This is a genomic window from Delftia sp. UME58, from assembly GCF_014170385.1.
GTDB lineage: Bacteria > Pseudomonadota > Gammaproteobacteria > Burkholderiales > Burkholderiaceae_C > Comamonas > Comamonas acidovorans.
The window spans coordinates 1-57,671 of sequence record NZ_LZZV01000013.1 but is presented as its reverse complement, the minus strand read 5'-3'; the positions used below and the strand labels follow the sequence as shown (position 1 = coordinate 57,671).

The window sequence follows — 57,671 nt, the reverse complement described above, 5'->3', positions numbered from 1 at the left end:
CACGGCGCTGGCCAGTGCGCGGCTGTCCGACGATGCCAGTCGGCTGGAGCAGGTGAAAGTGCTGTTCTCGCAGCGCCCCAAGTACGCCAGCGCGCTGCATTTCGGCTGCCGCATCGTGGAGCGCATGGTGGACGGCAAGAGCGATGGCACGCTGTTCCTGGCGCTGGGCGAACGCTCGCGCTACAAGGAAGAGGCCCAGAACCTGAAAAGCCACCTGGGCAAGATCGTGCGCATCGCCAAGGACGGCAGCGTGCCCAGGGACAACCCGTTCGCGGGCCGCGCGGATGCCTGGCCCGAGATCTGGAGCTACGGCCACCGCAACGCCCAGGGCGCGGCGCTGGCACCCGATGGCAGCCTCTGGATGCACGAGCACGGCCCCCAGGGCGGCGACGAGGTCAACCGGCCCGAGGCGGGCAAGAACTACGGCTGGCCCGTGATCACCCATGGCGAGAACTACGGCGGCGGCAAGATCGGCGCGGGCATCACGCGCAAGGAGGGCATGGAGCAGCCGCTGCACTACTGGGTGCCGTCGATCGCCCCCTCAGGCATGGCCTTCGTGACCAGTGATCGGTATGGGGCGCAATGGAAGGGATCGCTGGTCGTGGGCTCGCTCAAGTTCCAGCGACTGGAGCGCCTGACGATCAGGTCCGGCAAGGTGACGGCCAGCGAGCAGGTGCTGCCGCGCCTGGGCCAGCGCGTGCGCGATGTGCGCCAGGGCCCTGACGGCTGGCTGTACCTGCTGACGGACGCCCAGGGCGGGCAGTTGCTGCGCATCACCGCCACGCCCTGAGTCCCGTCACGCGCGGCGGCTCACTGCACGGTGATGCCGTTGGCCTTGACCACGGTCTCCCAGCGCTTGCGCTCGGCCGCCACGAAGCCCGTGAAGGCGGCGGAGGAACTGCCCACGGGCGTCAGGCCCAGCTTTTCAAGGCTGGCGCGCGTGGCCGGCAAGGCCAGGGCCTTTTGCACCAGGTCCTGCAGCTTCTGCACCGTCTCGGGCGCGGTGCCTGCAGGCAGGAAGAAGCCGTTCCACTCCGTGACCTCGAAGCCCTTGATGCCGCTTTCCGCCACCGTGGGCACGTCGGGCAGGTCCGGCATGCGCTTGGCCGAGGACACGGCCAGCGCCTTGAGCTTGCCGCCCTTGACGTAATTGATGCTGGAGGCCGCGTTCGCAAAGTACACATCGACCTGGCCGCCCATGACATCGACGATGGCGGGCGCCCCGCCCTTGTAGGGAACGTGGACGGCATCGAACTTGGCGTCTGCCTTGAGCAGTTCCGTCGCCATCTGGGCCAGGCTGCCCGGACCGTAGGAGGCATAGGTGAGCCTGCCGGGCTTTTGCCGCGCGGCATTCATGAAGTCGGCCAGGCTGTTGTAGGGCGAGGACGGCGCGGCCACGAGGATGTTGGGCACGCTGATGGCCTGGGACACGGCAATGAAATCCTTGGCCGGGTCATAGGGCAGCTTGCGCAACGCGGGGTTGATGGCGAAGGACGATGCGTCATACAGCACCGTATAGCCATCGGCCTTGGCGCGCGCCACGAGGGCGGCGCCAATGGCGCCGCTGGCGCCGGCCTTGTTGTCCACCACCACGGTCTGGCCCGAGACCTCGCCCAGCGCCTTGGCGATGATGCGCGCCGCATTGTCCGCGCCGCCGCCGGCCGAGAACGGCACGACGACCGTGATGGCCTGTGCGGCCGGATAGTCGGCCGCATGCAGCGTGCCCTGGAAAAGTCCCAGTCCCAGGCCCAGCCCCAAGGCCAGCACCGTCATGGCGGGCCGCAGTGTCTTGATCTTCTTCACGTTTCTGTCTCCTGTTGCTCAATGGTGAAAACCTGGGCTGCGAGGCTTGCGTGCCCCGCGCCCTCAATCGAATCCGTACAGCTCGGCGGCGTTGTCCACCAGCACGCGGGCGCGCAGCGCCGCATCGGGAATCCAGCGCGACAGCAGCGCCAGCAGCATGGGGGTCTGCGGCGGATGGGCAGCTTCGGTGACGTGGGGCCAGTCGCTGCCCCAGACCAGGCGCTGCGGGGCCTCGGCCACCCAGGCCTGCGCCAGCGCGTCGCAGTCGGCATAGCCTGCGGCCAGGCCCGCCCGGCTGTTCAGATACGGGCCCGAGAGCTTGACCCAGGCCCTGCCCTGCTGCACCAGCCCACGGACCACGCCAAAGGCGGACTGGTGCACGCCAGCGCCGTCAGCACTGTCAGCGAGCCGCGCCATGTGGTCGAACACCAGGGTGCATGGCAGCCGCTGCAGCAGCGCCGCATGGGCCTCGATCTGGCTGGCCAGCCAGTGCAGCTGCACATGCCAGCCCAGCGCGGCAATGCGCTCGGCCAACGGCTCCAGCATGTCCAGCCGCACGACGGCATCGTGGTCGGTATGCAGCGAAAAGCGGATGCCGCGAATGCCGCCGTCATGCAGCGCCTGCAACTGTGCGTCGGTGATATCGGGGTGCACCACGGCAATGCCGCGCGTGCGGGAGGCTCCCAGCGACCCGATGGCCTGCAGCGTGGCGCGGTTGTCCGTGCCATGCGCACGCGGCTGCACGATGACGGCGCGCTCCAGTCCCATGGCGCCGCGCAGCTGCGCATAGTCGGCAGCCGTGGCATGCGCGCGCATGGCCTGCGGCGCCTCGGCCCCAAAACGCGTATCAAGGCGCGGATCGAAGACATGCAGATGGGCGTCGCAGGCGCCAGCGGGCAGTGCCTGCATCAGCAGCCCTCTTGCGCGGCGGCCTTCAGCGCCTCGGTATGCTGGCCCAGCGTGGGCGCGGCAAAGGCCGGCGGGCCGGGCGTGCGGTCGAACTCCACGGCGCCGGCAAAGCCCCGGTAGCTGCCCAGGGTCGGGTGCTCGAAGCGGGTGACCATGCCCTCGGCCTGCACCTGCGGGTCGTCGAACATGTCCTCCACCGTGCGGGCCGCCGCGCAGGGTACTTCCTCGCCGAACAAGGCCTCCCATTCCAGCGCGCTGCGCCCCGCCAGCGCCTGGCGCAGCAGCGGCACCAGCACGTCGCGGTGCTGGGCGCGCTTGCGCACGGAGTCGTAGCGCTCGTCGCCGGCCAGTTCGGGCAGATCCAGTTTGCGGCACAGCGCCGCCCAGAAATGCGCGGTGTTGGCCGAAATGTAGAGATGCCCTTCCCGCGTGGGGTGGATGCCCGTGATGCCGCCCGAGCGCATGTCGCGCCCCACCTCGCGCGGCTCGCCCTCGGCCCAGACCATGCGCGCGGACTGCATGGTGAGCGCCGCGCGCAGCAGGGACACGCCCACATGCTGGCCCAGCCCGCTTTTCTCGCGCTCGTACAGCGCCGACGACACGCCGCCCGCCACCAGGGCCGAGGCGTAGTAGTCCACCACGGAGCCGTAGAGAATCTCGGGCGGCCCGCCTGCCTTGCCCTGCATGGCACACATGCCGGTCATGGTCTGCAGCACCTGGTCGTAGCCCGCCTTGGCCTTGAGCGGCCCGCGGCTGCCATAGCCGGTGACGCTGCAATAGATGAGGCGTGGGTTGATGGCGGCCAGTTGCGCAAAACCGATGCCCAGCCGCTCGGGCACGCCGGGGCGGAAGTTGTGGACCAGCACATCGGCCTCGCGCACCAGGCGCAGCAGCACGGCGTGGTCGGCCTCATCCTTCAGGTCCAGCACCATGCCCCACTTGCTGCGGTTCACGCCCAGGAAGGCGCGGCTTTCCGCTTCCAGCGTGGAGGGGTACTTGCGCAGGTTGTCGCCCACGGGCGGCTCGATCTTGACGACCTCCGCGCCCTGATCGGCCAGCAGCGAGCAGCCGTAGGGCCCTGCGATATAGGCACTCAGGTCCAGCACACGCACGCCGCTGAGCGGCCCCTTCGGGCCCTTGCGTTCACCTGGCACAAAACTCATTCATTTCTCCTGATAGGGATGCAGGAAGGCATGCGAAGCCTCCCGCCAGAGGCCGGGTTCAATCGGCCTGGATATTTCGCTCTTTGGCCAGCAGCTTCCACCGTGCCACGTCAGTGCGGATCACCTCGCCGAACTGCTGCGGCGTCACGGGGTTGGCAATGGCGCCTTCGCGCAGAAAGCTGGCCTGGATTGCCGGCTTGGCCAGCACCTGGTTCACGGCCTGGTTGAGGAGATCCACGATGTCGGCCGGCGTGCCGGCGGGCGCAAGCAGCCCCCACCACAGATCGAATTCATAGCCCGGGATGGCCGTTGCCATGGGCGTCAGGTCCGGCGCAATGGGACTGGGTCTGAGGCTGGTGATGCCGATGGCGCGCAGCTTGCCGTTGCGCACCATGGGCAGGATGGACGGGCCGCTGGAGACCAGCATCTGCACCTGGTTGCCGATCACATCGGTCACGGCCGGACCCTGGCCCTTGTAGGGCACATGCATGATGTCCATGCCCGGCACCATGGAGCGCATCATCTCGGTCGCGAAATGGTTGATGCTGCCCGTGCCCGAGGTGGCGTAGTTGAACTGGCCGGGGCGGGACTTGATGGCGCGCACCAGTTCCTCAGGCGTTTTGGCGGGAAACTCATTGTTGACGGCCACCACCAGCGGCCCCTTGGCAAACATGGCCACGGGCGCCAGGCTCTTGACGGGGTCGAAGGGCATCTTGGCCTGTACCGCCGCATTCGTGGTCATGCTCGACGAGACCGCCACCAGCGTGTAGCCGTCCGCCGCCGCCTTGGCCACCGAGGCCGTGCCCGTGTTGCCGCTGGCGCCGGGCCGGTTGTCCACGATCACGGTCTGCTTGAGCACATCGCCCATTTCCTTGGCCACCTGGCGTGCGAACACGTCATTGGAGCCACCGGGCGGATAGGGAACCACCATGGTGATGGCCTTGGACGGGAAGGCGCCCTGCGCCATCAATCCCGGCGAAGCCAGCGTGGCCACCGTTGCCATGGCGGCCAGCGCCACCAGCCTGCGCCGCGTGCGGCAATGCGAAATGCTCATCTCTTTGTCTCCTGTCCTGTTTCTTGTCGTTGTGGTGCACGGCATGCAGGACGCCGGTGCACCGGAATGCCAGATCCCTATTCAGGCCCCCAGCAGCCCCTGTGCATGCGCCGCAGCCACGATGGCCTGGGCGCGCAGCACAAAGGGCTTGTCCACCATCTTCCCGTCCACCACATAGGCGCCCAGGGCGTTGGCATCTGCCTGGCGGGCCGCCTCCACCACCTTGAGGGCATGCCCGATTTCCTGCTTGGTGGGCTGGTAGACCGCATTGGCCAGAGCGATCTGGCTGGGGTGTATGCAGGTCTTGCCCAGAAAGCCCAGGCCGCGCGACAGGCGGGCCTCGGCGCTGAAGCCCTCGCTGTCGCGGATGTCGGCAAAGGCGCCGTCGTAGGCGTAGACGCCTGCCTCGGCGGCGGCCATGCGCACGGTAAACAGCGCCTGGGCAATGGCGGCGGGCTCGCGCCGGTTCACGCCAAAGGGCTCGAACAGATCGCCCAGACCCATCTGCAGGCCGGCCACGCTGGCATGGGCGCTGGCCAGTTCGGCAGCGCAGCTCAGGGCGCGGGGTGTTTCGATATTGAGCAGCAGGCCAGGCACCTGGGCCACGCCGTTGGCATCTGCCGCCTCGGCAATGCGCTGCGCGGCCTCGCGCACCTGCTGCACGGTCTCGGGCTTGGGCAGGTTGATGAGGTGCACGCCGTCGCGCACCATCTCGGCGATGTCGGCTCCGAAATGCGGCGTCTCCATGGCGTTGACGCGCACGATCAGCGTCTTGCCATGGCCCCGGCTTTCAGGGCTGAGCAGGAAGCTGCGCAGCAGGCCGCGCGCCTCGTCCTTGCGGGCCTCGGCCACCGCGTCCTCCAGGTCGAAGGACAGTGCATCGGCGTCGCCGGCCAGGGCCTTGGCGAACAGCTCGGGACGCGATGCGGGAACAAACAGTTTGCTTCTCATGCACCGCATTGTGGGCGGCAGAAAGCCAAGAGAAACACAGGTAATATTTGTTCAAACCACACAAATTCTTTGTTTATGGAAACCAGCTACCTGCACAGCTTCCTGCTCGTGGTCGAGACGGGCTCCATGGCCGAGGCCGCGCGGCGCCTGAACATCACGGCCGCCGCCGTGGCCCAGCAGATCCGCATCCTGGAGCGCGAGTTCGACGCTCCGCTACTGGCCCGCGCCGGGCGCACCGTGCTGCCCACGCCAGCCGGCCACCGGCTGGCGCAATCGGCCCCGCTGCTGCTGCGCGAGCTGGCCAACGCCAAGACCCATGTCAACCATGAGGGCGCCGACGGCGAGCTGGTGATAGGCACCATCAATACGGCCCTGCACAGCCTGCTGCCCGACATCCTGGCGGGCTTTGTGAAGAAGTGCCCGCAGACCAAGGTCTTCCTGCGCTCGGCCACCACGCGCGAGCTGTACCAGGCCGTGCAGCAGGGCGAGCTGGATGCGGCCGTGTGCCTGCACCCCTCCTTCGCCCTGGCCAAGACCTTCGACTGGACGCTGCTGCGCGAGGAGCCGCTGGTGCTTCTGGTGCCGCACCAGCTGGCGCACCTGGACCCGCACACGCTGCTGCGCACCCAGCCGCTGATCCGCTATGACCGCAGCCTGGGCGGCGGGCAAATGGTGGAGCGCTACCTGCGCGCCGCGCAGATTGCGCCGCAGGAGCGCTTTGAACTGAGCTCGTTGGTGGCCATCGCCATGATGGTGGAGCGCGGCCTGGGCGTTTCGCTGGTGCCCGACACGGCCCTGAACCTGCCCGATGGCCAGGGCGTGGTGCGCCTGGCCCTGCCCGAGGAATCGCAGTCGCGGCGCTTTGGCGTGATGTGGCTGCGCTCGTCGGCACGGCTGCCGTTGATCCACAGGCTGGTGGAATGCGCGCGCACCGTGGTCAGGCAGCGCGGCGGCCCGCGCGCTGCCGCACGCGCAGCAACCAGGACGCCGTAGCCCGCGCCGTCAGGACTCCGCCACGGCCGCAGCGGCAACCAGGTCCTGGAACCTGCGCAGCACGGCCGACGCATCGCCCACGCGCGTGGCCAGATGCAGCGGAGCGGCCAGCCCGGGGCATTGCGACAGCCCACGGTAGACAATGCCGTCGCTGCGCAGGCGCTGCATGGAGGCCGGCACGATGGACAGCCCCAGCCCTGCCGAGACCAGGCTCAGCGTGGCCGTCATGCGCGGCGCCTCCTGCACCACGCGCGGGCTGAAGCCCGCCTCCAGGCAGGCCTTGAGAATGGCGTCGTACAGGCCCTGCCCCACCCTGCGCCGGTACAGCACGAAATCCTCCGAGGCGAGCTGCGGCAAAGGCACGGGCCGGCGCAATGGGCGTGCCAGCGCATGCCCTGCCGGCAGGGCCAGCAGCATGGGCTCCTCCAGAATCGGCACGGCCTGCAGCCCCTGGCTGCCATGCAGGGGCGAGCGCACAAAGGCCGCGTCCAGCCGCTCGTGCAGCAGCGCATCCATGAGTTCACCCGTGCCCGCCTCCTCCAGCGCCACGGCCACGCCGGGCACCTGCTGGCGGAACATGCGCAGCACGCCGGGCACGAAGGGATGCAGCGCGGCCGAACTGGTAAAGCCCACGGCCAGCCGGCCCGTCTCGCCCCGGGCGGCGCGGCGCACCACCTCGGCCAGCACATCACAGCGCTCCAGCAGCGCCCTGGCCTCTTCCAGCAGCGCCAGCCCCGCCGCCGTGGGCCGCACGCCGCGCGGCAGGCGCTGCACCAGCTCCACGCCCAATTCGTGTTCCAGGCCCTGCAGCAACCGCGTCAGCGGCGGCTGCTGCATGCCCAGGCGCTCGGCGGCACGCGTGATGTGGCCTTCCTCGGCGATGGCGACAAAGGCGCGCAGTTGGCGAAGCTCGGGCACATCAATACTCTCAAGGTATGGGAAGACTCCAATTGTGGCATTTGCAATCATGGATGGACGGATTTACGCTCGCGCCCCACAAACACACCTACCTGAAAGGCAACACGATGACCTGGTCCGCAAAGCAGTACACAACGTTCGAGCAGGAACGCACGCGCCCCGTGCGCGACCTGGTGGCCGCCATTCCCGATCTGCCTGGCCGCGCCGTGCGGCTGGCCGTGGACCTGGGTTGCGGCCCCGGCAACTCCACCGAGGTCCTGGCCCAGCGCTTCCCCGGGGCCACCGTGACGGGACTGGACAATTCCGAGGACATGCTGGATGCCGCACGCAAGCGGCTGCCGGGCACGGCCTTCTCACTGGCCGACATCGCCACCTGGCAGCCCGACCAGCCGCAGGACGTGATCCTGGCCAATGCCTCGCTGCAGTGGCTGCCCGACCACCAGCGGCTTTACCCGCGCCTCGTCAGCCACCTGGCACCCGGTGGCAGCCTGGCCGTGCAGACACCGGACAACCTGGAAGAACCGGCCCACCGGCTGGCGCGCGAAGTGGCCGCCAGCGGCCCCTGGGCTGCCAGGATTGGCGATGTGCGCCACCCCGCACGTCACAGCGCGGACTTCTACTATGCCCTGCTTCGCCCGCACTGCAGCAACGTCGATGTCTGGCGCACCACCTACTTCCACCCGCTGGCGGGCGGCCATGCCGCGGTGGTTGAGTGGTTCAAGGGTTCGGCGCTGCGTCCCTTCGTCGCGCCGCTGGACGAGGAGCAAAAGGCCGGCTTCCACGCAGCGTATCTGCAGGCCATCTCCCAGGCCTACCCCGCGCTGGACGATGGCACGGTGCTGCTGCCCTTCCCCCGACTGTTCATCGTGGCCAGCCGCTGAAGCAGCGCGCCTTCGGCCCTCAGCGCGCCGGATGCGGCCCGATGAGATCCCACAGATTGCCGTAGAGGTCTTCGAACACGGCCACGGTGCCGTGGGGCTTGCGCTGGGGATCCTGCACAAAGCGCACGCCGCGCGAGCGGTAGGCCTCGAAGTCGCGCAGGCAGTCGTCGGTCTGCAGGAACAGGAACACGCGCCCGCCCGTCTGGTTGCCCACGCGCGCGGCCTGCTCCTCGTTCGTGGCGCGGGCCAGCAGCAGGCGCACACCGCCGCCACCGGGGGCCACGGTGACCCAGCGCTTGCCCTCGGACAGGGCGGTGTCCTCGATCAGCACGAAGCCCAGCGCGCCCACATAAAAGCGCAGCGCCTCGTCATAGTCGCGCACGGCGACGCTCACCTGTCCTATCACCTGGGGCATGGAATCCTTTGCAGCAATGGTGCGGTCCTCGGACCACGGGGCCGCGAGGATAACGGAGCCCTGTCAATGCCCTGCAGCCCTGGCCCGTAAGCCCTGCGGCTGGCCCCACAATGGCGGCTTGCAATTGCCTCGCGAGGGACGGGAATCCATGCTGAATGCCTTGTGGCTGGGCTTTTTTCTGGTGGCAGCCGTGGCTGCGCTGGCGCAATGGCTGGTCGGCGGCCAGGCCGGGATTTTCTCGGCCATGGTGCAGGCGCTGTTTGCCATGGCCAGGCTGTCGGTCGAGGTCATGGTGCTGCTGTTCGGCACGCTGACGCTGTGGCTGGGCTTTTTGCGCATCGCCGAGAAGGCCGGCGTGGTGGAGTGGCTGGCGCGCGTGCTGGGCCCGTTGTTCGCCAGGCTCATGCCCGAGGTGCCGCGCGGCCATCCGGCCCTGGGCCTGATCACGCTGAACTTCGCGGCCAACGGGCTGGGACTGGACAACGCGGCCACGCCCATGGGCCTGAAGGCCATGCGCTCGCTGCAGGAGCTCAATCCCCGGCCCGACACCGCCACCAATGCGCAGATCCTGTTCCTGGTGCTCAATGCGTCGTCGCTGACCCTGCTGCCCGTGACCATCTTCATGTACCGCATGCAGCAGGGTGCGCCCGATCCCACCCTGGTCTTTCTGCCGATCTTGCTGGCCACCTCGGCCTCGACCCTGGTCGGCCTGCTGGCCGTGGCCGCCGTGCAGAGGCTGCCGCTGTGGAGCCCCGTGGTGCTGGGCTATCTGCTGCCGCTGGGCCTGGCGCTGGCGGGCTTCATGGCCTTTCTGGCCACGCTGTCGGCGGCCGCGCTGGCGCAGCTGTCATCGCTGCTGGGCAACCTGACGCTGTTTGCCCTGATCGTGCTGTTCGTCACCCTGGGCGCCTGGCGCAAGGTCGCGGTCTACGACAGCTTCATCGAGGGCGCCAAGGAAGGCTTTGACGTGGCCAAGGGCCTGCTGCCCTACCTGGTGGCCATGCTCTGCGCCGTGGGCGTGTTCCGCGCATCGGGTGCGCTGGAGTACGCGCTGTCGGGCATACGCTGGGTGGTCGATGCCCTGGGCATGGACGCCCGCTTCGTGGACGCCCTGCCCACGGCCCTGGTCAAACCCTTCTCGGGCAGCGCGGCGCGCGCCATGCTGATCGAGACCATGCAGACCCAGGGCGTGGACAGCTTCGCCGCCCTGGTGGCCGCCACCATCCAGGGCAGCACCGAAACCACCTTCTACGTCCTGGCCGTCTACTTCGGCGCCGTAGGCATACAGCGCGCCCGCCACGCCGTGCCCTGCGCCCTCATCGCCGAACTGGCCGGCGTGGTGGCGGCCATCGTGGTCTGCTACAAGTTCTTTGGCTGACAGCACAGTGGATTGCATATCATCTCAACGAGATTCGACAAGAAAGGATGCCTATGCGCCCGTCCGTTGTGCTTGACATGAAGCGAAGCGCGGTGCGCGAAGCGGTCAGCCGCTTTCGCACGGCAAACCCGCGAGTCTTCGGTTCGGTACTGCACGGCACCGACCGGGATGGGAGCGACCTCGACCTGCTGGTCGACGCGCTGCCCGGTGCCACCTTGTTGGACTTGGGTGATCTGGAAGACGAGCTGAAATTGCTGCTCGGCGTTGACGTCGATTTGCTGACGCCCGGTGACCTGCCGTCGAAGTTCCGGGCCAAGGTGCTTGCAGAGGCAAAACCGGTATGAGCGAGAACTACCGCCTGCCTGACTACTGGACCACATCCAGCAGGCTGCGATCGATGCGCGCAGCTTCGTGGAAGGGTTGACCAAGGAGGACTTCTTCGCCGACAAGCGCTCCCAGCAAGCCGTCATCATGAGTTTCATCATCATCGGCGAGGCAGCCACGAAGGTAATGGACGGCTACGCCAAGTTCACCCAGGCGCACCCCGAGGTGCCGTGGCGCAGCATGCGCAATATGCGCAATCGCATGGCTCACGGCTATTTCGACATCAACCTTGATGTGGTGTGGGAGACGGTGCAGGAGTGGCTGCCGGCACTGCTCAGGCAGTTGCCTGCCGTGCGTCTGGATGCCGACGAAGAAGACCGCAATGACTCTGGCATGGAGCCGAGACTGACAACAGCAAGCTGCCGGTGTGCAGCCCCTCTTCCGTGATTGTGATGGAACCGACCTCCTGACGCCCCAGCGTCAGACCTCCGGCATGATGGCTTCCGCATAGTCATACAGCGCCCCCAGGATTTCCTCTCCGCGCTCGTCGGCACTCTCCGATAGCTGATCGACCATGGCAAACATCTGCTCGGCCGTGCGTGCTCCGCCCTTGCCTTCGATCAGGCAGGCCGCGCAGTGCTGCAGCCAGCGCTGGCGCTCGGCCGGGTTCAGGCTGGCGGGGAAGTTGCGGGCGCGGTAGCGGAACAGCAGCTCGGTCAGGCGCGCATCGTCGAAGCCCGTGCGGTCCAGCGCCAGCTCCTGCGCAGACAGGCTGCGCAGGTGGTTCAGGCGGCGCCGGTCCTCATTGCCCACGAAGCCGCCGTACAGGTCCTGGTCGGCATCCAGCCCTTCCTGCGCAGGGCGCTGGTGGACGGCGCGCCACAGCGCGCTCATGTCGGGCAGGTCACGTGCAATGGCCGCATGGCCCATGCACTGCTCCACATCGATGCCCCATTGCTCGGCCATGGCCGGGCTCAGCGTCTTGAGGCTGCCGACCACCATGGGCGACTTGTTGATGTGGATGCTCTTGATGGGCAGGCGCTGCACGCCCTCGGGCAGGTCGGCCGCGCGCGAGAACAGGCGCAGGCGCAGCGTGTCCACGTCGATGGAGGCCAGCTCGGACGGGTCCTGCGCCAGATCCCAGCAGATGATCTCGTTCTTGTTGGTGGGGTGCGTGGCCAGCGGCCACATGACGGCGATGCAGCCGCGCTCGGGCCGGATCATGCCGCTGACGTGCAGGAAAGGCCGGGCATGCGCCGGCTCGGCCGGCAGGCCCATTTCCTGCAGCACGCGATCCTTCTTGTGCAGCGAGAACGCGAAGTCGAACAATCTGGGCTGGACCTTGCGGATCAGCCGCGCCAGCCCGATGGTGGCGCGCACGTCGGACAGCGCGTCGTGCGCCTTCTCGTGCAGCAGGCCGTTGGCACGGGCCAGGTCCTCGAGCTTGAAGCTCGGAGATCCATCCTCCTTTTTCGGCCAGACAATGCCTTCGGGGCGCAGCGCATAGACCATGCGCACCACGTCGAGCAGGTCCCAGCGCCCGCAGCCGTTCTGCCATTCGCGTGCATAGGGATCGATGAGGTTGCGCCAGAACATGAAGCGCGTGATCTCGTCGTCAAAACGGATGGTGTTGTAGCCCACGCCCACGGTACCGGCGTGGGCCAGTTCTGCCTCGATGCGGGCGGCGAACTGGGCCTCGGGCACGCCCTGCTCCAGGCATTGCTGGGGGGTGATGCCGGTGATCAGGCAGGACTGCGGATCGGGCAGGTAGTCGCCCGCCGGCTGGCAGTACCACATGACGGGTCCGCCGATCTCGTTGAGTTCCGCATCCGTGCGGATGCCCGCGAATTGCGCGGGCCGGTCATAGCGCGGCTGGGCGCCGAAGGTCTCGTAGTCGTGCCAGAAGAAGGTATGGGCCATCGGGCGAGTATGCCTGCGAAAAACGAGCCACCGATCCTCACAGCAGGGGCGAGCACAGCCGCGCGCCCGAGTCGAACAGGCGCAGCGCAAAGCCCAGGTCGCGCTTGAAGTGCACGCGCTGGGCCTGCTCCAGATCGGCCTCGAACTGCTTGGCCAGATCGCCGTTGAGCGCAGGCCCGTAGGCGATGGCGCAGACCTCGTAGTTCAGGAAAAAGCTGCGGTAGTCGAAGTTGGCCGTGCCGATGATGGCGATGTTGTCGTCCACCACCAGGGTCTTGGAGTGCAGCATGCGTGCCTTGTACTCGTAGACGCGCACGCCGCAACGGATCAGCTCGTCGTAGTAGGAGCGCGCCGCCGCCGTGACCAGGGCCGAATCGGAGCGGCGCGGCACCAGCAGTTGCACGTCCACGCCGCGCAGCGAGGCATTGGTGAGCGCGGCCAGTGCGGCCTCCGTCGGCACGAAGTACGGCGTGGTCAGCCAGACACGTTCCTGGGCTGCGTTGATGGCCGCCAGATGCGCGCGGTAGATGGCCTGCAGGCCGTTGTCGGGGCCCGAGGTGATGATCTGCACGGGCAGCGGGCCCTCGGGCGCGTCCGGCAGCAGCAGGTCGATGTCGGCGGGCTCGTTCTTGGGGTCCTTTTCCAGCGCATAGGCCCAGTCTTCGAGGAATACGGTCTGCAGCCAGTTGACGATGGCGCCCTCCAGGCGCAGGTGCACGTCGTGGTAGGCATCGGGCATGACACGCGCGTTCTCTTCGTCGGTCACGTTGACGCCGCCCGTGAAGCCCACCTTGCCGTCGCACACCAGGATCTTGCGGTGGGTGCGGAAGTTGATGACCGGTCGCAGGCGCCGGCCGATCTTGGAGCCATGGAACAGTGCGACCTCGGCACCCGCATCCTCCAGTGGCTGCAGAAAGCGCCGTCCCAGCTTCTTGGAGCCCAGGGCATCCACCAGCAGGCGCACCTGTATGCCTGCGCGGGCCCGCTCCATCAGCAGGTCGCGCAGGGCCGTGCCGGTCTGGTCGGGCTCGAAGATGTAGTACTCGAGGTGGATGTGGTGGCGTGCGGCATTGACCGCATCGATGATGGCGTCGAAGGTGGCCGCGCCACCGACCAGCAGCCGCAGGTCGGTGGCTGTGCTGACGGGAAAGTCGCTGGTGGCCGCCACCAGGCGCGCAACCTGGTGCAGGCGCTCCGAGCTGCCCGGCATGCGCTCGCGCAGCCGCTGCACGCCCGAGCGCACGCGCGATGTCTTGCGCGCGCGCAGCCGCTTGATGCGCTGGCGCTTGAGCCGCTGCGGGCCGAAGAAATAGTAGATGGCCAGCCCGCCCACGGGAATCGCCGCCATGGACAGAAGCCAGCTCAGCGTGGCCACGGGCGCGCTGCGCTGCAGAAGGATCCACACCGCGACGATCACCACATAGACCGACCAGGTCACCGACAGCAGCAGCAGCGCATTCTCATGGGTCAGGTACTGACGAAGCCACTCCACAAAGACTCCTTCGGGCGGATCAAAGAAAAAGCCGGCAGCCCGGGGGGCTGTCGGCTTGCGCGATGGGCATCAGGCGATGCACATCAGTCGGCAGTGGCCTCTTTGGGCTCGGCCGGCTCGGAAGCCGGGTCCTGCTTGGGCTGGGGCGTGATGTCGAGCTTGACTTCGCCCTTGTCGGCATCGTCGGCGTCCGCCACCCAGTCCACTTCCAGGCGGCCACCGTCGACCAGCTGCCCGAACAGCAGCTCGTCGGCCAGCGAACGCCGGATGGTGTCCTGGATCAGGCGCTGCATGGGACGGGCGCCCATGAGCGGATCGAAGCCCTTCCTGGCCAGGTGCTTGCGCAGCGCGTCGGTGAAGGTGACCTCCACGCGCTTTTCGGCCAGTTGCTGCTCCAGTTGCAGCAGGAACTTGTCGACCACGCGCAGGATGACCTGCTCGTCCAGCGGCTTGAAGCTGACGATGGCGTCCAGACGGTTGCGGAACTCCGGCGTGAACAGGCGCTTGATGTCGCCCATTTCGTCGCCGGCCTGGCGCGGGTTGGTGAAGCCGATCGAGGCCTTGTTGATGGTCTCGGCGCCCGCGTTCGTGGTCATGATGAGGATCACGTTGCGGAAATCGGCCTTGCGCCCGTTGTTGTCCGTCAGCGTGCCATGGTCCATGACCTGCAGCAGCACGTTGAAGATGTCCGGATGCGCCTTCTCGATTTCGTCGAGCAGCAGCACCGAATGCGGCTTCTTGGTCACGGCCTCGGTCAGCAGGCCGCCCTGGTCAAAGCCCACATAGCCCGGAGGCGCGCCGATCAGGCGGCTGACGGCGTGGCGCTCCATGTACTCCGACATGTCGAAGCGGATCAGGTCCACGCCGAGGATGTAGGCCAGCTGCTTGGCCGCTTCCGTCTTGCCCACGCCCGTGGGGCCCGAGAACAGGAAGGAGCCGATCGGCTTGTCCGGCTTGCCCAGGCCCGAGCGCGCCATCTTGACCGAGGAGGCCAGCGCCTCCAGCGCCTTGTCCTGGCCGAAGACCACGCTCTTGAGGTCGCGCTCCAGCGTCTGCAGCTTGCTGCGGTCGTCGTTGGACACGTTGGCGGGCGGAATGCGCGCGATCTTGGCCACGATGGCCTCGATCTCGGCCTTGTCGATGGTCTGCTTGCGCTGCTCCACCGGGATGATGCGCTGCGCGGCACCGGCCTCATCGATCACGTCGATGGCCTTGTCGGGCAGGTGGCGGTCATTGATGTACTTGGCCGACAGCTCGGCCGCAGCCTGCAGGGCGGCAGCGGCGTACTGCACGCTGTGGTGCTCCTCGAAGCGCGACTTCAGGCCCTTGAGGATGTCCACGGTCTCGGCCACGGTGGGCTCGACCACATCGACCTTCTGGAAACGCCGCGACAGCGCCGCATCCTTTTCGAAGATGCCGCGGTACTCGGTGAAGGTGGTCGCGCCGATGCACTTGAGCTGGCCGCTGGACAGCGCCGGCTTGAGCAGATTGGACGCGTCCAGCGTGCCGCCCGAGGCGGCGCCCGCACCGATCAGCGTGTGGATTTCGTCGATGAACAGGATGGCGTTGGGCCGGTCCTTGAGCGACTTGAGCACGCCCTTGAGGCGCTGCTCGAAATCGCCACGGTACTTGGTGCCGGCCAGCAGCGCGCCCATGTCCAGCGAATAGACCACGGCTTCGGTCAGCACCTCGGGCACCTTGCCCTCGGTGATGCGCCAAGCCAGGCCTTCGGCGATCGCCGTCTTGCCCACGCCGGCCTCGCCGACCAGCAGCGGGTTGTTCTTGCGGCGGCGGCACAGGATCTGGATGGTGCGCTCGACCTCGTAGTCGCGCCCGATCAGCGGATCGATCTTGCCGTCCTTGGCCGCCTGGTTGAGGTTCAGCGTGAACTGCTCCAGGGGCGAAGCCTTTTCGTTGCGCTCGCCACCTGCACCCTCTTCGGACTCCGCAGGGTTTTCGGCCTTGGCGGGCTCGGGCGGTTCGCCCTTCTTGATGCCGTGGGCAATGAAATTGACCACGTCCAGGCGCGTCACGCCCTGCTGGTGCAGGTAGTAGACGGCGTGCGAATCCTTCTCACCGAAGATGGCCACGAGGACGTTGGCGCCCGTGACTTCCTTTTTTCCGTTGCCGGTGGATTGCACATGCATGATGGCGCGCTGAATCACACGCTGGAAACCCAGCGTGGGCTGCGTGTCCACTTCGTCGGTGCCCGCGACCTGGGGCGTGTTGTCCTTGATGAAGTTGGACAGGGCCGAGCGCAGGTCATCGATGTTGGCTGAGCAGGCGCGCAGCACTTCCGCTGCACTGGGGTTGTCCAGCAGGGCCAGCAGCAGGTGTTCCACGGTGATGAACTCGTGGCGCTGCTGGCGCGCTTCGACAAAGGCCATGTGCAAGCTGACTTCCAGTTCCTGGGCGATCATTGATGACTCCTTTTCGCTTGCTGGGGATTATTGACTGCAACCATAAATCAGGGCGGCCCCGGTTTATTCAACAGGCTCGAACATGGCCTGCAACGGATGGCCCGCCTTCTGGGCGGCCTGCAGCACCTGTTCGACCTTGGTGGCCGCAACATCGCGCGAATACACGCCGCAGACGCCGCGGCCGTCGAGATGGATCTTGAGCATGATCTGGGTGGCCGTTTCGCGGTCCTTGCCGAAGAGTTCCTGCAGGACGATGATGACGAATTCCATGGGCGTGAAGTCATCGTTGAGCATCACGACCTGGTACATCTGCGGCGGCTGCACACGCTGGCGCCGCCGCTCCAGCACCACGGCGCCGTCGTCGTCGGACACGGGCCGCACCGTGGGAATGGCAGGAGGGGTCGAAGGGGGTTGGGTTGCCATGAAAATCATTCTAGCCATCGGAGCCACTGTTTTCCGGAAGGGATATGCGAGGCGTGCCTGAAGAATTCAAGCGCGGTGCCCGCCCGGGATGGCCAGCACGCACCAAAGCAGTGCCTGCTTGCCGCCACCGGGAGCTGCACCACCTTGCGCGTTATTCGTAGACCACCTTGACCTGGGCGCTGCCTGCCTGGGCATACCAGGCGGCCAGGGCCGCGTCGCTGGGATAGAAGCGGCTGCCGTCGCCCAGGGCCAGCTCGCAGCTCGCCGAGCCGCGCTCGTCCTCGCAGACCAGTCCCAGACGCACCTTCATGCCGCGCTGCAGCTCGCCATGCTCGCCCTGCTCCACCACGGCGGGGAACTGGCGCAGCAGGCCGACCACATCGGGCATCCTGTCGCCAACGCTGACCTGCAGGTAGCGCGCGAAGCGGCAGCGCGCATCGGCCAGGTTGAACAGCTGCTGGGCCTTCATGCGCAGGCCGCCGCTGAAATGGTCGAGCTGCAGGCGGCCGGTGATGACGACGAATTCATCATCCTTGAGCAGTTCGCGGTAGGTGTTGAGCGTGTTCTCGTCCACCGAGGCCTCGATCACGCCCGAGCCGTCATCGATCTTGAACAGGCCCAGCCGCCCGCGCTGGCCGTTGATGGCGCGGAAGTCGCTGATGATGCCGGCCAGCGTCTGGGGCTCGCGGCTGTCGCGCAGCTCGGCCAGGGGCGTGCGCACGAAGCGGCGCACCTCTTTCTCGACCTCGTCGAACAGGTGGCCCGAGAGGTAGAAGCCCACCGCCGTCTTTTCCTGGGTCAGCCGCTCCTTCACGCCCCAGGGCAGTGCCTCGACCAGAGGCGGCTCCTGGGTGCTGGAGCCCACGGCGTCATCGCCCATCATGTCGAACAGGCCGCCCTGGTTGGCGTTGGCCAGCGTCTTGTTGCCGAACTCGAAGGCATGGTCGATGGAGGCCACCAGCGACGCCCGGTTGAGCTCGATGGCGTCGAAGGCGCCGCCCTTGATCAGGGCTTCCAGCGTGCGCTTGTTCAGGCGCGTGCGGTCCACGCGCACGCAGAAGTCGGCCAGGCTCTTGAAAGGCCCCTTGTCGGTGCCGCGCGGCCCCACGCCGCGGCCTTCACGCGCCGCAACGATGGCCTCGATGGCCTGCTGGCCCGTGCCCTTGATGGCGCCCAGGCCGTAGCGGATGACCTTGTCGGTGACGGGCTCGAAACGGTACATGCCGCGGTTGACGTCCGGCGGCTCGAAGCTGATGCCCATCTTCAGCGCGTCTTCGTACAACACCTTGAGCTTGTCGGTGTTGTCCATTTCCACGGTCATGTTCCCGCAGTAGAACTCGGCCGTGTAGTGCACCTTGAGCCATGCCGTGTGGTAGGCCAGCAGCGAGTAGGCGGCGGCGTGCGACTTGTTGAAGCCGTAGCCCGCGAACTTTTCCATCAGGTCGAAGACCTCGTCGGCCTTGTCCTCGCTGATGCCCTGCTTGGCCGCGCCCTCGCGGAAGATCCCGCGGTGCATGACCATTTCCTCGACCTTCTTCTTGCCCATGGCACGGCGCAAGAGGTCGGCGCCGCCCAGCGAGTAGCCGCCCAGCACCTGGGCGGTCTGCATCACCTGCTCCTGGTAGACCATGATGCCGTAGGTCTCGGCCAGCACCTGCTCGACCAGCGGGTGCGGGTACTCCACCACTTCCTTGCCGTGCTTGCGCGCGACGAAGCTGGGGATCAGGTCCATGGGACCCGGGCGGTACAGCGCGTTCAGTGCGATCAGGTCTTCCAGGCGGCTGGGCTTGGCGTCGCGCAGCATGCCCTGCATGCCGCGCGATTCAAACTGGAACACGGCTTCGGTCTTGCCCTCGGAGAACAGGTGGTAGGTGCGCGCATCGTCCAGCGGGATGTTCTCGAAGGCGAAGTTCTCCTGGCCCTTGTGGCGCTTGATGATGAACTCGCGCGCGATCTCCAGGATGGTCAGCGTGGCCAGGCCCAGAAAGTCGAACTTCACCAGGCCCACGGCCTCCACATCGTCCTTGTCGTACATGGCCACGGCCGAGTCGCTGCCCGGCTGCTGGTACAGCGGGCAGAAGTCGGCCAGCTTGCCCGGGGCGATCACCACGCCGCCCGCGTGCATGCCGATGTTGCGAGTCATGCCTTCGAGCTTCTGGGCCATTTCGATCAGGGTCTTGACGTCTTCTTCTTTTTCGATGCGCTCGGCCAGCATGGGCTCGGCCTCGATGGCGTAGGTGTACTTGTCGCCCTCCTTCTTCGGGTTGGGCGGGTATTTGAGCGTGACGTGCAGGCCCGGCTTGTTGGGAATGAGCTTGGAGATGCCGTCGCAGAAGGTGTAGCTCATGTCCAGCACGCGGCCCACGTCGCGGATGGCCGCGCGCGCGGCCATGGTGCCGAAGGTGGCGATCTGGCTGACGGCGTCGCGGCCATAGAGCTGCTTCACGTAGTCGATGACGCGGTCGCGGTTGGCCTGGCAGAAGTCCACGTCGAAGTCGGGCATGGACACGCGCTCTGGGTTCAGGAAGCGCTCGAACAGCAGGTTGTATTCCAGCGGGTCCAGGTCCGTGATCTTGAGCACGTAGGCCACCAGCGAGCCCGCGCCCGATCCGCGGCCCGGGCCCACGGGGCAGCCGTTGAGCTTGGCCCACTTGATGAAGTCGCCCACGATGAGGAAGTAGCCCGGAAAGCCCATCTTGAGGATGGTGCCGATCTCGAATTCCAGCCGTTCCACGTAGCGCGGGCGCTGCGCCTCGCGCTTGGCGGGATCGGGATACAGGTGGGTCAGGCGGTCTTCCAGGCCGTTGAAGGATTCGCTGCGGAAGAACTCGTCCATGGTCATGCCGTCAGGCACGGGGAAATTGGGCAGCTGCGGCTTGCCCAGCACCAGGGTCAGGCTGCAGCGGCGCGCGATTTCCACGGTGTTGGCAATGGCGCTGGGAATGTCGGCGAACAGCGCCTGCATCTGCGCTGCGGTCTTGAAATGCTGGTCGCGCGTGAAGCGGCGCACGCGCTTCGGGTTGGCCAGGATTTCGCCTTCGGCGATGCACACGCGCGCTTCGTGGGACTCGTAGTCGTCGGGGCCGAAGAACTGGATGGGGTGCGTGGCCACCACGGGCAGGTTCAGCCGCTCGGCCAGTTGCACGGCAGCCAGCACGTGCGCCTCATCGTCCTGGCGCCCGGCGCGCTGCAGTTCGATGAAGAAACGGTGCGGGAACATGCCTGCCAGCCGCTGGGCCACTGCGGCTGCGCCGGCCTCGTCGCCGCGCATCAAGGCCTGGCCCACGGGGCCGGCCTGGGCACCGGCCAGCACGATCAGCCCCTCGCCCAGCTCCTGCAGCCAGGCCCAGGTGTGCACGGCCTGGCCCTTGACCACGTTGCGGGTCCAGCCACGGGCCAGCAGTTCGGACAGGTTGTGGTAGCCCAGCGGGCTTTGCACCAGCACGATGATGCGCGAGACGGCGGCGCCGTTCTCGCCTTCGATCTGGATTTCCGCGCCCAGCACGGGCTTGACGCCCTTGGCCCGCCCTTCGCGGTAGAACTTGACGCCGCCGAACAGGTTGTTGAAGTCTGTGACGGCCAGTGCGACCTGCCCATCCTCGGCGGCGGCCTTGACGATGGCATTGATGCGGTTGGTTCCGTCCACGACGGAGAATTCGGTGTGCAGGCGCAAATGGACAAACATATGGGCGCCATTGTAGAAAGCTCCGCAAGGCCGGGACCCGTTCACGGCCATGCCTTTGCCGCCGCCCCCGCCTGTGGGGCGGGCATCGCAGGCCGTTACAATGCTTCGGCCCGGTTGCGGGAAAATCAGGCTTTGTGCGGCCCCCAGCGCGGCCCGCTTCCCTGCCCGCCACCCCTCTCACCGCCCTTCGATTGCCCGAGAAACGTCCACCATGCAGCGTATTCCCCTGTCCATCGTTCCCGCCATGCTGGTCGCAGGCGTTCTGACAGCCTGCTCCAGTACGCAGCAAGACCCTACTGCCAAGTGGACCCCGGACCGCATCTATACCGAGGCCCGCGACGAAGCCGCCTCCGGCGCGTTCGACAAGGCCGTTCCGCTGTTCGAGAAGCTCGAAGGCCGTGCCGCCGGCACGCCCCTGGCCCAGCAGGCCCAGCTCGACAAGGCCTATGCCCAGTACAAGAGCGGCGACAAGATCCAGGCCACCGCCACGCTGGACCGCTTCCTGAAGCTGCATCCAGCCAGCCCCGCCACCGACTACGCCCTCTATCTGAAGGGCCTGGTCAACTTCAATGACAACCTGGGCATGTTCTCCTGGCTGTCGCGCCAGGATCTGTCCGAGCGTGACCAGAAGGCCGCCAAGGACTCGTTCGAGTCCTTCCGCGAGCTGGTGACGCGCTTCCCCGAATCGCGCTACGCCGAGGATTCCCGGCTGCGCATGCAGTACATCGTCAACTCGCTGGCGCAGTACGAGGTGCATGTGGCCCGCTACTACTACGGACGCGGCGCCTACGTGGCCGCCATCGCGCGCGCGCAAACGGCCGTCAAGGACTACCAGGGCGTTCCCGCCGTGCGCGAGGCCATGCAGATCCTGGTGAATTCATACGACGCCCTGGGCATGACGCAGCTGCGCGACGACGCGCAGCGCGTGCTGACCGCCTCCTATAGCCAGGAGTCGGACCAGGACCTCACGGCAAAGCAGAAGTCGTGGTGGAAGCTGTGGTGATCGGCGGCGCAGGCTGCGCCAGCGCCTGCAGGGCCTGAGCAAAGGCCGCCTCGTCCACCAGTGTCCGCATGGGCGGCAGCGCGGCACGCAGCCGCCGCCCGTAACCCATGGTGGCCAAACGGGAATCACAGACCACGAGTACGCCGCGATCCGTCTCGCGCCGGATCAGGCGGCCGGCGCCCTGCTTGAGCGCCATGGCGGCCTCGGGCAGCATGTAGTCGGCAAAGGCCTGGCGGCCCACGGATTCCAGACTGCGCGAACGCGCCTCGACCAGCGGATCGTCGGGTGGCGGAAACGGCAGCTTGTCGATGACCACCAGCTGCAGTGCATCGCCCGGCAGGTCCACCCCCTCCCAGAAAGTGGCCGAGGCCACGAGAATGCAGCCCCGCCCCGGGCTCGCCCCCGTGCCTTCCCCGCCTTGCGTGCCTTCCCTGCCTTCTCCGGCCGCAATAAAGCGCTCGATCAAGGCCAGCTTGGGCGCCTGCCCCTGGACCAGCACATCGAGTTCACCAAACAGCCCCAGCGACTGCTGCAGCGCATCGCCTATGGCGTGCAGCGCCCGCAGCGTGGTCGTCAGCACCAGGGTGCGCCCGCCCAGGCGCTGGGCAGCATCCAGCGCCAGGCGCGCCACCTCGGCGCTGTGCGTGGCACTGCCGGCCTGGGCAAAGGGCCGGGGCACGTAAAGCGCCGCCTGCCGCGCATAGTCGAAGGGACTGTCCACGCGCAGCACCTGGGCCTCGCGCAGGCCGCAGGGCTCGGTGAACCAGCTCAGGCGCTCGTCGTCACCCAGCGTGGCCGAGGTGAAGATCCAGGCGGTGCCCGATGGCTGCCGGGGTAGGCCTGCAGCTTCGGGAACGGGCGCGGGCACGCCTTCTTCCTGTTCTTGTGGCTCGGGCACGGGCTGTGCATCCTCTCTCTCTTGCTCTTCCGATCCCTGCGGCTCCTGCGTCAACCCCAACAGCCGCGTGCGCATGATGTGCGCAATGGTCAGCGGGGACTCCAGCATGCGCATCTGCTGGCTGCCCAGCTCCAGCCAGCGCACCGTATCCTGCACGGCGGCGGCGGCGAACGTGGCCAGGCGCCGCAGCAACTCGTTGCCGCGCTCGAACAACCTGCGCAGTTCGGGGTCGCTGACCTGCAGTTGCACCAGCGGTTCCAGCAGTGCCCGCAGGCTGCGCCCCAGCGTGACCAGGGCGGTGCGCCAGCGCTGCGCGTCCAGCCCCTGCGGCGTCACGCCCTGCCAGGGCAGGCGCCCGCCCACCGGTGGCTTGCCCGCCGCCAGGCGCAGTTCGCGCAATGCCTGCTCCACACGTGCCGAGAGCTGCATCCAGTCGGCCATGCCGCGCGCCATCTCCTGGCCGGCGCGCAGCACATCGCGGGCATAGCCCGTCAGTTGCTGGCCCGACAGGCTCTGGCCCGCAAACTGCACGCCGGTGTCGTTGAGCTGGTGGGCCTCGTCCACCACGACCACGCCCACGCTGGGCAGCAACTGGGCCACGCCCGACTCGCGCACATCCAGGTCGGCAAACATCAGGTGGTGGTTGATGACCACCACGTCGGCCTCCAGCGCAGCACGGCGCGCCACGTTGACATGGCAGTCCTGCCAATGCGGGCAGTCGGAACCCAGGCAGTTGTCGCGCGTGGAAGTGACCAGGGGCAGCGCGGGCGAGCGCTCATCCAGCGCAGGCAACTCGCCCAGGTCACCCGTACGCGTGGTGCGCGCCCAGCGCTCGACCAGGGCCACGCTGCGCAGCACCTGCGGGTCCTGCGGCGCCGTGCGGCCCTGGCGCACACGCTCCAGCCGCTCCATGCACAGGTAGGCGCTGCGGCCCTTGAGGCGCGCCATGCGCAGCGGCATGCCCAACGCGGCAACGAGGCGCGGCAGATCGCGGGCATACAGCTGGTCCTGCAGCGCGCGCGTGGCCGTGGACACCAGCAGGCGCTGGCCGCTGAGCAGGGCCGGCACCAGGTAGGCATAGGTCTTGCCCACGCCCGTGCCGGCCTCGACCACCAGGGTCTGGCGCTGCTCGATGGCCTGGGCCACGGCCAGGGCCATGCGGGTCTGCCCCTCGCGCGGCAGGAACAGCGCCTCGGCGCGCGACAGCAGGCCTTGCGGCGCGAAGGCCGCCTGCACGGCGGCGGTCAGGGAATGCAAAGGGCAGGTCCGTTTGTTGAAAAAGAGAGCGCCGCCGGGGTGCGGCGGGCCAGCGCCGGGGACGGTGCTCCGATAATATGCGCCATGACATTGGTGTGCCCATCCACCGCCCCAAGAGCCCACCAAACCAGAGACCATGCAGCCAGCGTACCGACTCCAAGCCGCCACAGGCATCCATCGCGGTGACAGGCAATACCAGCAAGACCAGGTGATGCTCATGGCCCACCCCTATGTACACGGCTGCCTGCTCGGCGTGCTGGCCGACGGCATGGGCGGGCGCAGTGGCGGGCGCAAGGCCTCCGACCAGGTCATGCTCACGGCGCGCCAGCTGTTCGAGCGCTTCGAGCCGGGCAAGGAAGACTGCACGACGCTGCTGGAGAGCATCGTCCACGAGTCGCACATGGTGATCCGGCTGACGGCCATCTCGGCCGAGCAGGAGCCGCACAGCACCATTGCCGCCTTCGTGCTGCTGCCCCAGGGCCGCTGCCACTGGGTGCATTCGGGCGATTCGCGCATCTACCACTACCAGGGCGCGACCATGGTCCACCGCACCAAGGACCACTCCTACGTCCAGTCCCTGGTGGACAGGGGAGAACTCACCGAGTTCGAGGCCCATGTGCATCCCAAGTCCAACATCCTGCTGGGCTGCCTGGGCACCGAGGCCGAGCCGCCCATGAGCCACCACGTGATCGAGCATGTGCATCCGGGCACCACGCTCATGGCCTGCAGCGACGGCGTCTGGCACTACTACACGGCGGAGGAACTGGGCACCGTGCTCAACGCGCTCACGCCGCGCGAGGCCACGGAGTTCCTGATCGACAAGGCACGCGTGCGCGCCCAGGGCGGTGGCGACAACCTGTCGCTGGTGGTGCTCAAGCTCGAGGCACTGGAGCCGGTGACGGCCTGACCACCGGACTCAGGGCGCAGGTGGAGCGGGCAGCGGCGCTGCCTGCGGGCCGCGCTCGCGGGCGGCATCGGCTGCGCGGGCCTTGCGCTCGGCGGCCTCTTTTTGCTTGGCCTCGAACTGGGCGCGGGCGGCGGTGCGCCGCTCCTGCTCCTGTGCGGACTGGCGCTGCTCGATCTGCGCCTGGCGATCACGCTGGTGGCTGGCCTGCTGGGCTGCGCGCTGCTGTGCGTCCTGGGCACGCTGGGCCCTGAGGGCCTGGGTGTCGCGCTGGGCGGCCGGTGGCCGCTCCTTGGCTTGCATGGACGAGGCGGCTTTCTGGGCCTTCTTGGCCTCGATATCCTCAAGGCGCTGGGCGGCGCGCTCCTTGCGCTCCTCATCGTTGAGCTGCAGCTCGCGTTCGCGCAGCGGCTTGTCCTGCTCGCGGGCTTCTTCGCGCGCCTGCCTGAGGCAGTCTTCCACGGCAAAGCGCTGATAGCACTCGGACTCCAGGCCGGTGCGCCGCCGGTCGATGACGGCACGCTGGGCCGCGATCTCGGCGCGTGCGGCCTTGCGCTCGGCCTGGACCTGCTTTGCAGCCTGGACGCGTTCCTGCCGCGCATCGGCATCGGCATCCACGCCGGCATCCGCAGCCATGGCCGGGCCGGCCAGCACAAGGCAGGCCAGCGCAGCGCCCAGGGGAGCGGGCAGTTTCTTCAAAAGGGCGAAAGCAGAGGTAGGCAGTTTCAGCATGTACAGGTCCGGCAAACGACGCCAGCGGCCGGGACCGGCCTCAGGTCAGGCTGGTGTCCACCACACGGCGCTCCAGCGCCAGGAATTCCTTGGACTGCATCTCGTTCAGGCGCGAGACGGTGCGGGGGAACTCATGGGCCAGCGGGCCCTCAGTGTAAAGCTGCTCGGGCGGCACGGCGGCCGAGATGACCAGCTTGACCCTGCGGTCGTACAGCACGTCCACCAGCCAGGTGAAGCGCCGCGCGGGCGATGCCATGTTGACCGGCATATAGGGCACGTCGGACAGCAGCACGGTGTGGAACTGGCTTGCGATCTCCAGGTAGTCGTTCTGCGAGCGCGGGCCGCCGCACAGCTCGCGGAAGTCGAACCAGACCACGCCACCGGCGCGGCGGCGCGCACGGATCTCGCGCGCCTCGATGTGCAGCACCGGGTCTTCGTCCTTGACTTCGGCCAGCTTGTCGAAGGTTTCGGTCATGGCCGCATCGGCCTGTGCACCCAGGGGAGTGTGATAGAGCCGGGCATTTTCCAGCGTGCGGCGGCGGTAGTCCGTGCCGTTGTCCACGTTGACGACTTCCATGCGCTCGTTGAGCAGGTCGATGGCCGGCAGGATGCGGTCGCGGTGCAGGCCGCCCGGGTACAGTTCGTCGGGCTTGAAGTTGGAGGTGGTGACAAAGCCCACGCCGTTGGCGAACAGCGAGACCAGCAACCGGTGCAGGATCATCGCGTCCGTGATGTCGGCGACGTGGAATTCGTCGAAGCAGATCAGCTTGTACTTCTTGGAGATGCGGGCACCCAGCACGTCCAGCGGGTTCTGCGTGCCCTGCAGCACGGCGAGCTCGCGGTGGACCTCGCGCATGAATTCGTGGAAATGCAGGCGCACCTTGCGCCTGAGCGGCACGGCGTTGAAGAAGCAGTCCATGAGAAAGCTCTTGCCGCGCCCCACCCCGCCGTACATGTAGACGCCGCGGGGAATCTCGGGATGGTTGATGAGCTTCTTGAAGGCGTTGGAGCGGCGCTGGCGGTAGACCGCCCAGTCGTCGGCACAGCGCTGCAGCGCCTCGACGGCGCGCAACTGCGCAGGATCACTGTGAAAGCCCTTGGCTACCAGTTCGGCCTCGTAGGCCTCTCGCACTGAAACGCTCATGCAGCATCAACCATTCGCTATGTATTCAGAAGCTGAAAACGCTTGCAGGGCAAGCGCTTTCAGGTCTTTGGCTTGGGCTAGATGGCTAGCCTGGCACTCAGAAATTCAGAGTGCGCTTGTCAACGGCCAGTGCCGCTTCCTTGGTGGCCTCGGACAGCGAGGGGTGGGCGTGGCAGATGCGGGCGATGTCTTCGCTCGATGCCTTGAACTCCATGGCGACCACGGCTTCGGAGATCAGCTCCGAGACCATGGGGCCGACCATGTGCACGCCCAGGATTTCGTCGGTCTCGGCATCGGCCAGGAACTTGACCATGCCCGTGGTGTCGCCCAGGGCGCGCGCGCGGCCGTTGGCCAGGAAGGGGAAGCTGCCGGCCTTGTACTTGACGCCCTGCTCCTTGAGTTGCTGCTCGGTGCGGCCCACCCATGCGATTTCGGGGCTGGTGTAGATCACCCAGGGAATGGTGCCGAAGTTCACATGGCCATGCTGGCCGGCAATGCGCTCGGCCACGGCCACGGCCTCTTCCTCGGCCTTGTGCGCCAGCATCGGGCCGCGCACCACGTCGCCTACGGCCCAGACGCCGGGCAGGCTGGTCTTGCAGTCGTCATCGACCACGACGCAGCCGCGCTCGTCCAGAGCCAGGCCCACGGCCTCGGCATTGAGGCCGGCCGTGTTGGCGGTGCGGCCGATGGAGATGATCAGCTTGTCGGCCTCCAGCGCCTGGGCTTCACCCTTGGCGTTGGTGTAGGCGATGGAAACGCCCTTCTTGCCGCTCTTGATTTCGCCGATCTTCACGCCCAGCTCGATCTTCAGGCCTTGCTTGTCGAACGCCTTCTTGGCTTCCTTGGCGATCTGCTCGTCCACGGCGGACAGGAACTTGTCCATGCCTTCGAGCACGACCACTTCCGTGCCCAGGCGGCGCCAGACCGATCCCATTTCCAGGCCGATCACGCCAGCGCCGATCAGGGCCAGCTTCTTCGGGGCCTTGCCCAGGCGCAGGGCGCCGTCGTTGGACAGGATGTTCTCTTCATCGAAAGGCACGCCGGGCAGCGCGCGGGCGCTGGAGCCCGTGGCGACCACGATCTGCTTGCCCGTCAGCACTTCCTCTTCCTTGCCGGCAACCTTGATCTCGTAGCCGCCCTCGACCGCCTTGACGAACGAGCCACGGCCGTGGAAGAAGGTGACCTTGTTCTTCTTGAACAGGTACAGGATGCCGTCGTTGTTCTGCTTCACGACCGCATCCTTGCGGGCGATCATCTTGGCCACGTCCATCTCGACCTTGCCGGTGGAGATGCCATGGTCGGCAAAGTGCAGATTGGCGTGCTCGAAGTGCTCGGACGACTGCAGCAGGGCCTTGGAGGGAATGCAGCCCACGTTGGTGCAGGTGCCGCCCGGAGCGGCGCCGCCAGCGGCGTTCTTCCACTCGTCGATACAGGCCACGTTGAAGCCCAGTTGTGCGGCACGGATGGCGGCGATGTAGCCGCCGGGGCCGGCGCCGATGACGATGACGTCGAATTGCTTGCTCATTTGTCTTCTACCTTTATCAAATCGGCGATCAGCCCCTGAGTCAAAAGGACGTACCCCGTGCTGGAGGAAATCGGAACACCAGCGTTCAGATTTTTGAAAACCGGGGTGTTCAAGGAAACCCTGCACACGGCAAGAAACGGTGCGTTGATGCAGGCATTGCCTTCATCGTCCGTCAGTTTCCACTCTCCATGGGGCGAAAGAGGCAGACCGGCGAGGTCCAATACGCTCCAATTGCCAGAATCATCCTGCCTGATCCTGACGCTGGGTTTGCCAGCTTGATTTTCACAGGCCTGCTGCAGCGCAGGCGCCATCTCGGCAGACGCACGAATGGACTGGCAGTCCATCCGGTAGTCGCCGATCAGTCGAGCCTGCGCTGGCTGCACCGTCGGACGGAACGTCCCGCACGATGCAAGCAGCAGTGCCGATGCCACAGTTGCCATGGCAGTCTGCAGCATGTCTTCTCTTCGATTTACAGGTCGAACAGCAGGCGCGAAGGATCTTCCAGCGCGTCCTTCATGGCCACCAGGCCCAGCACGGCTTCGCGGCCGTCGATGATGCGGTGGTCATAGGACATGGCCAGATAGTTCATCGGGCGGACCACGACCTGGCCGTTCTCGACCATGGCGCGGTCCTTGGTGGCGTGCACGCCCAGGATGGCCGACTGGGGCGGGTTGATGATGGGGGTGGACATCATCGAGCCGAAGGTGCCGCCGTTGGAGATGGAGAAGGTGCCGCCGGTCATTTCTTCAATGCCCAGCTTGCCTTCGGCAGCCTTCTTGCCGAATTCGGCAATCTTCTTTTCGATGTCGGCGAAGCTCATCTGGTCTGCATTGCGCAGGATGGGCACCACCAGGCCACGGGGCGAACCCACGGCGATACCGATGTCGAAGTAGCCGTGGTAGACGATGTCGTTGCCGTCCACGGAAGCATTGAGCACGGGGTACTTCTTCAGGGCGTGCACTGCCGCCTTGACGAAGAAGGACATGAAGCCCAGCTTGGTGCCGTGTTCCTTGGTGAAGGCGTCCTGGAACTTCTTGCGCAGGTCCATCACCGGGGCCATGTTCACTTCGTTGAACGTGGTCAGGATGGCGTTGGTGGACTGCGACTGCAGCAGGCGCTCGGCCACGCGGGCACGCAGGCGGCTCATGGGCACGCGCTGCTCGGGACGGCCGCTGAGGTCTTCCTTGGCAGCGGGAGCCGACACCTGGGGCAGCGCCTTGGTGGGCACGCCGGTGGGGATGACGGCAGCCGTGGACTGCACGCCGCCCTTGATGGCGGCCAGGGCGTCGCCCTTGGTCACCCGGCCATCCTTGCCGGAGCCAGCCACGCCGGCGGCCGACAGGTTGTTCTCGGCCAGCAGCTTGGCAGCGGCGGGCATGGCGACATCACCCTTGCTGCCACCGGTGGCGGCCGCGGCTGCGGGCGCCGCAGCGGGAGCGGCTGCAGCGGCGGGAGCGGCTGCAGGAGCGGCAGCGGCCACGCCGGCCACGCCTTCGGTGTCGATCTTGGCGATCAGCTGCTCGGCCACCACGGTGGCGCCGTCACCTTGCACGATCTCGGCCAGCACGCCAGCGGCGGGCGCGGGCACTTCGAGCACGACCTTGTCGGTTTCGATCTCGATGAGGATCTCATCGACTGCAACCGCTTCGCCGGCCTTCTTCTTCCAGGTCAGCATGGTGGCCTCAGCGATGGACTCGGACAGCTGGGGAACTTTGACTTCAACGATAGCCATTTGTGATTCTTTCCAAAAGTGTTCTGTACTGATACGTAGCGGGTGGGGGCTGCCTTACTTGTTCAGGACAAAACCCTTGAGCTTGGAGAACGCGCCTTCCACCAGGGCCTTTTGCTGCTCCTGGTGCAGGTGTGCGTAACCCACGGCGGGCGATGCGGAGGCAGCGCGGCCGGAGTAGCCCAGCTTCTGGCCATCGAGCATGTTCTCGTGGATGTAGTGCTGCACGAAGAACCAGGCGCCCTGGTTCTGCGGCTCGTCCTGGCACCAGACGATCTCGGTGGCGTTGCCGAACTTCTTGAGTTCAGCGGCGAAGGCTTTGTGCGGGAAGGGGTACAGCTGTTCGACGCGGATGATGGCGACGTCCTTGCTTTCCTTCTCGGCGCGCTTCTTGACCAGGTCGTAGTAGACCTTGCCCGAGCATGCGATCACGCGCTTGACCTTGGCCGCGTTCTTCACGACGGCTTCGTCCTGCTCGGGGATCACGGTCTGGAAGCCACCGCTGGTGAACTCGGACAGCGGCGAGGTCGCATCCTTGTTACGCAGCAGCGACTTGGGCGTCATGATGACCAGCGGCTTGCGCAGCGGGCGCACCATCTGGCGACGCAGCACGTGGAAGATCTGGCTGGCCGTGGTGGGCTGCACGATCTGCATGTTGGCGTCGGCGGCCAGCTGCATGAAGCGCTCCAGGCGTGCCGAGCTGTGCTCGGGGCCCTGGCCTTCATAGCCGTGCGGCAGCATCAGCGTCAGGCCGTTGATGCGGCCCCACTTGACTTCACCGGAGGCGATGAACTGGTCGATCACCACCTGGGCGCCGTTGGCGAAGTCGCCGAACTGGGCTTCCCAGATCACCAGGGTGTTGGGATCGTTCGACGCGTAGCCGTACTCGAAGCCCAGCACGGCCTCTTCGGACAGGATGGAGTCGATGACGGTGAACGGAGCCTGGCTGTCGGCCACGTTCTGCAGCGGGATGTAGGTGCCTTCGCTCCACTTTTCACGCTTTTGGTCATGGATGACCGAATGGCGGTGGGTGAAGGTGCCGCGGCCGCAGTCCTCGCCCGACAGGCGCACGGGGTAGCCCGATGCGACCAGCGATGCGAAGGCCATGTGCTCGCCCATGCCCCAGTCCACGTTGACGTCGCCGCGGCCCATGGCTGCGCGGTCGTCATAGACCTTCTTGACCAGCGCGTGCGGCGTCACGGTCTCGGGGATGGTGGTGATGCGTTCGGCCAGGCGCTTCCATTCGGTCAGCGGGATGGCGGTGTCGCCAGCGTCGGTCCAGGTCTTGCCCAGGAACGGGCTCCAGTCCACGGCGTACTTGCTCTTGAAGTTCGTCAGCACCGGGTCCACGGTGTGGCGGCCTTCGTCCATGGCGGCGCGGTAGGCCTTGGCCATGTCGTCGCCCAGCGTCTCGCCCAGGCCTTGCGTGGCCAGCTTGTCGGCGTACAGCTTGCGGGTACCGGGGTGGGCGCCGATCTTCTTGTACATCAGCGGCTGGGTCAGGGCAGGCGTGTCCTGCTCGTTGTGGCCCAGCTTGCGGAAGCAGACGATATCCACGACCACGTCCTTGGAGAATTCCATGCGGAATTCCAGCGCCAGCTGCACGGCCAGTGCCACGGCTTCCGGATCATCGCCGTTCACGTGCAGCACGGGCGACTCGATCATCTTGACGATGTCGGTGCAGTACAGCGTGGAGCGGGTATCGCGCGGATCGGAGGTGGTGAAGCCGATCTGGTTGTTGATGATGATGTGCACCGTACCGCCCGTGGTGTAGCCACGGGTCTGGGCCAGCGCCAGGGTTTCCTGGTTCACGCCCTGACCGGCAAAGGCGGCATCGCCGTGCACCAGCACGGGCAGCACCTGCTTGCCGTGCGGGTCGTCGCGGCGGTCCATGCGCGAGCGCACCGAGCCTTCGACCACGGGGTTGACGATTTCCAGGTGCGAGGGATTGAAGGCCAGCGACAGGTGGACAGGGCCGCCGGCGGTGGACACGTCGGAGCTGAAGCCCTGGTGGTACTTCACGTCGCCCGAGGGCAGGTCTTCGGGAGCGGTGTGGTCGAACTCGGCGAACAGGTCCTTGGGCATCTTGCCCAGGGTGTTGACCAGCACGTTCAGGCGGCCGCGGTGGGCCATGCCGATCACGACTTCCTGCACGCCCTTCTGGCCGGCGGCGTTGATCAGCTCGTCCATGGCGACGATGAAGCTTTCGCCACCTTCCAGCGAGAAGCGCTTCTGGCCGACGTACTTGGTGTGCAGGTAGCGTTCCAGGCCTTCGGCAGCCGTCAGGCGGTCGAGGATGCGCTTTTTCCGGCTGGCGTCAAAGCTGGGCTTGGTACGGCTGGTTTCCAGCTTCTGCTGCCACCAGCGCTTTTGCGTCTGGTCGGTGGCATACATGTACTCGGTGCCCAGGGTGCCGCAGTAGGTCTCGCGCAGCGCGTTCATCAGCTCGCGCAGCGACATGCTTTCCTTGCCGAAGAAGGTGTTGCTCGTGTTGAACACCGTTTCCTGGTCGGCATCGGTGAAGCCGTAGAACGACGGCTCCAGCTCGGGAATTTCGGGGCGCTCGGTGCGCTTGAGGGGATCGAGATCGGCCCAGCGTGCGCCGACATTGCGGTAGGCGGCGATCAGCTGCTGGACGGCGGTGCGCTTGCGGCCCAGCTCGGAGTCGGCGCCGGATGCCACGACCACCTTGGTGCCGCCTTGCTTGGCGCGCTCAGCGAAAGCGTTGATGACGGGCTGGTGCGGGACGTCCTTGGAGTCCGTGCCGTCGACTGCGGGCACATGTTGCAGTGCATCAAAGTACTCGCGCCAGGAATCCGGCACGCTACCGGGGTTGGCCAGGTAGTTCTCGTACATTTCTTCGACGTAGGGGGCATTGCCGCCGAAGAGGTAAGTATTGCCTTGATAGGCTTGGTAGACCGACGTCTGATCGCTCATATTGCGCTGACCTCCGCCTCCCTGAAGGAGGCATTAGCTGGTTTGTAGAACCTTCCGCGACACGGCTGTACCGATTGGCGGATGCGACTGTGGCTGGGGAAGGGCCTGGTTGCGACCGCCATTGTGCCACCGTTCAAACATCGCAGCAGGGCAGTTACCAAGCGATTACCTGGACCCTCCGGGAGTTCCCGCAGTCGCGTACATTGGCGCATCTTCCGAACGGACCGACAGATGAACCTGCTGCCCCTACACAAACGCACTTTCATGCTGCTGCTGATCGCGGCGACCATCGGCTTCGGCGCCGTGCTCTGGGAGTTCATGGGGGCCATTTTCTGGGGCGTCGCCCTGGCCATCCTGTTCTCGCCGCTGCACCGGCGCCTGCTGGCGCGCATGCCCCGGCGCACCAATCTCGCCGCCCTGTCCACCCTGCTGCTGTGCCTGGTGATCGCCATCCTGCCGCTGGCGCTGATCGGCGCCTCGCTGGTGCGCGAGGCCTCGGTGATCTATGAGCGCGTCAACAGCGGCAACCTGGACGCGGGCACCTATCTGCAACAGATCATGGATGCCCTGCCCTCCTGGGTGACGCCCTGGCTGGAGAGGTTGCACCTGGGCTCGCTGGCCGAGCTGCAGGACAAGCTGTCCAGCATCGCCATGCAGGCCTCCAAGCTGGCGGCCACCAAGGCGCTGGGCATAGGCCAGAACACCTTCGGCTTCCTGGTGGGCTTTTGCGTGATGCTGTACCTGCTGTTCTTCCTGCTGCGCGACGGCCGTGACCTGACCCAGCGCATCCGCATGGCGATTCCGCTGCAGGCCGACCACAAGGCCGAGCTGTCGAGCAAGTTCACCACCGTGATCCGCGCCACCGTCAAGGGCAACCTGGCCGTGGCCGCCTCCCAGGGCGCGCTGGGCGGGCTGATCTTCTGGATCCTGGGCATCCAGGGCCCCGTGCTGTGGGGCGTGGTCATGGCCTTCCTCTCGCTGCTGCCCGCCGTGGGCGCGGGCCTGATCTGGGCACCCGTGGCCATCTACTTCCTGGCCACGGGCGCCGTGGGCAAGGGCGTGATCCTCATCGCCTACGGCGTGCTGGTGATCGGCCTGGTGGACAACGTGCTGCGCCCGCTGCTGGTGGGCAAGGACACGAAGATGCCCGACTACATCGTGCTGATCTCGACGCTGGGCGGCATGGCTCTCTTCGGACTGACGGGTTTTGTGATAGGGCCCGTGATCGCGGCCCTGTTCATGGCGATCTGGGACATGTTCACGCGCATGCAAGTGCAGGATGAGGAAAAGCGCCGCCAAATCGCAAAATCGATGGCCCAGGCAGGTGTGGCGCATGCTGAATATCAGACATCGGATGATATGGACCTCAAGCAAGAACCACACGATCCCCGCCCGCACGCACGCTGAGCCTGCTCCGGCCCCTCCCTCTGGGCAGGGACCGGAAATCAAATTCCAGGCCTTCAACGGTTGCAAATGGATCGCATTCGCGCAATAGCCAGGATTGATCGAATTCATTAATCCATCCAATGAATGGCGGATTGATATAAAACAAAATGTCCGAAGCCCTGAATCCAGATAATCATTTCACCTGATGATCCCGCCGGGCGGCGCCCCGGCAAGCCCCGCGCAGCAAGGGCTGGCGTGGAGCTTGCGCGCGAATGCCGCACAGGCGGACTCAGGATTAAGGGTTATTTCCCGGATTGATTCCGGGGTGCACTCGTAGAATTTGCTTACAAGCGTCAATTTCTATTAGAAGGTACCCCACATGGTCCAATTCTCCAGACGCCAGTTCATGAAAGTGACTGGTTCGACTCTGGCCGGATCCAGCCTGGCGTTGATGGGCTTCTCGCCCACTGCCGCCCTGGCTGAAGTGCGCCAGTTCAAGCTGGCCGCCACCACGGTCACCCGCCAGACCTGTACCTACTGCTCGGTAGGCTGCGGCATCCTGATGTATTCGCTGAGCGACGGCGTCAAGAACGCCAAGCTGTCGGTGATCCACGTCGAGGGCGATCCGGACCACCCCGTCAACCGCGGCACGCTGTGTCCCAAGGGCGCTTCGCTGCTGGATTTCGTCCATAGCCCGCACCGCCTGAAGTACCCCGAATACCGCGCCCCCGGCTCCAGCGAGTGGAAGCGCATGTCCTGGGACGAGGCGCTGACGCGCATCACCAAGCTGCTCAAGGACGATCGCGACGCGAACTTCGTCGAGCAAAACGACAAGGGCCAGACGGTGAACCGCTGGCTGACCACCGGCATGCTGGCCGCCTCGGCCTCCAGCAACGAAGCCGGTTACGTCACGCACAAGGTTGCCCGTTCCTGGGGCCTGCTCGCACTCGATAACCAAGCACGTGTCTGACACGGCCCGACGGTGGCAGGTCTTGCCCCGACGTTTGGCCGTGGAGCGATGACGAACCATTGGGTCGACATCAAGAACGCGGACGTTATCCTGATCATGGGCGGCAATGCCGCTGAAGCACATCCCTGCGGTTTCAAGTGGGTGACCGAAGCGAAGGAGCACAACGGTGCGCACTTCATGGTGGTCGATCCGCGCTTCAACCGCTCCGCCTCCGTGGCCGATTTCTACGCCCCCATCCGGTCGGGCTCGGACATCGTGTTCCTGGGTGGCGTGATCAACTATCTGCTCACGAACGACAAGATCCATCACGAATACGTGAGGAACTACACCGACTTCTCGTACATCGTGAAGGAGGAGTTCGCGTTCGACGAAGGCATCTTCTCGGGCTACGACCCGCAGACACGCAAATACGACAAGTCCAGCTGGGACTACGAACTCGACGCCGACGGCTACGTGAAGGTGGACGCCAGCCTGCAGCATCCGCGCTGCGTGTACCAATGGCTCAAGCGCCACTACGCCAGCTACACGCCCGAGAAGGTGGAGAGCGCCTGCGGCACGCCCAAGGAAAAATTCCTGCACGTGTGCGAGAAGCTGGCATCGACCGCTGTGCCGGGCCGCGTCGCGACCATCCTGTACGCACTGGGCTGGACACAGCACACCACGGGCGCGCAGATCCTGCGCACGGGCGCCATGGTCCAGCTGCTGCTGGGCAATATCGGCGTGGCCGGTGGCGGCATGAACGCGCTGCGCGGGCACTCCAACATCCAGGGCCTGACGGACCTGGGCATCCTGTCTGCCTCGCTGCCCGGCTACCTGACGCTGCCCAACGAAGGCGAGCAGGACTACCAGAAGTACATCGACGCGCGCACGCCCAAGGCCATGCGCCCGGGCCAGATGAACTACTGGTCGAACACGCCCAAGTTCCACGTGAGCCTGATGAAGGCCTGGTGGGGACCGGCGGCCACGGCCGAGAACAACTGGGCCTTCAACTACCTGCCCAAGCTGGACAGGCAGTACGACATGCTGCAGGTGTTCGACCTGATGGCGCAGGGCAAGATCAACGGCTACATCGCCCAGGGCTTCAACCCGCTGGCGGCCCTTGCGAACAGCAACAATGTGCGCGAAGGCCTCAAGAAGCTGAAGTTCCTGGTGATCATGGACCCGCTGGTCACCGAGACATCGGAGTTCTGGCAGAACCACGGCGAGTTCAACGACGTGGATCCGGCATCGATCCAGACCGAGGTGTTCCGCCTGCCCACGACCTGCTTTGCCGAGGAGGACGGCGCCGTCGTCAGCTCCTCGCGCGTGCTGCAGTGGCACTGGAAGGCGGCCGAGCCCCCGGGCGAGGCCAAGACCGACATTGCCATCATGTCGGCCCTGCACCTGCGCCTGAAGCAGGCCTACGAGAAGGACGGCGGCAAGTTCCCCGAGCCGATCACCAAGCTGTGGTGGCCCTACGCCCATGCCGATCATCCGACCTCGGAAGAGATCGCCAAGGAGTACAACGGCCGCGCCCTGGTGGACCTGTTCGACCCCAAGGACCCCACCAAGCTCATCCGCAAGGCCGGCGAGCAGCTGGCCGGCTTCGGCGAGATGCGCGACGACGGCACGACGATGGGCGGCTGCTGGATCTGGGCAGGCTGCTGGACCTCGTCCGGCAACCAGATGGCCCGGCGCGACAACAGCGACCCCACGGGCATAGGCAACACGCTGAACTGGGCCTGGGCCTGGCCGGCCAACCGCCGCGTGCTCTACAACCGCGCCTCCTGCGACCGCAACGGCCAGCCGTTCGACCCCAAGCGCACGCTGATCCGCTGGAACGGCAAGGCCTGGGGCGGCGCCGACGTGCCCGACATGGGCCCGACCATGCCGCCGGAGACCACCGATCCGTTCATCATGAACCCCGAGGGCGTGGCGCGTTTCTTCGCCCGCAAGGGCATGAACGAGGGACCGTTCCCCACCCACTACGAGGCCTTCGACAACCCGCTGGGATACAACCCCATGTATCCCGACAACAAGCTGGCGGTCATCAACCCGGCCACGCGCATCTTCGACTCCGTCAAGGATTCGGCGGGCTCGCCCAGCGAGTTCCCGCACGTGGGCACGACGTACCGCCTGACCGAGCACTTCCACTACTGGACCAAGCACGTTCAGCTGAACAACATCGTTCAGCCCGAGCAGTTCGTGGAGATCGGCGAGGCGCTGGCCAAGGAACTGGGCATCGAGACCGGCCAGCATGTGAAGGTCAGCTCCAAGCGCGGCTTCGTCAAGGCCGCCGCCGTGGTGACCAAGCGCATCAAGCCCATGAAGATCGATGGCAAGACCATCCACCACGTGGGCGTGCCCATCCACTGGGGCTTCTCGTCGACGGGCCGCAAGGGCTACATGGCCAACAACCTGACGGCATCGGTGGGCGATGGCAACAGCCTTACCCCGGAATCCAAGACCTTCCTCGTGAAGGTGGAAAAGGTTTAAGGAGCAGCTGATGTCATCAACCATGTCTCTCGATATCAAGCGTCGCTCGGCCACGACGACGCCTGCTCCCAGTGCGCGCGAAACGCACAGCGGCGAGGTGGCCAAGCTCATCGATGTCTCCAAGTGCATCGGGTGCAAGGCCTGCCAGACCGCCTGCATGGAGTGGAACGACCTGCGCGACGAAATCGGAACCTGCGCGGCCGGCGTCTATGACAACCCGACCGATCTGACCGATCAGTCGTGGACCGTCATGCGCTTTACCGAGTACGAGAACGAAGCGACAGGCAACCTGGAGTGGCTGATCCGCAAGGACGGCTGCATGCACTGCGAGGACCCGGGCTGTCTGAAGGCCTGCCCCTCGCCGGGCGCCATCGTGCAGTACAGCAACGGCATCGTGGACTTCCAGCAGGACCAGTGCGTGGGCTGTGGCTACTGCGTCACGGGCTGCCCGTTCAACATCCCGCGCATCTCCAAGAAGGACCACAAGGCCTACAAGTGCACGCTGTGCTCGGACCGCGTGGCCGTCGGCCGCGAGCCTGCCTGCGTCAAGACCTGCCCCACGGGCGCCATCATGTTCGGCACCAAGGAGGCGATGAAGGACCAGGCCGAGCACCGCATCGGCGACCTCAAGCGGCGCGGCTATGCCGAAGCGGGCCTGTATGACCCGCAAGGCGTGGGCGGCACCCATGTGATGTACGTGCTGCATCACGCGGACAAGCCTTCGCTGTACAAGGGCCTGCCCGACGACCCGAAGATCAGCCCCATGGTGTCCCTGTGGAAGGGCGTGGCCAAGCCGCTGGCCATGGCCGCGCTGGGCGCAGCTGCCGTCGGCAGCCTGTTCCACTACATCACCAAGGGCCCGAACGACGTGTCCAAGGAACTGGAAGACGAAATGGACCGCAAGGACCAGGAAGCCGCTGAAAAGGAGGCCCGCCGATGAAACGCAACCCACGTGACCTGGTGCGCTACAACGCATCGGAGCGTGCCAACCACTGGGTGGTCGGCATCTGCTTCATCCTGCTGGCGCTGTCGGGCCTGGCGTTCTTCCACCCGGCCTTCTTCCCGCTCACGCAGCTGTTCGGCGGCGGGCCGTGGACGCGCATCCTGCACCCCTACATCGGGGTGGTGATGGCGCTGTTCTTCATCATCATGGCGCTGCGCTTCTGGCGCCTGAACGTGGTGGAGCCGCGCGACATCGAGTGGCTCAAGAACGTCGACAAGATGATCGACGGCGACGACCATGACATGCCCGAGCAGGGCAAGTACAACGGCGGCCAGAAGCTGCTGTTCTGGGGCCTGGTCATCGGCATGCTGGCGATCACCGTGACCGGCGCGCTCATGTGGCGCGCCTGGTGGACGCTGCCCGTCAACGTGGTACGCGCCGCCTCGGTGGTGCATGCCATTGCGGGCGTGTGGATGATCGGCCTGATCATCATGCACGTCTACGCGGCCATCTGGACCCGGGGCACCATCCGCGCCATGCTGTACGGCACGGTGACGCGGGCCTGGGCCAAGCAGCACCACCGGGGGTGGTATCGCAAGATGACCGGGGACAACGACTGAGCCCCCTGAGCGGCTGCGCCGCTTCCCCCTCTCGCTTCGCGGGGGGGGGGACGGCACCCTCGGTGCGGGGCGGCCCTTCCTCGGTGCCCCTGATCTGGGGCACGCCGGTTTCATAGGCCAAGGACAATGCGGAACCCCGTGTTAGCCTTTCGCCTGAAGCCACCAGCCGCCCGGCGTCCCTGGACGCTGGGCGATTGTCTTTTTGGAACATTCCAATGCAACGCATTCTTCAACCCGGCGATATCGAGTCGCTGGACCACACCAGTTTTCCGCGCGTGCTGCTGCCGCAGTTGCCGGGGCTGTTCGTCGAGCGGGCAGCGCGGCTGCGGCAGCTGGCCGAGGGCAATCCGATTGCCGACTACCTGCGGTTCGTGGCGCAGATCGTGGACGCGCAGGCCAAGGCGGCCGGGCAGTTGACGCTGGCCGAGCCCGATGCGGCGCTGATCGCGCGGGCGCAGGAGCATTCCATGCCGCTGCTGCCTGCCGCCGACCATATCGATGACGCCTGGCATGGCGTGCTCGACCGCATGCTCGATGCCCTGTCGGGCGCCGGTGGCCTGCCGGAGCCGCTGCAGCCGCTGCTGCAGGAGCTGCGCGCGCTGGACACGGCCGGGCGTGACGAGATCGCGCAGCGGCTGCTGCAAAAGGAAGTGGCGGCCCGCCACGTGGGCATGGCGCCCTTTGTGATGGCTGCGCTGCAGGTGGTGTTTGCCACGCGCGCCAGCGGCCTGAGCGCACGCGACGTGCCCTATACCGATCCCGCCTCGATCTGCCCCGTCTGCGCCAGCGAGCCCGTGGCCAGCGTGCTGCGCATCGGCGGCAAGGCGGCAGGCCACCGCTACCTGCACTGCGGCACCTGCTGCACGGAGTGGCACATGGTGCGCGTCAAGTGCTCGCACTGCGAATCGACCAAGGGCGTCGAATACCAGGGCATCGATGGCGCCGGCGATACCGTGCTGGCCGAGACCTGCGAGGAATGCGGCAGCTATCGCAAGGTGGTCAACCAGGAAAAGGACCCGATGGCCGAGCCCCTGGCCGACGACCTGGCCTCGCTGATGCTGGACCTGCTGATGGGCGAGGAGACGCGCTTTCAGCGCGCAAGCGCCAATCCCCTGCTCTACGTGGCCTTTGCCGAGGAGCAGGACGAGGCCGGCGACGCGCTGATCGACCCTGCAACGCCTGCCTCCTGATACCGCCCGAAAGCGCCTGACGCTGAGTGACACCCGTGCCCACACCATGACCGATACCGCCGCCACCTCTGCCGCTTCCACCGCCCCGTCCGCGCTGCGCCTGCCTGCCGTGGACAAGGTGCTGCTGAGCACCGACATGCTCGCGCTGCGCGAGCGCCACGGCCTCGATGCATGCACCCAGGCCGTGCGCGAATCCCTGGCGCAGATGCGAGCCGATGCGCAGGAGCGGCTGCGGTCGGGCGAGCCCGATGCAGGCGCACCCGGCATCACTGAGGTGGTCCAGGCGGCCGGCCTGCGCCTGGCGCAGCGCTTTGCGCCCCGGCTGCGCACGGTCTTCAACCTCACGGGCACGGTGCTGCACACCAACCTGGGCCGCGCCCTGCTGCCGCAGGAGGCGGTGGACGCCGTGGTGGCTGCCATGACCGCGCCGGCCAACCTGGAGTACGACCTGGAAGACGGCGGTCGTGGCGACCGCGACGACCTGATCGAATCCCTGGTCTGCGAACTCACGGGCGCCGAGGCCTGCACCGTCGTCAACAACAACGCCGCCGCCGTGCTGCTGACCCTGGCCGAGCTGGCGGCCGGGCGCGAGGTCATCGTCTCGCGCGGCGAGCTGGTGGAGATCGGCGGGGCCTTCCGCATTCCCGACGTGATGACGCGCGCGGGCGCCACCCTGGTCGAGGTGGGCACCACCAACCGCACCCATGCGCGCGACTACGAAGGCGCTGTCGGCGAGCACACCGGCCTGCTCATGAAGGTGCATTGCAGCAACTACGCCATCACGGGCTTCACCAAGGCCGTGAGCGACGCCGAGGTGGCCGCCATTGCCCATGCGCACGGCCTGCAGATGGTGGTGGACCTGGGCAGCGGCACCCTGGTCGATCTGCGCGAATGGGGCCTGCCCTACGAGGTCACGGTGCGCGAGACCATCGAGTCGGGCGCCGACATCGTCACCTTCAGCGGCGACAAGCTGCTGGGCGGCCCGCAGGCCGGCCTGATCGTGGGCCGCAGGGACCTGATCGCCCGCATCAAGAAACACCCGCTCAAGCGCGCACTGCGCGTGAGCAAGCTCACCCTGGCCGCGCTGGAGCCCACGCTGCGCCTGTACCTGCACCCCGAAAAGCTGGCCGAGCGCCTGACCACGCTGCGCCTGTTCACTCGGCCCCAGGCCGACATGCAGGCCCGCGCGCAGGCCCTGCAGCCGCTGGTGCAGCAGGCGCTGGGCAGCCGCTACGTGGTGGAAACCGCCGAGATGAACAGCCAGATCGGCAGCGGCGCCCTGCCCGTGGAGAACCTGCCCAGCTGGGGCCTGCGCCTGCATCCGGCCGACGGTCGCCAGGCCGGCCGCCAGCTCACCCGGCTGGAGGCGGGCCTGCGCGGCCTGCCGCGCCCCGTCATCGGCCGGCTGCATGATGACGCTCTGTGGCTGGACCTGCGCTGCCTGGAGGCGGCCGACGAGCTGGCCTTCACCGAACAGCTGCCGCTGCTGCACATCGCCTGAGGACGAACGCATGATCATCGGCACCGCCGGCCACATCGACCACGGCAAGACCACCCTGGTGCGCGCGCTCACGGGCGTGGACACCGACCGCCTCAAGGAAGAGAAGGCGCGCGGCATCTCCATCGAGCTGGGCTATGCCTACACGCCGCTGCCCAATGGCGAGGTATTGGGCATCATCGACGTGCCCGGCCACGAAAAATTCGTACACACCATGGCCGCAGGCGCCGTGGGCATAGACCACGCCCTGCTGGTGGTGGCCGCCGACGACGGCGTCATGCCGCAGACGCGCGAGCACCTGGACATCCTGCGCCTGCTGGGCGTGCGCGAAGCCACCGTGGCCCTGACCAAGGCCGACCGCGCCACGCCCGAGCGGCTGCAGCAGGTGCGCGCCGAGATCGAGGCCCTGCTGGCGCCCACGGCGCTGGCCGGCGCCCCGGTCTTTCCCACCGCCGCCGCCCAGCCCGGTGATGCGGGCGTGGCGCAGCTGCGCGAGCACCTCATGGCGCGCGCCCAGTCCATTCCCGCGCGCGCCAGCGACGGGCTGTTCCGCCTGGCCGTGGACCGCAGCTTCACGCTGCCGGGCCAGGGCACCGTGGTCACGGGCACCGTGTTCGGCGGGCAGGTGAAGGTGGGCGATACGCTGGTGCATTCGGCCTCGGGCACCGAGGTGCGCGTGCGCAGCCTGCATGCCCAGAACCAGGCCAGCGAGCAGGGCCTGGCCGGACAGCGCTGCGCGCTCAACCTGTCGGGCATTGCCAAGGAAGACATCACGCGCGGCGACTGGATGGCCGACGCCCGGCTGCTGCAGGCCAGCGACCGCATCGACGTGCGCCTGCAACTGCTGGCCGATGCGCCCTCACTGGCCCAATGGACGCCTGTGCATGTGCACATCGGTACGGCGCGCTGCACGGCCCATGTGGCCCTGCTGCAGGACCAGCCGCTGGGCCCGGGCGAACAGGCCATCGTCCAACTGGTGCTGGACATGCCCGTACATGCCCAACCCGACGACCGGCTCATCGTGCGCAACGCCCAGGCCAGCCGCACCATTGCCGGTGGCAGCGTCATCGACCCCTTTGCACCCGCACGCAAGCGCCGCAGCCCCGAGCGCGCGGCCCATCTGCAGGCGCTGGAATCGCTGATTGCCACCGGGGACGCCAGCGCGCTGGTGCAAGGCGCGGCGCACGGCATTGCCACATCGCAGCTCATGCGCCTGACGGGCCGTGCATCGGTGGTCGCGGATGCCCGCCTGCACCGCCTCCCCCTGGCCGAGGGCGATACGCTGCTGCTGGGCGAGGCACGCTGGCAGCAGCTGCGCAGCCAGGTGCTGGACAGCATGGCGCGCTTTCACGAGAAAAGCCCCGACGAGCCCGGCGTGAACGCCGCACGCCTGCGCCGCATGGCGCTGTCGGGCCTGGTGCATGCAGGGCATGACGCGCTGTGGAAAGGCCTGCTGCAAGCCCTGCTGCAGGACGGCAGCCTGGCCGCCAGCGGCGCCTGGCTGCACCTGCCCGGCCACAGCGTGCAGCTGTCGGACAGTGAAAAGCAGATCGCCCAGAAACTGCTGCCCGCCATCGAGGCCGGCCGCTACGACCCGCCCTGGGTGCGCGACCTGGCCCGCGACAGCGCCACCGGCGAGGAAACCGTGCGCCAGCTGCTGCGCAAGCTCGCACGCCAGGGCCTGCTCTTTCAGGTAACCAAAGACCTGTTCTACTCCGCAGCCCGCATGGACGAACTCGCGGCCCTGGTGCGCGAACTGGCCGCCTCCACCCCCAACGCCGAAGTCCAGGCCCACGCCTTCCGCGACGCCACCGGCCTGGGCCGCAAGCGCGCCATCCAGATCCTCGAATTCTTCGACCGCATCGGCTACACCCGCCGCCTGCGCGACGCCCACCTGCTGCGCCCCGATGTGCAGTGGACCACTGGCACCACAGCAAGAATTTGAGGCAAGGGGCCGCTACAATGGCGAGCTTTGCTTCGCCACGGCGCCAGCAACCGGCGCGGCCCAAGGCGAGAGACACCGAGCAAGGGCCGCCCCGCCGCAAGGGTGTCGTCCCCCTCCCCCGCGAAGCGGGTAGAGAGGGGGAAGCGGCGTAAGCCGCTCAGGGGGAGCTTCAAGCCAGAAGGAAAGCATACGCACCCGGTGGTGCGCCCGGGCTTCAAACCCGGTCAGGGGCGTCAGCCGCTCCTGGGTAGGTTCGACTCCTGCTGCTTTCCGCCAATCCCTGCGACGCTGCTTCCAGCCAGGTTCCCGCTATTGCAAGGGAACGACGATGGCCACGCGGCGGTTCTCCGCTGCATCGCTGGGCACGACGGGCATGGCGCGGCCCAGGCCCTTGACCTCGATATCCTGGCGCGCCAGGCCGGCTTCGGCCAGTACATCGGCCACGGCCTCTGCGCGGCGCAGCGACAGGCGCATGTTGTAGGCATCGCTGCCGCGATCGTCCGTATGGCCTTCCACGCGCAGCCGCTCGATGCCCACGCCCTTGAGGGCACGGCCCAGCTCCAGCACCTTGGTGCGCGCCTGGGCGCCGACTTCGGCCGAATCAAAGCCGAACAGCAGCTTGCCCGACATCTGCAGCTCCCAGCCCTGGTCTGCCTGCGCAAAACCCTGGCTGCGCAGCAGCAGCTGCTGCTGTTCGGTCAGCCCCGGCGCCTTGGCCGGCGCCTGCGGCACCGTCTGGCAACCTGCCAGCGCAAGGGCCAGCACTGCGGCCGCACCTGCGCCGCACATCCGGATCCAGCTCCGTCGTTTCAACATTTCATCCTCCTGTGATTCGTTCGGCCTGGCGCATGGCCTTGGCCTGGTACATGGCCTGGTCTGCATGGCGCATCAGCGTCTCCATGCTCTGGCCATGCTTGGGAAAAAGGGCGACGCCCGCGCTGACCGAAGGCTGCAGCACCACGCCGTCGCCAACGACCAGGGGCTCGCGCATGGCGGCCTCTATCTTGTCCTGCACCATCTGCGCGTCGCCGCCGCCGCCGATGGGATAGAGCAGGATGGCGAATTCGTCGCCACCCAGGCGGGCGACCAGGTCGGTCTCGCGCACCTGCGAGCGCAGCCGGGCCCCCACCGCCTTGAGCAGCACATCGCCCACGGCATGGCCGTAGGCATCGTTGACCTGCTTGAAGCGGTCGTTGTCCAGAAACAGCACGGCCAGTTTCTGTCCGCTCTCCGCCGCGTTGTCCAGCGCCTGCTGCAGTCGCTGCTCGAAATGCAGCCGGTTGGCCAGCCCCGTGAGGCTGTCGCGCGAAGCCTGGCGCTCCAGCGCCGAATTCTGCTGCTGCAGCCGCTCATGGCGCGTCTGCAGCTCGGACAGCAGGGCGTTGAAGTTGTCGCCCAACTCACGCAGCTCGGCAATGCGCGCCAGCGGCACGCGCTGGTCCATGGATCGGTCATGGCGCACGGCCCTGGCCACGCGCGCCAGCTGCTGCAGCGGCTCGGCAATGTCGCGCAGCATGCGGCGCGACTGGCGCAGGCCCACATAGCCGCTGACGCCCACGCACAGCACCAGCACGATGAAACCCGCGCCCAGGAAGCGGACCAGGCCCACGCCATCGCTGGCCAACTGCACACTGCCAACCAGCCTGCCGTCCTGGCGCACATCGGCCTCGGCGCGCGGCAGGCCAATGCCCACGGCCAGCAGCTCCCCGATGCTGGACAGCGCCGAGCCACCGTGGCCAGACCACTGCACGAACGGGCGGCCCTCGGCATCGAAGACCTCGGCATGGGCCACGCCTTCGCCACGCAGCAGCTGGTCCAGCACGCGAGCGGCCTCGTCGCGGTCACCGAAGACCAGTGATGCCTCGACCGTATAGGCCAGCGAACGGGCCACCAGATGCAGGTTGTTGGACAGGTACAGGCGCAGGGTGGCCACGCCGACGATGAGCAGCAGCGCCCCCGCCAGCGCGATGGCCACCGCCGCCATGCGCAGGTGCGCGCGGCGGATCACGTTGCGCAACGAGGCATTGCCGGACAGGGACAACTTCATGGCAAGGTCCTGTGGCGCGCCAGTTGCAGCACCTTGGGATTGACACGCAGGCCGCTGCGGGCCACGGAGTCGAGGCTGACCTCGAAGCCCGCGCCCTCGCCACGGCGGCGCAGGCAGAACATGGCGCCTATGCGGCACAGCTCGCCCCGCTCGCTGATGGTCAGCAGCGGCCGCCCGGCCAGCTGCTCCATGAGCTTGCGCCAGGCAGCCTCATCGAGCTGGCCGGCATAAATTCCCTCGCATTCGAGCAGGGCGCGCGCATCGACGGGCACCACGCGCCGCACTTCCAGCCGCTGGCTTCCCACGGTCTGGGGAGCGCCATTGAGCAGGTCGTCGGCATATTCGGTGGAGCCCACCACGCACAACCGCAGCACGGGGCTTTCCGTAGGCCAGCGCGTGTAACCCAGAATGCCTACGACGGTACGCGTCACCCCCAGCTCATGCTCATCGGCCGGTGGCTCTGCATGTGCCTGCCCCACCAGCCCCGCCTGCAAGGCCAGCAGACCCACGGCCAGCCAGGCCCGGGCAGACAGGCCTTTGATCCTGCAATCCATGCCCCACCTGCGGTATGTGTGATGTATGCGATGTGTGCGAGTTGCCAACCAGGGCTCCTTGAACGGAATATCCATGCATTGCGCCACGCTGGCGCATCGAAGCATTTTTTCACATATCGCCTCCATCGGGCCGCCGGGGCCTGTCACACCGGAGCGCCCATGACGGGCCAATGCGGCAACACATCAAAGTACAGAGGCAGGCAACCGGTAGTGATAGCCGTAGAGCGCCCGGAAGCCCAGGCTTTCATACAGCCCGCGCGCCACCATGTTGGGCGCACGCACCTGCAGTTCGGCCCATTGCGCACCCTGTGTCTGCCCCCAGTGCATCAGGCCATGCACCAGCGCCCGGCCCAGTCCCTGGCCGCGCAGCGCAGGCGTGATGACGATGTCATACAGACCCACGCAGCCGCGTTCCAGGACGGCCAGGCCAAACCCGACCACCTCGTCGGCCACCCCGCCGCCTACCTTCAGCGAAGCAAATGCGGCAGGCCAGACAATGGATTGCAGCATATGGTGGTGCGCCTGCCGGTGCAGCTGCGGCACGGCGCCGGCCTCGGCAAAGCCCTGCAGCCAGGCCGAGCCTGGCTGGGCTTGCATGGCAAGGGTACAGCCCTGGTCGTTCGCTGGCGGCGCCATGTCCGTCAATGCAGCACGCATCACCAGGGAAGGGTCGGCCAGCAGGTAGCCGGCCTGCGCCAGTTGCGCATCCGCCTCGGCACTTGCCAGGGGCGAGAGGCGAAAGATGGCAGGCAGGCCCTGGCGCTCGTAGAAGGCCTCGATCTGCGGCAGCAAGGCGCCAAGGCGGGCACCGGGCTGCTGGGCATTGGCCGAGTTGGCGCGCTTGGTATGGCCCTGCGCGGCGCGCAGCAGCCAGTCCCCGCAGAGCACGGTGCGCTGGGCCGGCCAGGCGTTGAAGCCGCGCTGCTCCACGCCGACCACGGTCCCGGCATCGCAGTGGGCAGGCACGGCCGCATGAGTGAAAGACTTGGACATGCCCGCTTGTACCATGGCCACCCGCCGTGCCCGCCCATAATATGGCGCGCCGCCGCGCTGGCGGCAGGCACTCTTTCCCACTACTGCGATCGCCGCCGATCGCCGGATTGCTCCATGACCACAGACACCTCCCAAGCTCCCCGACTCACCTCGCTGTCCCATGGCGGCGGCTGCGGCTGCAAGATCGCGCCGGGCCTGCTGGCGGAGCTGATAGGCAGGAGCGCGCTGCCCAAGCAGTTCTTCCCGGACCTGCTGGTGGGCACGGAGACCGCCGACGACGCCGCCGTCTACCGCATCAATGACGAGCAGGCCATCGTGGCGACCACGGACTTCTTCATGCCCATCGTGGACGACCCGTATGACTTCGGCCGCATCGCCGCGACGAATGCGCTGTCCGACATCTACGCCATGGGCGGCCAGCCTCTGATGGCCCTGGCCATCGTGGGCATGCCCATCAATGTGCTGCCGCACGACACCATTGCCAAGATCCTGGAAGGCGGCGAATCGGTCTGCCGCGATGCCGGTATTCCGCTGGCCGGGGGCCACTCCATCGATTCGGTCGAGCCCATCTACGGTCTGGTGGGCATAGGCATCGTCAACCCGCGCCAGATGAAGCGCAATGCCGATGCCCGGGCTGGCGATGTGCTGATCCTGGGCAAGCCGCTGGGCGTGGGCATTCTGTCGGCCGCACTCAAGAAGAACCTGCTGGACGAGGCCGGCTACCGCGCCATGGTGGAAGCAACCACCCTGCTCAACCGTCCCGGAACCGCCCTGGCAAGGATCGAGGGTGTGCATGCGTTGACCGATGTCACCGGCTTCGGCCTGCTGGGCCACGGCCTGGAGCTGGCACGCGGCGCGGGTCTCACGGCACGCATCGACAGCCGCAGCCTGCCCGTGCTGCCCACGGTGCAGGGCTTTGCCGAGCAGGGCGTCATCACGGGCGCCTCGGGCCGCAACTGGGCCTCGTATGGCGCGCAGGTTGCGCTGGGCGCCGGCATCACCGATGCGCAGCGCGCGCTGCTGACCGATCCGCAGACCTCGGGCGGCCTGCTCGTGTCCTGCGCGCCGGATGTTGCCGATCAGGTGCTTGCACTGTTTGCCGAGCAGGGCTTTGGCAGTGCCGCCATCGTCGGCCGCATGGAGGCGGGCGAGCCGCGCGTCATCGTGGACTGACGGCCGGCGCATTCCAAAAGCAACGGGGGCCGAGGCCCCCGTTGCTTTTTGCACTCCCGGTGAACCGCCAGCGAACCGGCGGCCCGTCACCGGGTCACAGGTTGCTTCACTCGCTCACGGTCTGCGTCTTGTAGGCCGGGCTGGCCTGGATGGCACTGTCGGTGAACGGCAGCTTGAGCCATTGGCGTGCGCCATAGGCCTTGGTGTAGTCCACGTAGTGGGCCGAGGCAGGGTCGTCCGACAACGAGAAGGTCAGGAAGGTATGGGCCTCCACACCGGCCGACGGGAAGCTAACCACCTGCATGTAGCTGTTGCCATGCGGCTGGCCATCCATGCTGTAGCCGCCCTGCTCTATCTTGTTTTCCGAGCAGGTGATGGTGAAGTAGCCCACCTCGCCGCAGCCGCCATACAGCGCGATCTTCTCGCCGCCGCGCTGCGAGAACAGCACGGTGCCGCGCGCCGCATCCATGGCAAAGCCGCTGGCCTGCACGGCCTTCACTGCTTCGGCGAACGCCTTTTGCAGCGCCGCCTTGGCGGCGGGCTTGATGCCACGCGGCGTGTTGACGGGGTCGGCCGCATCGAAGGGCACGGCATACAGGTCGGCCGATTTGATCTGGCTGGCCACGCGCTTCCAGAACTCATCCCAGACATGGGAGCCCCTGGATGCCGCCGTGCCCGTGCCGTCCCAAGCCTGCAGCGCCGTGCAGGCAGCGGAGACGTCCACCGTTTCACCAGCCGTGGACACGGGGCCTGGACAGACCTGGGCCAATGCCTCGTCCTTGAAACGCGCGCTGTAGACACGGCTGTCCAGCACCATCTGGCGAACGATGTCGCTGGTGGCCAGCTTGCCCGGATAGCCGTCCGTGCCCGCCAGCCGCTGCAGCGCCATGGTGTGGCCCATGCGCGTGCGCAGGCTCTGGGCCGACGAAGTGGAGCCGAAGATGGCCGGATAGCCGGTCAGCGGCGCCGAGGCATTGGACAGCCAGTAGCTGTCGTTCATATTGCCCACGTAGTCGCTGCGCAGCAGATTGGGCATACGCGCGGGGCCGATGGCGCCCGCCTGCACCGAATCCGCATCCGAACTCCAGTCGCACTGGCTGCTGCCGCCGGCCAGCACCGGCACCTGGGGCAGCGCCGCGTTGATTGCGGCCGAGGCGGGCGTGGCACAGGCCTGCAATTGCGCGGGCGGCACGTTGGGCACGGCGCCTATGTCGGCATACCAGACCTGGGCATTGCCGCGCCCTGCGGCCACGGTGTTGACCCAGGGAATGGCCGACTCCTCCTTCTGGATGCGGATGAACTCGTCCAGCGACCTGGCCTGGTTCCAGCGCAGCCAGTTGCGGAAGGTGCGGTAGTTGTAGGCGTTGATGTCGCGGATGGCGAACACGCTCTGCGTGGTCCAGCCCAGCGCCGGGTCCATGGCGCCGAGGTTGACCACCGGGCCGTGCACGGTCTTGTACAGCGTGCGCGTGACCTGGTCCTGCCCGCCGGAGGCATTGCGCACGCTCACGGTGATCTTGCTGGCCTGCATGGCCTCGGTCTTGCCGTCGCGCACATAGCGGGTCGGATCATTGGGCGCCAGCTGGTACATGAACAGGCCAAAGCGCCGCGCCGTGGACACGGTGTGGCTCCAGGCAACGTCGTTGTTGAAACCGATCAGCACCATCGGAATGCCCAGGAAGCTGGCGCCACTGACGTCGATCTCGCCGGGAATCGTGAGCTGCGATTGATAGAAGCGGTCCGGCCCCTTCCAGTACCAGTGCGGATTGCCGAACAGCACGCTGCTGCCGCCGCCCGTGGCCTGCTGGCCGAAGCCGTACATGTTGCTGCCTATGCCCGTGGTGCCGCCTACCTGCAATGATGGCGCCACCACCTGGCCCGGCTTGAGCGCGGCCAGCTGCGTCGCGGCCGACCGGGCCTTCGCCGGCTTGGCCGAGGCAGTTGCTGCCGCAGCCGCTGCAGGCGGCACGGCATTGGCGATCTGGGCCACGAAATTGCTGTAGCCGCCGGCCAGATTGGCCGTGTACATGCGCCGCCAGATGTCCTGCGCGGTGATGGCCTGCACCCAGGGCTGGCCCGCGCAGGCCGCATTGGTCTTGGCCCCGGCCGGGGTCTCGCGCACCACGCGGTTGTAGCCGGCCACGAAGCCATCGACCAGTTGCCTGAGCTTGTCCGGCTGGGCCTGGATCATGGCGGCCACGGCGTCATCGGAGACGACATGGCGGAAGAAGAAGTCCGAGTCGAGATTGCGTGGCCGGTCGATGGTGCTGTCGTAGACGGCCTGGGCATCGCCGCCAAGGTAGCGCGAGCGCTCCCCGCGGTACGTCAGGAAGGAGTCGGCCATGGTGCACAGGTTGTCCTGCGCCTGGGCATAGCCTGCGCCATAGCCCAGGCCCGTCCAGTCCTTGGCCTTGATGTGCGGAATGCCCATTTCCGTGCGGCGGATCTCCGCGCTGTACTTGCTGCTGGAGCCGTCGCCCGAACCGCCGCAGGCCGCCAAGGCGGCCAGGCAAATCAATGACAGGGGCTTCCATCCACTGCGAACCGCTGGGTACATGCTTTGTCTCCTGGTGTTATGCGTACACAAAGAAAGGCCCCTGTTTGTACGGGGGCCCGCAACAGCATAGGAGGGCCGCGAGGGACTGCCTACCCGGCAGTTTCACTAGCAGATGTCAGAGACGCGACAGTGGTTGCAAAGGTTGCAGCGCACCCGTCAGGCAGCGGATTCGCCCAGCTGGCTCAGGGCCGCCGTCGTGCGCCGGTCGATCTTGCGGCTGAGCACCACCGAGGTATAGGTCTGCTGAATGCCGTCGATCAGGCCGATGCGGTCCAGCAGCGCATCGAGCTTTTCATTGCTCTCGCAGCGCACGAACACCATGTAGTCGTACTGGCCGCTGACGGCAGAGACCTCCTCGACCTCGGTGAAGCGGTTGAGCGCCTGCATGACCAACGTGGCCGTCTTGGGCTGCACGCGGATGCCGCAATACGCCCGCACGGCAGACTGCTCCACGCGCGCGCCAAGGCGCACGCCGTAGCCGGCGATCACGCCCTCTTGCTCCAGCCTGGCAATGCGCGCCACCACCGTGGTGCGCGCCAGATTCATCTGCCGGGCCAGATGCGCGGTGGAGGCGCGCGCATTGGTCTGCAGCAGACGCAGCAGCTGGCGGTCGGTTTCATCAAGACGGTATTCCATGCGGTTCCCTGGATTTCAATGGCAAGCGCCCATGGAGGCCGCCCGGATGTGGTTCAACATTTCGGCAGAGATTTCTACCATTGTGGCGATTTTATGCGTCGCACATCGTCGCTTTATCAACAGGAGTCGCACTCTTCCTGGTACCACGGTGGCTGGACTGCCTGTCCAACCCTCGCCAAGCAGCAGCCACTCGAACCGGCACCACCAGCTCTTGGGATATTCATCAGAAACAAAAGTAACTAATTACAAATTTTTGGTGCAACAGAAAGCAGGGACCACACAGGGCCCTGACTGCGGAATCACATGAATCTTTAGCATGCACTCCATCTTTCCTTCGAAAAAGCTGCGCGGGGCGCGCCGCAGCCACTTGCGCAGTGCTGACCGGGCGCACCGTCGCCTGCGAAGCGCCTTCATCGCGTGCTGTATGCAAGATGGATCAGTACTTGCAAATACATGCATTTCCGCTAGATTGGCCCTGCAGGCGTAAATCTTGTGTACTCAAGTTACCCCCGCGCCTCTTGTCTGATCTGCCCCGAGGAGGATTTCCTGTTCCCGCTGCCCGCCGGGCCGCTCGTTCACCACCATGACAAGGGCATGGCCGCCATGCCCGACGAACGCGCGAAGAGCCCGGTGCCTCCATTTCGGTCTCCACAGGGGAGACATATGCCACATCGCGCCGTATCCGGAGATCCGTGGAGCCTTCCACAAGCTGCAACGCCCTGGCGGGACAGCTTTGTGCTGGGCGGGGTGCTGTTCCTGTGCTCGGCCGTGGCGCTGGGCCTGCGCTCTCCGGGACATCTATCGTCTCTGTGGCTGTCCAACGCCCTGCTGCTGGGCTGGATGCTTCGCAGCCCTGCCTACAGCCATAGACATGGCTGGACGGCCGCCGCCATTGCCATGGCGCTGGCCGAATGGCTTTCTGGCAGCCCGCTGGACCAGACCCTGTGGCTGACCTTTGCCGACCTGGCCGCCGTGGCCTGCGGCTGGGTGATGATGCGGCGCCTGCCGCAGCGGGTGCAGCAGATGCGCTCCCCTTCCTCGGTGCTGCATCTGGTGATGTGCAGTCTGCTGGTGAGCGTGGTCGGGGCCGTGCTGGGCTCGGCAGGCATGCACCATCTCATGCATTGGCCCTGGCAGCCCATGATGGCCATGTGGTTCAGCAGCGAGTTGATGCACATGACCCTGTTGCTGCCTGTGCTGCTGAGCCTTCCGGAAAAGCTGGAGCCGCTGTCCTGGCGCAACCAGCCAATCAAACAAACTGCGCAGGCCTTGCTGCCGCTGCTGGCCCTGGCGATTTCCGAAGCCATTGCCATCTACCTGGGCGGGCCAGGCGCGCTGTCGCTCACCATGCCGGCCATGCTGCTGTGCGCCATGCGCTACCGGCTGTTCGTGGTCGCCCTGCTCAATCTAGTGAGCTGTGCCATCAAGCTGGCCACGTTTTCCAATGTGTTGTTCAGCTCGCCCGGCACAGAGCTGGAGACCACGTTCTCCTTTCGCCTGGGCCTGGCCATGCTGTCGATTGGCCCGCTGGCCGTGGCCTGCACGCTCATGGCCTTCAAGGACATGCTCAGCAAACTTCGCCATGCGGTGAACCACGATGCGCTGACCGGACTGCTGGCACGCACCAGCTTTCTGGAGCGCGCACAGCGCACGCTCGAGCGCCTGCAGCGCGAGCGCCAGTCGGGCGCCATGCTGATGCTCGACCTGGACCACTTCAAGCACATCAACGACCGCCATGGCCATGCCGCTGGCGACCGGGTACTGCAGGAGATATCGGCCCGCCTGTCGCAGGCGCTGCGCCCGCATGAACTCATAGGCCGCCTGGGCGGCGAGGAGTTTGCGGTACTGCTGCCCGGTGCCGACTGCGTCACGGCCAGCGCCGTGGCCCAGCGGCTGTGCGAGGCCACGCGCGAAATTCGCATCGACATGAGCGATGGCGCAGCCATCTGCCCCACGCTGAGCATTGGCATAGGCTGCACGAACATGGCCTGCCCTCCGCTGGGTTTGAGTGCCTTGCTACGCATGGCCGATACGGCGCTGTACCAGGCCAAGGCCAGCGGCCGCGACCGCTACTTCGTGGCCGGAGAGCGGCCGGGCGAGACTGACGCACCGGCCTTCGCCTGCGAGCATCCGGGCGGCGCCAAGGCGGCCTGACCGCCCGGCCCGCCTTGGCGCCGCCCGCGCTCAGCGCAGGCGGCGCATGCCGCTTCCTGCGCTGCCTGCACTCGCCTCTTCGAGCTTGAAGCCCGCCACCGCCTGGGCCAGCTGCACGGCCTGTTGCTGCAGCGACTGCGCTGCGGCTGTGACCTCTTCCACCAGGGCGGCGTTCTGCTGCGTGACCTGGTCCATCTGGCCGATGGCGCTGCCCACCTCGGCAATGCCACGGCTTTGCTCCTGGCTGGCGTTGCTGATCTCGGCCACCAGCGTGCTGAGCTTGCGCACGCCGTCCACGGCCTGGTCGATGGTGGTGCCCGCATTGCGCACCAGGCGGCTGCCCGTGTCGATCTGGCCCACGGAATCATCGATGAGCGCCTTGATCTCCCTGGCTGCCGTGGCGCTGCGTTGCGCCAGCGTGCGCACCTCGCTGGCGACCACGGCAAAGCCCCGACCCTGCTCGCCGGCGCGCGCCGCTTCCACCGCCGCGTTCAGCGCGAGGATGTTGGTCTGGAAGGCAATGGAGTCGATCACGCCGATGATGCTTTCGATCTTGCGTGCCGAAGCCTCGATGCCCCCCATGGTCTGCACCACCTGGCCCACGGCCTCTCCGCCCTGCGTGGCGATCTGCGAGGCGCTGGTGGCCAGCTCGCTGGCCTGGCGGGCATTGGCCGCGTTCTGCTGCACGGTTGCCGTGATCTGCTCCATGGCGGCTGCCGTCTGCTCCAGCGAGCTGGCCTGCTGCTCGGTGCGTGACGACAGGTCCTGGTTGCCGCCCGCAATCTCTGCCGACGCCATGCGCACCGATTCCGACGACTCGCGAATGCGCAGCAGCACCGTGGCGATCTTGTCCACGAACTGGTTGAAGGACTGGCCGATCTGCGCCAGCTCATCCCGGCCGGCAGAGGTGAGGCGGCGGGTCAGATCACCCTCGCCCGAGGCGATGTCCTGCAGTGCATCGCGCGCCACGGCCAGTCGGTTGAGCATGCGGCGCAGCGCCACGGTCAGCAGCACCGCTGCGCCCAGCACGGACAGCACGGTGATGAGGGCGGCCACCTGCAGCAGCGCACGCACCGAATGCGTGGCCTGAGCGCGGTCGATCACCACGGCCAGCGTCCAGGGCGTGCCCTCGACCTTGGCGGCGTAGACCATCTGCGGCTCACCATCGAGCACCAGATCGGCGCGGCCGCCCTGCTCGGCCAGGCGCTTGATCAGCGCGGCATCGAGTTCAGGCGCAATCGCCGAAGCCGGCTTGAGCGCCAGCTCGGGCTTGGCGTAGGCCAGCAGGCGGCCTTCGCCATCAATCAGAAAGGCAAAGCTCTTTTCCTGGGGACGGATGGCGGCCACTTTCCTGGACATTGCGGCCAACCGCACATCAGTGCCGACAACGGCCGTGATGGCACCCGAGGCACCGACCGGATCGACAAAGCTGATGGTCAACTCGCCGGTGCTGGCATCGACATAGGCCGGCGTCACGCCCGGCCGGCCTTCGCGCACGGCCTGCTTGAACCAGTCGCGCTGGGTGCCGTCGTAGTTCGCCGGCATGGGATGGGTGAACACGGCGCGCTTGTCGGCATGGACGAAATAGGCGTCATCGAAGCCGCCAGCCTGCTGGCCTGCAAGCAGGAAAGGGATGGGGTCCGGCTGTTCCACCGCCTTCTTCAGTGAGCCGGTGATGCGCTGCTTGTCCTGAACCCAATCGGTCAGCGTGGATGCATGGGCCTGCGTGAGCTGGCCGATGTTTTCGTCGATATCGGACAGCGTGCTGCCGCGCGCCGTCCAGAAGGTGGCCATGGACAGCGCGAACAGCGCGGCCACGGTGATTGCTACGCAGATGAGGATCAGGCGGGCACGAAGTGTTTGAAACATGATGCGTAGTGAAGGCAAAACGAGGGCTGTGAATGCCCACCGAGCCTATCCGAGACGCATCGGCCGCCAGAGCTCGAAGAGTGCGTACTTGCCCTTGTAATTGCCCGCTTCTCCCGGTGAAGAAGCCCGCTGGCTAGTGCCTTCGTGCAGGCACTGCATTGCTGGCAGCGCCACCCAAGCCGCAACCGTAAGCTTTTTGCAAGAACTGGTCACAAGCTTGAAAGATGCGTGCTATAGTGTCAATTTGTAACACAGATATTGTCCGCCCTGCCTGCTGGACTTCTCTGTCGCAAACGCCAGAGCCTTGCTTCCAGGACCCTGCCGTTTGCGCCGCGCACCCTGTGTTTTTCCCTCCCTCATATTTTTGGGGTGCACCACGCGGCCTTTTCTTCCCCTGCATGGACCGCCATTGATCGAGAGCGGCCCCCCACCGGGGGCCGGCAGGGAGCCGGACAAGAAAGTGTTTCACCTTGATACAAAAATGCCGATAAGAAGGCAGATCTGTCACTCAAGGGAAGAGAAACATGAAGCGATGCATCATCAAAGTGGCCGGCGCCTGCTACACAGCCCTGTTCCCCAGCACCTGCGCCGCTGTGGCAGACGCGATGGCCCGGTTTCCATACGCCACAAAAATCAGCGTCCGACTCGCCTAGACTCAGGCAAGATGGGAACCTGTTCTCAAACAGGTTTCAGGCAATACGCCTGTCGTCGTCCGGGTGTTGCGCGGCAGTGTAGGCTCACTTTGCCAAAAGTCTCGTAAGATTCCTTTATATTGGCAGATCAACATCCATTGATATACATGACTACCGACTACAAGACACTGCTGCAGCAGAAAGCCCATCTCGAAGCCCAGATCGCCGAAGTGCTCAAGACCGAGAAGTCCGGAGCCGTTGCCCAGGTGCGCACCATCATTGACCAGTACGGATTGACCGAGGCCGACGTCTTCCCTTCGTCCAAAGCCAAGGCTGGTGGCGGTTTCCGCGTGGTAGGCATCCCCAAGTACCGCGACCCGGCCACGGGCGCGACCTGGACCGGCCGTGGCAAGCAGCCCCGCTGGATCGAAGGCAAGGACCGCACTCCCTTCGCCATATGATGTCCGGCGCAACCCGCCCCCTGGCAGCCACCAAGCCGCGACAGAGCCCGCCAAGTGCGGGCTTTTTGCCGCCAGGAGTAACGGGTTAACCCTATTGCTCAGAAGTTACAAATTCTTCAATGTAGTGCTGATGCGTAAGCCGACGGGTGCCGGCATGTTTCGGTACCCGAGCAATCACAACAAGGGAAACGGCAGGTATCACACAGGGAACCGTCCTACAACCCTGCTCTCCAAAATCATGTCAGCCACGCCTTTGCGGCAAGCGCAGGCCATGTGGATGCAACCACGCAGCAGCAAAGTCCAGGTGGCCACTGGAGCGATCCGCAGACACCACGAACCATTTTCCAGCCGGGCCAGGGAGACTATCTCCTCCCTCCCCTCTCACTGACTTACCCTGGCAGGCCCGCAAGGGCACCGGCTTTTTTCTTCAAGGACCGCCCTCGGGCGGTCCTTTTTTCTGCGTGTGACCCGTCCTGACCTGGGTTGACACCTTTTCCTCTCAGAAAAGGCAAGTCAATGGAATCAAGGGTCAAACGCACGCAGCGGGACTACACGCTGGCTTTTAAGCTGTCGGTGGTCGATCAGGTGGAAAAAGGCGATCTCACGTACAAACAGGCCCAGGAGCGCTACGGCATCCAGGGCCGTTCGACCGTGTTGGTGTGGCTGCGCAAGCATGGTCGCCAAAACTGGAGTTCGGCATCATCCGGGCT

43 protein-coding genes, 1 tRNA gene and 2 pseudogenes (1 of these 46 running past the window's edge) are annotated in these 57,671 nt (G+C 66.5%); 20 read left to right on the top strand and 26 right to left on the bottom strand.

The genetic code is table 11. The annotated features are described in order from the left end of the window. A protein-coding gene (locus A9976_RS03745) for a PQQ-dependent sugar dehydrogenase (protein WP_183017872.1) crosses the window boundary here: on the top strand, positions 1–790 show its 3' portion. It extends 356 nt beyond the left edge of the window; 790 of the gene's 1,146 nt are visible here — the last part of the coding sequence; the start codon falls outside the window, past its left edge; the stop codon is at positions 788–790. 20 nt (positions 791–810) lie between these two features. Here A9976_RS03745 and A9976_RS03740 read toward each other — a convergent pair whose 3' ends face one another. The 5 genes from A9976_RS03740 to A9976_RS03720 all read right to left on the bottom strand — a co-directional run bounded on the left by A9976_RS03740 (position 811) and on the right by A9976_RS03720 (position 5,880). After that, positions 811–1,803 (bottom strand): tripartite tricarboxylate transporter substrate binding protein, encoded by a 993-nt coding sequence (locus tag A9976_RS03740; protein ID WP_183017871.1) that lies wholly within the window; start codon positions 1,801–1,803, stop codon positions 811–813. Between the two features lie 63 nt (positions 1,804–1,866). After that, complete coding sequence (locus A9976_RS03735; protein WP_183017870.1) at positions 1,867–2,712, bottom strand: amidohydrolase; 846 nt, start codon at positions 2,710–2,712, stop codon at positions 1,867–1,869. Continuing rightward, positions 2,712–3,875 carry a CoA transferase gene (locus tag A9976_RS03730; protein ID WP_183017869.1) on the bottom strand — a complete coding sequence of 388 codons (1,164 nt, stop codon included), beginning with the start codon at positions 3,873–3,875 and terminating at the stop codon, positions 2,712–2,714. The genes A9976_RS03735 and A9976_RS03730 overlap by 1 nt, the downstream gene beginning before the upstream one ends. A gap of 58 nt (positions 3,876–3,933) precedes the next feature. Next, a complete protein-coding gene (locus A9976_RS03725; RefSeq protein ID WP_183017868.1) occupies positions 3,934–4,929 on the bottom strand; it encodes a tripartite tricarboxylate transporter substrate binding protein in 996 nt (331 codons plus the stop codon). Positions 4,930–5,010: 81 nt separating this feature from the next. Further along, positions 5,011–5,880, bottom strand: a complete 870-nt coding sequence (locus A9976_RS03720; protein ID WP_183017867.1) for a CoA ester lyase — start codon at positions 5,878–5,880, stop codon at positions 5,011–5,013. A 75-nt stretch (positions 5,881–5,955) separates the two neighbouring features. Here A9976_RS03720 and A9976_RS03715 point away from each other — a divergent pair, with 75 nt between their 5' ends. Continuing rightward, entirely contained in the window at positions 5,956–6,873 is a 918-nt protein-coding gene (locus A9976_RS03715; RefSeq protein WP_183017866.1) for a LysR family transcriptional regulator, read from the top strand. 9 nt (positions 6,874–6,882) lie between these two features. Here the strand turns inward: A9976_RS03715 and A9976_RS03710 are convergent, their stop codons facing one another. Next, positions 6,883–7,791: a LysR family transcriptional regulator gene (locus A9976_RS03710; protein ID WP_310889364.1), complete on the bottom strand. Its 909-nt coding sequence runs from the start codon at positions 7,789–7,791 to the stop codon at positions 6,883–6,885. Positions 7,792–7,898: 107 nt separating this feature from the next. Between A9976_RS03710 and tam the strand changes: the two genes are divergently transcribed. Then, a complete protein-coding gene (tam, locus tag A9976_RS03705) occupies positions 7,899–8,672 on the top strand; it encodes a trans-aconitate 2-methyltransferase (RefSeq protein ID WP_183017864.1) in 774 nt (257 codons plus the stop codon). 19 nt (positions 8,673–8,691) lie between these two features. Here tam and A9976_RS03700 read toward each other — a convergent pair whose 3' ends face one another. Then, positions 8,692–9,087 carry a VOC family protein gene (locus A9976_RS03700; RefSeq protein WP_183017863.1) on the bottom strand — a complete coding sequence of 132 codons (396 nt, stop codon included), beginning with the start codon at positions 9,085–9,087 and terminating at the stop codon, positions 8,692–8,694. 148 nt (positions 9,088–9,235) lie between these two features. On the opposite strand from A9976_RS03700, the gene A9976_RS03695 reads away from it, so the two are divergent. From A9976_RS03695 to A9976_RS03685, 3 genes and pseudogenes are all read left to right on the top strand, one after another. Further along, positions 9,236–10,465, top strand: coding sequence for a nucleoside recognition domain-containing protein (locus tag A9976_RS03695; RefSeq protein ID WP_063326291.1), 1,230 nt, complete (start codon positions 9,236–9,238; stop codon positions 10,463–10,465). A gap of 53 nt (positions 10,466–10,518) precedes the next feature. Next, complete coding sequence (locus A9976_RS03690) at positions 10,519–10,809, top strand: nucleotidyltransferase family protein (protein WP_013802651.1); 291 nt, start codon at positions 10,519–10,521, stop codon at positions 10,807–10,809. Beyond that, positions 10,806–11,236, top strand: a pseudogene (locus A9976_RS03685) (DUF86 domain-containing protein). Before A9976_RS03690 ends, A9976_RS03685 begins: the two are co-directional and overlap by 4 nt. 33 nt (positions 11,237–11,269) lie before the next feature. On the opposite strand, the gene sbcB reads toward A9976_RS03685, so the two are convergent. From sbcB to dnaE, 5 genes are all read right to left on the bottom strand, one after another. Next, positions 11,270–12,709, bottom strand: coding sequence for an exodeoxyribonuclease I (gene sbcB, locus A9976_RS03680; RefSeq protein ID WP_183017862.1), 1,440 nt, complete (start codon positions 12,707–12,709; stop codon positions 11,270–11,272). 37 nt (positions 12,710–12,746) lie between these two features. Next, positions 12,747–14,201 (bottom strand): cardiolipin synthase, encoded by a 1,455-nt coding sequence (cls, locus tag A9976_RS03675; protein WP_183017861.1) that lies wholly within the window; start codon positions 14,199–14,201, stop codon positions 12,747–12,749. A gap of 83 nt (positions 14,202–14,284) precedes the next feature. Next, the gene (clpA, locus tag A9976_RS03670) at positions 14,285–16,621 is read right to left on the bottom strand and encodes an ATP-dependent Clp protease ATP-binding subunit ClpA (protein ID WP_183017860.1); all 2,337 of its coding nucleotides are present in this window, start codon (positions 16,619–16,621) and stop codon (positions 14,285–14,287) included. A 63-nt stretch (positions 16,622–16,684) separates the two neighbouring features. Beyond that, positions 16,685–17,062, bottom strand: coding sequence for an ATP-dependent Clp protease adapter ClpS (clpS, locus tag A9976_RS03665; RefSeq protein ID WP_016454840.1), 378 nt, complete (start codon positions 17,060–17,062; stop codon positions 16,685–16,687). A gap of 133 nt (positions 17,063–17,195) precedes the next feature. Then, positions 17,196–20,729, bottom strand: coding sequence for a DNA polymerase III subunit alpha (dnaE, locus tag A9976_RS03660; RefSeq protein ID WP_183017859.1), 3,534 nt, complete (start codon positions 20,727–20,729; stop codon positions 17,196–17,198). A 211-nt stretch (positions 20,730–20,940) separates the two neighbouring features. Here dnaE and A9976_RS03655 point away from each other — a divergent pair, with 211 nt between their 5' ends. Further along, entirely contained in the window at positions 20,941–21,732 is a 792-nt protein-coding gene (locus A9976_RS03655) for an outer membrane protein assembly factor BamD (RefSeq protein ID WP_183017858.1), read from the top strand. Here A9976_RS03655 and A9976_RS03650 read toward each other — a convergent pair. Next, complete coding sequence (locus A9976_RS03650; protein ID WP_183017857.1) at positions 21,695–23,887, bottom strand: ATP-dependent DNA helicase; 2,193 nt, start codon at positions 23,885–23,887, stop codon at positions 21,695–21,697. The two genes, A9976_RS03655 and A9976_RS03650, sit on opposite strands and share 38 nt — an antisense overlap. Positions 23,888–24,023: 136 nt before the next feature. On the opposite strand from A9976_RS03650, the gene A9976_RS03645 reads away from it, so the two are divergent. After that, positions 24,024–24,794, top strand: coding sequence for a PP2C family serine/threonine-protein phosphatase (locus A9976_RS03645; RefSeq protein ID WP_183017856.1), 771 nt, complete (start codon positions 24,024–24,026; stop codon positions 24,792–24,794). A gap of 9 nt (positions 24,795–24,803) precedes the next feature. Here the strand turns inward: A9976_RS03645 and A9976_RS03640 are convergent, their stop codons facing one another. The 6 genes from A9976_RS03640 to A9976_RS03615 all read right to left on the bottom strand — a co-directional run bounded on the left by A9976_RS03640 (position 24,804) and on the right by A9976_RS03615 (position 32,858). Continuing rightward, positions 24,804–25,523 (bottom strand): hypothetical protein, encoded by a 720-nt coding sequence (locus A9976_RS03640; RefSeq protein ID WP_183017855.1) that lies wholly within the window; start codon positions 25,521–25,523, stop codon positions 24,804–24,806. A 40-nt stretch (positions 25,524–25,563) separates the two neighbouring features. Beyond that, positions 25,564–26,667: a cell division protein ZapE gene (zapE, locus tag A9976_RS03635; protein WP_013802657.1), complete on the bottom strand. Its 1,104-nt coding sequence runs from the start codon at positions 26,665–26,667 to the stop codon at positions 25,564–25,566. Positions 26,668–26,764: 97 nt separating this feature from the next. Continuing rightward, the gene (gene lpdA, locus A9976_RS03630; RefSeq protein WP_183017854.1) at positions 26,765–28,192 is read right to left on the bottom strand and encodes a dihydrolipoyl dehydrogenase; all 1,428 of its coding nucleotides are present in this window, start codon (positions 28,190–28,192) and stop codon (positions 26,765–26,767) included. Then, on the bottom strand, positions 28,189–28,647 hold the full coding sequence (locus tag A9976_RS03625; protein WP_183017853.1) for a hypothetical protein: 459 nt from the start codon (positions 28,645–28,647) through the stop codon (positions 28,189–28,191). Before A9976_RS03625 ends, lpdA begins: the two co-directional genes overlap by 4 nt. Positions 28,648–28,661: 14 nt before the next feature. Next, positions 28,662–29,924, bottom strand: a complete 1,263-nt coding sequence (gene odhB / locus A9976_RS03620) for a 2-oxoglutarate dehydrogenase complex dihydrolipoyllysine-residue succinyltransferase (protein WP_183017852.1) — start codon at positions 29,922–29,924, stop codon at positions 28,662–28,664. Between the two features lie 54 nt (positions 29,925–29,978). Next, positions 29,979–32,858: a 2-oxoglutarate dehydrogenase E1 component gene (locus A9976_RS03615; protein WP_183017851.1), complete on the bottom strand. Its 2,880-nt coding sequence runs from the start codon at positions 32,856–32,858 to the stop codon at positions 29,979–29,981. Positions 32,859–33,089: 231 nt separating this feature from the next. Between A9976_RS03615 and A9976_RS03610 the strand changes: the two genes are divergently transcribed. The 8 genes from A9976_RS03610 to A9976_RS03575 all read left to right on the top strand — a co-directional run bounded on the left by A9976_RS03610 (position 33,090) and on the right by A9976_RS03575 (position 44,161). Further along, positions 33,090–34,265, top strand: coding sequence for an AI-2E family transporter (locus tag A9976_RS03610; RefSeq protein ID WP_183017850.1), 1,176 nt, complete (start codon positions 33,090–33,092; stop codon positions 34,263–34,265). A 358-nt stretch (positions 34,266–34,623) separates the two neighbouring features. Further along, positions 34,624–37,689, top strand: a complete 3,066-nt coding sequence (gene fdnG, locus A9976_RS03605) for a formate dehydrogenase-N subunit alpha (protein WP_183017849.1) — start codon at positions 34,624–34,626, stop codon at positions 37,687–37,689. A 10-nt stretch (positions 37,690–37,699) separates the two neighbouring features. Continuing rightward, on the top strand, positions 37,700–38,629 hold the full coding sequence (gene fdxH / locus A9976_RS03600) for a formate dehydrogenase subunit beta (protein ID WP_012205325.1): 930 nt from the start codon (positions 37,700–37,702) through the stop codon (positions 38,627–38,629). Continuing rightward, entirely contained in the window at positions 38,626–39,252 is a 627-nt protein-coding gene (locus tag A9976_RS03595; protein WP_183017848.1) for a formate dehydrogenase subunit gamma, read from the top strand. The genes fdxH and A9976_RS03595 overlap by 4 nt, the downstream gene beginning before the upstream one ends. Positions 39,253–39,467: 215 nt before the next feature. Then, the gene (gene fdhE, locus A9976_RS03590; protein WP_183017847.1) at positions 39,468–40,442 is read left to right on the top strand and encodes a formate dehydrogenase accessory protein FdhE; all 975 of its coding nucleotides are present in this window, start codon (positions 39,468–39,470) and stop codon (positions 40,440–40,442) included. Positions 40,443–40,488: 46 nt separating this feature from the next. Then, positions 40,489–41,943, top strand: coding sequence for an L-seryl-tRNA(Sec) selenium transferase (selA, locus tag A9976_RS03585; RefSeq protein WP_183017846.1), 1,455 nt, complete (start codon positions 40,489–40,491; stop codon positions 41,941–41,943). Positions 41,944–41,953: 10 nt separating this feature from the next. Beyond that, positions 41,954–43,885 carry a selenocysteine-specific translation elongation factor gene (gene selB, locus A9976_RS03580; protein WP_183017845.1) on the top strand — a complete coding sequence of 644 codons (1,932 nt, stop codon included), beginning with the start codon at positions 41,954–41,956 and terminating at the stop codon, positions 43,883–43,885. A 180-nt stretch (positions 43,886–44,065) separates the two neighbouring features. Then, a tRNA-Sec gene (locus tag A9976_RS03575) sits at positions 44,066–44,161 on the top strand. A gap of 33 nt (positions 44,162–44,194) precedes the next feature. Here A9976_RS03575 and A9976_RS03570 read toward each other — a convergent pair. The 4 genes from A9976_RS03570 to A9976_RS03555 form a co-directional block, all read right to left on the bottom strand. Further along, on the bottom strand, positions 44,195–44,701 hold the full coding sequence (locus A9976_RS03570; RefSeq protein WP_183017844.1) for an OmpA family protein: 507 nt from the start codon (positions 44,699–44,701) through the stop codon (positions 44,195–44,197). Between the two features lies 1 nt (position 44,702). Further along, positions 44,703–45,932, bottom strand: coding sequence for a sensor domain-containing diguanylate cyclase (locus A9976_RS03565; protein ID WP_183017843.1), 1,230 nt, complete (start codon positions 45,930–45,932; stop codon positions 44,703–44,705). Continuing rightward, positions 45,929–46,486 carry a YfiR family protein gene (locus tag A9976_RS03560; RefSeq protein WP_183017842.1) on the bottom strand — a complete coding sequence of 186 codons (558 nt, stop codon included), beginning with the start codon at positions 46,484–46,486 and terminating at the stop codon, positions 45,929–45,931. Before A9976_RS03560 ends, A9976_RS03565 begins: the two co-directional genes overlap by 4 nt. A 183-nt stretch (positions 46,487–46,669) precedes the next feature. Beyond that, the gene (locus A9976_RS03555) at positions 46,670–47,494 is read right to left on the bottom strand and encodes a GNAT family N-acetyltransferase (RefSeq protein ID WP_183017841.1); all 825 of its coding nucleotides are present in this window, start codon (positions 47,492–47,494) and stop codon (positions 46,670–46,672) included. Between the two features lie 99 nt (positions 47,495–47,593). On the opposite strand from A9976_RS03555, the gene selD reads away from it, so the two are divergent. Further along, positions 47,594–48,652: a selenide, water dikinase SelD gene (gene selD / locus A9976_RS03550; protein WP_183017840.1), complete on the top strand. Its 1,059-nt coding sequence runs from the start codon at positions 47,594–47,596 to the stop codon at positions 48,650–48,652. Positions 48,653–48,758: 106 nt separating this feature from the next. On the opposite strand, the gene A9976_RS03545 is transcribed toward selD, so the two are convergent. Both A9976_RS03545 and A9976_RS03540 read right to left on the bottom strand, forming a co-directional pair. Continuing rightward, positions 48,759–51,209: a penicillin acylase family protein gene (locus A9976_RS03545; RefSeq protein ID WP_183017839.1), complete on the bottom strand. Its 2,451-nt coding sequence runs from the start codon at positions 51,207–51,209 to the stop codon at positions 48,759–48,761. 156 nt (positions 51,210–51,365) lie between these two features. Continuing rightward, on the bottom strand, positions 51,366–51,845 hold the full coding sequence (locus tag A9976_RS03540; protein WP_183017838.1) for an Lrp/AsnC family transcriptional regulator: 480 nt from the start codon (positions 51,843–51,845) through the stop codon (positions 51,366–51,368). Positions 51,846–52,508: 663 nt separating this feature from the next. On the opposite strand from A9976_RS03540, the gene A9976_RS03535 reads away from it, so the two are divergent. Then, a complete protein-coding gene (locus A9976_RS03535; RefSeq protein WP_183017837.1) occupies positions 52,509–53,999 on the top strand; it encodes a diguanylate cyclase in 1,491 nt (496 codons plus the stop codon). A 30-nt stretch (positions 54,000–54,029) separates the two neighbouring features. Here the strand turns inward: A9976_RS03535 and A9976_RS03530 are convergent, their stop codons facing one another. Then, on the bottom strand, positions 54,030–55,868 hold the full coding sequence (locus A9976_RS03530) for a methyl-accepting chemotaxis protein (RefSeq protein ID WP_183017836.1): 1,839 nt from the start codon (positions 55,866–55,868) through the stop codon (positions 54,030–54,032). 799 nt (positions 55,869–56,667) lie between these two features. Here A9976_RS03530 and A9976_RS03525 point away from each other — a divergent pair. Together A9976_RS03525 and A9976_RS03520 are read left to right on the top strand one after the other, a co-directional pair. After that, a complete protein-coding gene (locus A9976_RS03525) occupies positions 56,668–56,961 on the top strand; it encodes an H-NS family nucleoid-associated regulatory protein (protein ID WP_183017835.1) in 294 nt (97 codons plus the stop codon). A gap of 516 nt (positions 56,962–57,477) precedes the next feature. Then, a pseudogene (locus tag A9976_RS03520) lies at positions 57,478–57,671 on the top strand (helix-turn-helix domain-containing protein); the annotation flags it as partial.

Coding starts and splice junctions, on each gene's coding strand:
- A9976_RS03735 (WP_183017870.1), bottom strand. CDS start 2,712: ATGCAGGCACTGCCCGCTGGCGCCTGCGACGCCCATCTGCATGTCTTC.
- A9976_RS03730 (WP_183017869.1), bottom strand. CDS start 3,875: ATGAGTTTTGTGCCAGGTGAACGCAAGGGCCCGAAGGGGCCGCTCAGC.
- A9976_RS03725 (WP_183017868.1), bottom strand. CDS start 4,929: ATGAGCATTTCGCATTGCCGCACGCGGCGCAGGCTGGTGGCGCTGGCC.
- A9976_RS03720 (WP_183017867.1), bottom strand. CDS start 5,880: ATGAGAAGCAAACTGTTTGTTCCCGCATCGCGTCCCGAGCTGTTCGCC.
- A9976_RS03715 (WP_183017866.1), top strand. CDS start 5,956: ATGGAAACCAGCTACCTGCACAGCTTCCTGCTCGTGGTCGAGACGGGC.
- tam (WP_183017864.1), top strand. CDS start 7,899: ATGACCTGGTCCGCAAAGCAGTACACAACGTTCGAGCAGGAACGCACG.
- A9976_RS03700 (WP_183017863.1), bottom strand. CDS start 9,087: ATGCCCCAGGTGATAGGACAGGTGAGCGTCGCCGTGCGCGACTATGAC.
- A9976_RS03695 (WP_063326291.1), top strand. CDS start 9,236: ATGCTGAATGCCTTGTGGCTGGGCTTTTTTCTGGTGGCAGCCGTGGCT.
- A9976_RS03690 (WP_013802651.1), top strand. CDS start 10,519: ATGCGCCCGTCCGTTGTGCTTGACATGAAGCGAAGCGCGGTGCGCGAA.
- sbcB (WP_183017862.1), bottom strand. CDS start 12,709: ATGGCCCATACCTTCTTCTGGCACGACTACGAGACCTTCGGCGCCCAG.
- clpA (WP_183017860.1), bottom strand. CDS start 16,621: ATGATCGCCCAGGAACTGGAAGTCAGCTTGCACATGGCCTTTGTCGAA.
- clpS (WP_016454840.1), bottom strand. CDS start 17,062: ATGGCTAGAATGATTTTCATGGCAACCCAACCCCCTTCGACCCCTCCT.
- dnaE (WP_183017859.1), bottom strand. CDS start 20,729: ATGTTTGTCCATTTGCGCCTGCACACCGAATTCTCCGTCGTGGACGGA.
- A9976_RS03655 (WP_183017858.1), top strand. CDS start 20,941: ATGCAGCGTATTCCCCTGTCCATCGTTCCCGCCATGCTGGTCGCAGGC.
- A9976_RS03645 (WP_183017856.1), top strand. CDS start 24,024: ATGCAGCCAGCGTACCGACTCCAAGCCGCCACAGGCATCCATCGCGGT.
- A9976_RS03640 (WP_183017855.1), bottom strand. CDS start 25,523: ATGCTGAAACTGCCTACCTCTGCTTTCGCCCTTTTGAAGAAACTGCCC.
- zapE (WP_013802657.1), bottom strand. CDS start 26,667: ATGAGCGTTTCAGTGCGAGAGGCCTACGAGGCCGAACTGGTAGCCAAG.
- lpdA (WP_183017854.1), bottom strand. CDS start 28,192: ATGAGCAAGCAATTCGACGTCATCGTCATCGGCGCCGGCCCCGGCGGC.
- A9976_RS03625 (WP_183017853.1), bottom strand. CDS start 28,647: ATGCTGCAGACTGCCATGGCAACTGTGGCATCGGCACTGCTGCTTGCA.
- odhB (WP_183017852.1), bottom strand. CDS start 29,924: ATGGCTATCGTTGAAGTCAAAGTTCCCCAGCTGTCCGAGTCCATCGCT.
- A9976_RS03615 (WP_183017851.1), bottom strand. CDS start 32,858: ATGAGCGATCAGACGTCGGTCTACCAAGCCTATCAAGGCAATACTTAC.
- A9976_RS03610 (WP_183017850.1), top strand. CDS start 33,090: ATGAACCTGCTGCCCCTACACAAACGCACTTTCATGCTGCTGCTGATC.
- fdxH (WP_012205325.1), top strand. CDS start 37,700: ATGTCATCAACCATGTCTCTCGATATCAAGCGTCGCTCGGCCACGACG.
- A9976_RS03595 (WP_183017848.1), top strand. CDS start 38,626: ATGAAACGCAACCCACGTGACCTGGTGCGCTACAACGCATCGGAGCGT.
- fdhE (WP_183017847.1), top strand. CDS start 39,468: ATGCAACGCATTCTTCAACCCGGCGATATCGAGTCGCTGGACCACACC.
- selA (WP_183017846.1), top strand. CDS start 40,489: ATGACCGATACCGCCGCCACCTCTGCCGCTTCCACCGCCCCGTCCGCG.
- selB (WP_183017845.1), top strand. CDS start 41,954: ATGATCATCGGCACCGCCGGCCACATCGACCACGGCAAGACCACCCTG.
- A9976_RS03570 (WP_183017844.1), bottom strand. CDS start 44,701: ATGTTGAAACGACGGAGCTGGATCCGGATGTGCGGCGCAGGTGCGGCC.
- A9976_RS03565 (WP_183017843.1), bottom strand. CDS start 45,932: ATGAAGTTGTCCCTGTCCGGCAATGCCTCGTTGCGCAACGTGATCCGC.
- A9976_RS03560 (WP_183017842.1), bottom strand. CDS start 46,486: ATGGATTGCAGGATCAAAGGCCTGTCTGCCCGGGCCTGGCTGGCCGTG.
- A9976_RS03555 (WP_183017841.1), bottom strand. CDS start 47,494: ATGGTACAAGCGGGCATGTCCAAGTCTTTCACTCATGCGGCCGTGCCT.
- selD (WP_183017840.1), top strand. CDS start 47,594: ATGACCACAGACACCTCCCAAGCTCCCCGACTCACCTCGCTGTCCCAT.
- A9976_RS03545 (WP_183017839.1), bottom strand. CDS start 51,209: ATGTACCCAGCGGTTCGCAGTGGATGGAAGCCCCTGTCATTGATTTGC.
- A9976_RS03540 (WP_183017838.1), bottom strand. CDS start 51,845: ATGGAATACCGTCTTGATGAAACCGACCGCCAGCTGCTGCGTCTGCTG.
- A9976_RS03535 (WP_183017837.1), top strand. CDS start 52,509: ATGCCACATCGCGCCGTATCCGGAGATCCGTGGAGCCTTCCACAAGCT.
- A9976_RS03530 (WP_183017836.1), bottom strand. CDS start 55,868: ATGTTTCAAACACTTCGTGCCCGCCTGATCCTCATCTGCGTAGCAATC.
- A9976_RS03525 (WP_183017835.1), top strand. CDS start 56,668: ATGACTACCGACTACAAGACACTGCTGCAGCAGAAAGCCCATCTCGAA.